This window comes from Novosphingobium aeonii, assembly GCF_052279045.1.
GTDB lineage: Bacteria > Pseudomonadota > Alphaproteobacteria > Sphingomonadales > Sphingomonadaceae > Novosphingobium.
Map to the genome: position 1 here is coordinate 610,679 of NZ_CP176832.1, position 53,845 is coordinate 664,523.

59 protein-coding genes (1 of these 59 only partly in view) are annotated in these 53,845 nt (G+C 64.7%); 29 read left to right on the plus strand and 30 right to left on the minus strand.

The genetic code is table 11. From position 1 onward, the window contains the following. The 3 genes from ACLIMP_RS03080 to xth all read left to right on the plus strand — a co-directional run. Nucleotides 1-407, plus strand: partial view of a CBS domain-containing protein gene (locus tag ACLIMP_RS03080; protein ID WP_185998347.1) — the 3' portion only. It extends 19 nt beyond the left edge of the window; the window shows 407 of its 426 coding nt (coding positions 20-426); the start codon falls outside the window, past its left edge; the stop codon is at nucleotides 405-407. 82 nt (nucleotides 408-489) lie between these two features. Continuing rightward, nucleotides 490-822 (plus strand): iron-sulfur cluster insertion protein ErpA, encoded by a 333-nt coding sequence (erpA, locus tag ACLIMP_RS03085; RefSeq protein WP_185998346.1) that lies wholly within the window; start codon nucleotides 490-492, stop codon nucleotides 820-822. Continuing rightward, nucleotides 819-1,595, plus strand: coding sequence for an exodeoxyribonuclease III (gene xth, locus ACLIMP_RS03090; RefSeq protein ID WP_443478032.1), 777 nt, complete (start codon nucleotides 819-821; stop codon nucleotides 1,593-1,595). Before erpA ends, xth begins: the two co-directional genes overlap by 4 nt. A gap of 122 nt (nucleotides 1,596-1,717) precedes the next feature. On the opposite strand, the gene ACLIMP_RS03095 is transcribed toward xth, so the two are convergent. From ACLIMP_RS03095 to ACLIMP_RS03140, 10 genes are all read right to left on the minus strand, one after another. Then, nucleotides 1,718-2,323 (minus strand): cell wall hydrolase, encoded by a 606-nt coding sequence (locus tag ACLIMP_RS03095; protein ID WP_420719856.1) that lies wholly within the window; start codon nucleotides 2,321-2,323, stop codon nucleotides 1,718-1,720. 243 nt (nucleotides 2,324-2,566) lie between these two features. Then, nucleotides 2,567-2,899, minus strand: coding sequence for a DUF1491 family protein (locus tag ACLIMP_RS03100; RefSeq protein WP_324697462.1), 333 nt, complete (start codon nucleotides 2,897-2,899; stop codon nucleotides 2,567-2,569). 3 nt (nucleotides 2,900-2,902) lie between these two features. After that, nucleotides 2,903-3,388, minus strand: coding sequence for a PaaI family thioesterase (locus tag ACLIMP_RS03105; RefSeq protein ID WP_054442067.1), 486 nt, complete (start codon nucleotides 3,386-3,388; stop codon nucleotides 2,903-2,905). Then, the gene (locus ACLIMP_RS03110) at nucleotides 3,378-3,839 is read right to left on the minus strand and encodes a PTS sugar transporter subunit IIA (RefSeq protein ID WP_185998343.1); all 462 of its coding nucleotides are present in this window, start codon (nucleotides 3,837-3,839) and stop codon (nucleotides 3,378-3,380) included. Before ACLIMP_RS03110 ends, ACLIMP_RS03105 begins: the two co-directional genes overlap by 11 nt. A gap of 128 nt (nucleotides 3,840-3,967) precedes the next feature. After that, entirely contained in the window at nucleotides 3,968-4,537 is a 570-nt protein-coding gene (hpf, locus tag ACLIMP_RS03115) for a ribosome hibernation-promoting factor, HPF/YfiA family (protein ID WP_054442065.1), read from the minus strand. A gap of 25 nt (nucleotides 4,538-4,562) precedes the next feature. Then, the gene (dnaQ, locus tag ACLIMP_RS03120) at nucleotides 4,563-5,246 is read right to left on the minus strand and encodes a DNA polymerase III subunit epsilon (protein ID WP_054442064.1); all 684 of its coding nucleotides are present in this window, start codon (nucleotides 5,244-5,246) and stop codon (nucleotides 4,563-4,565) included. Between the two features lie 50 nt (nucleotides 5,247-5,296). Continuing rightward, on the minus strand, nucleotides 5,297-5,890 hold the full coding sequence (coaE, locus tag ACLIMP_RS03125; RefSeq protein WP_324697468.1) for a dephospho-CoA kinase: 594 nt from the start codon (nucleotides 5,888-5,890) through the stop codon (nucleotides 5,297-5,299). Beyond that, complete coding sequence (locus ACLIMP_RS03130) at nucleotides 5,887-6,744, minus strand: shikimate dehydrogenase family protein (RefSeq protein WP_324697470.1); 858 nt, start codon at nucleotides 6,742-6,744, stop codon at nucleotides 5,887-5,889. The genes coaE and ACLIMP_RS03130 overlap by 4 nt, the downstream gene beginning before the upstream one ends. Next, entirely contained in the window at nucleotides 6,741-7,325 is a 585-nt protein-coding gene (locus ACLIMP_RS03135) for a Maf family protein (RefSeq protein WP_324697473.1), read from the minus strand. Before ACLIMP_RS03135 ends, ACLIMP_RS03130 begins: the two co-directional genes overlap by 4 nt. Before the next feature lie 32 nt (nucleotides 7,326-7,357). After that, the gene (locus ACLIMP_RS03140; RefSeq protein ID WP_054442061.1) at nucleotides 7,358-8,203 is read right to left on the minus strand and encodes a pyruvate, water dikinase regulatory protein; all 846 of its coding nucleotides are present in this window, start codon (nucleotides 8,201-8,203) and stop codon (nucleotides 7,358-7,360) included. A 357-nt stretch (nucleotides 8,204-8,560) separates the two neighbouring features. Here ACLIMP_RS03140 and hemE point away from each other — a divergent pair, with 357 nt between their 5' ends. The 4 genes from hemE (at nucleotide 8,561) to ACLIMP_RS03160 (ending at nucleotide 12,363) form a co-directional block, all read left to right on the plus strand. Next, nucleotides 8,561-9,586 (plus strand): uroporphyrinogen decarboxylase, encoded by a 1,026-nt coding sequence (gene hemE / locus ACLIMP_RS03145; RefSeq protein ID WP_324697477.1) that lies wholly within the window; start codon nucleotides 8,561-8,563, stop codon nucleotides 9,584-9,586. Nucleotides 9,587-9,696: 110 nt separating this feature from the next. Beyond that, nucleotides 9,697-10,140 carry a CopD family protein gene (locus ACLIMP_RS03150; protein ID WP_324697479.1) on the plus strand — a complete coding sequence of 148 codons (444 nt, stop codon included), beginning with the start codon at nucleotides 9,697-9,699 and terminating at the stop codon, nucleotides 10,138-10,140. Nucleotides 10,141-10,377: 237 nt separating this feature from the next. Continuing rightward, nucleotides 10,378-11,634 carry a transcription termination factor Rho gene (rho, locus tag ACLIMP_RS03155; protein WP_054442058.1) on the plus strand — a complete coding sequence of 419 codons (1,257 nt, stop codon included), beginning with the start codon at nucleotides 10,378-10,380 and terminating at the stop codon, nucleotides 11,632-11,634. Nucleotides 11,635-11,685: 51 nt separating this feature from the next. Then, a complete protein-coding gene (locus tag ACLIMP_RS03160) occupies nucleotides 11,686-12,363 on the plus strand; it encodes a TerC family protein (RefSeq protein WP_132468695.1) in 678 nt (225 codons plus the stop codon). 87 nt (nucleotides 12,364-12,450) lie between these two features. Here ACLIMP_RS03160 and ACLIMP_RS03165 read toward each other — a convergent pair whose 3' ends face one another. Genes ACLIMP_RS03165 through ACLIMP_RS03175 form a run of 3 tightly spaced genes read right to left on the minus strand, consistent with a single transcriptional unit; the run spans nucleotide 12,451 to nucleotide 15,731 of the window. After that, a complete protein-coding gene (locus tag ACLIMP_RS03165; protein ID WP_443478033.1) occupies nucleotides 12,451-13,419 on the minus strand; it encodes a quinone oxidoreductase family protein in 969 nt (322 codons plus the stop codon). 25 nt (nucleotides 13,420-13,444) lie between these two features. Then, a complete protein-coding gene (locus tag ACLIMP_RS03170) occupies nucleotides 13,445-15,031 on the minus strand; it encodes an FMN-binding glutamate synthase family protein (RefSeq protein WP_443478034.1) in 1,587 nt (528 codons plus the stop codon). Between the two features lie 4 nt (nucleotides 15,032-15,035). After that, nucleotides 15,036-15,731 carry a dienelactone hydrolase family protein gene (locus ACLIMP_RS03175; RefSeq protein WP_324697485.1) on the minus strand — a complete coding sequence of 232 codons (696 nt, stop codon included), beginning with the start codon at nucleotides 15,729-15,731 and terminating at the stop codon, nucleotides 15,036-15,038. A gap of 137 nt (nucleotides 15,732-15,868) precedes the next feature. Between ACLIMP_RS03175 and ACLIMP_RS03180 the strand changes: the two genes are divergently transcribed. The 6 genes from ACLIMP_RS03180 (at nucleotide 15,869) to ACLIMP_RS03205 (ending at nucleotide 21,765) form a co-directional block, all read left to right on the plus strand. After that, complete coding sequence (locus ACLIMP_RS03180) at nucleotides 15,869-16,129, plus strand: DUF6489 family protein (protein ID WP_054442054.1); 261 nt, start codon at nucleotides 15,869-15,871, stop codon at nucleotides 16,127-16,129. A gap of 55 nt (nucleotides 16,130-16,184) precedes the next feature. Next, nucleotides 16,185-17,462, plus strand: a complete 1,278-nt coding sequence (mnmE, locus tag ACLIMP_RS03185; protein WP_324697488.1) for a tRNA uridine-5-carboxymethylaminomethyl(34) synthesis GTPase MnmE — start codon at nucleotides 16,185-16,187, stop codon at nucleotides 17,460-17,462. A gap of 67 nt (nucleotides 17,463-17,529) precedes the next feature. Beyond that, nucleotides 17,530-19,377 carry a tRNA uridine-5-carboxymethylaminomethyl(34) synthesis enzyme MnmG gene (gene mnmG / locus ACLIMP_RS03190; protein ID WP_324697490.1) on the plus strand — a complete coding sequence of 616 codons (1,848 nt, stop codon included), beginning with the start codon at nucleotides 17,530-17,532 and terminating at the stop codon, nucleotides 19,375-19,377. Beyond that, nucleotides 19,374-20,012, plus strand: coding sequence for a 16S rRNA (guanine(527)-N(7))-methyltransferase RsmG (gene rsmG / locus ACLIMP_RS03195; RefSeq protein WP_324697492.1), 639 nt, complete (start codon nucleotides 19,374-19,376; stop codon nucleotides 20,010-20,012). The genes mnmG and rsmG overlap by 4 nt, the downstream gene beginning before the upstream one ends. Next, complete coding sequence (locus tag ACLIMP_RS03200; protein ID WP_054442050.1) at nucleotides 20,009-20,785, plus strand: ParA family protein; 777 nt, start codon at nucleotides 20,009-20,011, stop codon at nucleotides 20,783-20,785. Before rsmG ends, ACLIMP_RS03200 begins: the two co-directional genes overlap by 4 nt. Beyond that, nucleotides 20,782-21,765 carry a ParB/RepB/Spo0J family partition protein gene (locus tag ACLIMP_RS03205; RefSeq protein WP_324697494.1) on the plus strand — a complete coding sequence of 328 codons (984 nt, stop codon included), beginning with the start codon at nucleotides 20,782-20,784 and terminating at the stop codon, nucleotides 21,763-21,765. Before ACLIMP_RS03200 ends, ACLIMP_RS03205 begins: the two co-directional genes overlap by 4 nt. 70 nt (nucleotides 21,766-21,835) lie before the next feature. Here ACLIMP_RS03205 and ACLIMP_RS03210 read toward each other — a convergent pair whose 3' ends face one another. Next, nucleotides 21,836-22,498, minus strand: coding sequence for a glycine zipper 2TM domain-containing protein (locus ACLIMP_RS03210; RefSeq protein ID WP_324697496.1), 663 nt, complete (start codon nucleotides 22,496-22,498; stop codon nucleotides 21,836-21,838). Between the two features lie 123 nt (nucleotides 22,499-22,621). Then, nucleotides 22,622-23,104, minus strand: coding sequence for a GAF domain-containing protein (locus ACLIMP_RS03215; RefSeq protein WP_054442047.1), 483 nt, complete (start codon nucleotides 23,102-23,104; stop codon nucleotides 22,622-22,624). Nucleotides 23,105-23,165: 61 nt separating this feature from the next. On the opposite strand from ACLIMP_RS03215, the gene ACLIMP_RS03220 reads away from it, so the two are divergent. Then, nucleotides 23,166-24,653 carry a PQQ-dependent sugar dehydrogenase gene (locus ACLIMP_RS03220; protein ID WP_132468623.1) on the plus strand — a complete coding sequence of 496 codons (1,488 nt, stop codon included), beginning with the start codon at nucleotides 23,166-23,168 and terminating at the stop codon, nucleotides 24,651-24,653. A gap of 100 nt (nucleotides 24,654-24,753) precedes the next feature. On the opposite strand, the gene ACLIMP_RS03225 is transcribed toward ACLIMP_RS03220, so the two are convergent. Then, entirely contained in the window at nucleotides 24,754-25,581 is an 828-nt protein-coding gene (locus ACLIMP_RS03225; RefSeq protein WP_054442046.1) for a DUF815 domain-containing protein, read from the minus strand. Continuing rightward, nucleotides 25,578-27,326 (minus strand): acyl-CoA dehydrogenase family protein, encoded by a 1,749-nt coding sequence (locus ACLIMP_RS03230; protein WP_324697500.1) that lies wholly within the window; start codon nucleotides 27,324-27,326, stop codon nucleotides 25,578-25,580. Before ACLIMP_RS03230 ends, ACLIMP_RS03225 begins: the two co-directional genes overlap by 4 nt. A 64-nt stretch (nucleotides 27,327-27,390) precedes the next feature. Here ACLIMP_RS03230 and ACLIMP_RS03235 point away from each other — a divergent pair, with 64 nt between their 5' ends. Then, the gene (locus tag ACLIMP_RS03235; protein ID WP_443478035.1) at nucleotides 27,391-28,338 is read left to right on the plus strand and encodes an L-threonylcarbamoyladenylate synthase; all 948 of its coding nucleotides are present in this window, start codon (nucleotides 27,391-27,393) and stop codon (nucleotides 28,336-28,338) included. Nucleotides 28,339-28,344: 6 nt separating this feature from the next. On the opposite strand, the gene ACLIMP_RS03240 is transcribed toward ACLIMP_RS03235, so the two are convergent. From ACLIMP_RS03240 to ACLIMP_RS03260, 5 genes are all read right to left on the minus strand, one after another. Beyond that, nucleotides 28,345-28,671: a DUF6726 family protein gene (locus ACLIMP_RS03240; RefSeq protein WP_054442044.1), complete on the minus strand. Its 327-nt coding sequence runs from the start codon at nucleotides 28,669-28,671 to the stop codon at nucleotides 28,345-28,347. A 152-nt stretch (nucleotides 28,672-28,823) separates the two neighbouring features. Beyond that, entirely contained in the window at nucleotides 28,824-29,357 is a 534-nt protein-coding gene (locus ACLIMP_RS03245) for a CarD family transcriptional regulator (RefSeq protein WP_054442043.1), read from the minus strand. A gap of 343 nt (nucleotides 29,358-29,700) precedes the next feature. Then, a complete protein-coding gene (gene fdxA, locus ACLIMP_RS03250) occupies nucleotides 29,701-30,039 on the minus strand; it encodes a ferredoxin FdxA (protein WP_054442042.1) in 339 nt (112 codons plus the stop codon). A 15-nt stretch (nucleotides 30,040-30,054) separates the two neighbouring features. Further along, nucleotides 30,055-30,351, minus strand: coding sequence for an RNA-binding S4 domain-containing protein (locus tag ACLIMP_RS03255; RefSeq protein ID WP_054442041.1), 297 nt, complete (start codon nucleotides 30,349-30,351; stop codon nucleotides 30,055-30,057). A gap of 21 nt (nucleotides 30,352-30,372) precedes the next feature. Continuing rightward, nucleotides 30,373-32,982 carry a helicase-related protein gene (locus ACLIMP_RS03260; RefSeq protein WP_443478156.1) on the minus strand — a complete coding sequence of 870 codons (2,610 nt, stop codon included), beginning with the start codon at nucleotides 32,980-32,982 and terminating at the stop codon, nucleotides 30,373-30,375. Nucleotides 32,983-33,191: 209 nt separating this feature from the next. On the opposite strand from ACLIMP_RS03260, the gene ACLIMP_RS03265 reads away from it, so the two are divergent. The 5 genes from ACLIMP_RS03265 to ACLIMP_RS03285 all read left to right on the plus strand — a co-directional run bounded on the left by ACLIMP_RS03265 (nucleotide 33,192) and on the right by ACLIMP_RS03285 (nucleotide 37,324). Next, a complete protein-coding gene (locus tag ACLIMP_RS03265; RefSeq protein ID WP_443478036.1) occupies nucleotides 33,192-34,790 on the plus strand; it encodes a M23 family metallopeptidase in 1,599 nt (532 codons plus the stop codon). Between the two features lie 88 nt (nucleotides 34,791-34,878). After that, complete coding sequence (gene hemB, locus ACLIMP_RS03270; RefSeq protein WP_324697511.1) at nucleotides 34,879-35,874, plus strand: porphobilinogen synthase; 996 nt, start codon at nucleotides 34,879-34,881, stop codon at nucleotides 35,872-35,874. 4 nt (nucleotides 35,875-35,878) lie between these two features. Then, nucleotides 35,879-36,454, plus strand: coding sequence for a GNAT family N-acetyltransferase (locus tag ACLIMP_RS03275; protein WP_054442037.1), 576 nt, complete (start codon nucleotides 35,879-35,881; stop codon nucleotides 36,452-36,454). Nucleotides 36,455-36,479: 25 nt separating this feature from the next. Beyond that, nucleotides 36,480-37,043 (plus strand): gamma carbonic anhydrase family protein, encoded by a 564-nt coding sequence (locus ACLIMP_RS03280; protein WP_324697513.1) that lies wholly within the window; start codon nucleotides 36,480-36,482, stop codon nucleotides 37,041-37,043. After that, on the plus strand, nucleotides 37,043-37,324 hold the full coding sequence (locus ACLIMP_RS03285) for a DUF167 domain-containing protein (RefSeq protein ID WP_324697515.1): 282 nt from the start codon (nucleotides 37,043-37,045) through the stop codon (nucleotides 37,322-37,324). Before ACLIMP_RS03280 ends, ACLIMP_RS03285 begins: the two co-directional genes overlap by 1 nt. A gap of 56 nt (nucleotides 37,325-37,380) precedes the next feature. On the opposite strand, the gene ACLIMP_RS03290 is transcribed toward ACLIMP_RS03285, so the two are convergent. The 5 genes from ACLIMP_RS03290 to ACLIMP_RS03310 all read right to left on the minus strand — a co-directional run bounded on the left by ACLIMP_RS03290 (nucleotide 37,381) and on the right by ACLIMP_RS03310 (nucleotide 43,388). Beyond that, nucleotides 37,381-37,737: a group II truncated hemoglobin gene (locus tag ACLIMP_RS03290; protein ID WP_324699098.1), complete on the minus strand. Its 357-nt coding sequence runs from the start codon at nucleotides 37,735-37,737 to the stop codon at nucleotides 37,381-37,383. A gap of 113 nt (nucleotides 37,738-37,850) precedes the next feature. Beyond that, the gene (locus ACLIMP_RS03295) at nucleotides 37,851-39,455 is read right to left on the minus strand and encodes a cisplatin damage response ATP-dependent DNA ligase (protein ID WP_324697517.1); all 1,605 of its coding nucleotides are present in this window, start codon (nucleotides 39,453-39,455) and stop codon (nucleotides 37,851-37,853) included. A 96-nt stretch (nucleotides 39,456-39,551) separates the two neighbouring features. Continuing rightward, entirely contained in the window at nucleotides 39,552-40,556 is a 1,005-nt protein-coding gene (locus ACLIMP_RS03300; protein ID WP_324697519.1) for a ligase-associated DNA damage response exonuclease, read from the minus strand. A gap of 82 nt (nucleotides 40,557-40,638) precedes the next feature. Further along, nucleotides 40,639-43,008: an ATP-dependent Clp protease ATP-binding subunit ClpA gene (gene clpA, locus ACLIMP_RS03305; protein ID WP_132468621.1), complete on the minus strand. Its 2,370-nt coding sequence runs from the start codon at nucleotides 43,006-43,008 to the stop codon at nucleotides 40,639-40,641. 146 nt (nucleotides 43,009-43,154) lie between these two features. Beyond that, complete coding sequence (locus ACLIMP_RS03310) at nucleotides 43,155-43,388, minus strand: DUF1192 domain-containing protein (protein WP_054442032.1); 234 nt, start codon at nucleotides 43,386-43,388, stop codon at nucleotides 43,155-43,157. An 89-nt stretch (nucleotides 43,389-43,477) separates the two neighbouring features. Between ACLIMP_RS03310 and ACLIMP_RS03315 the strand changes: the two genes are divergently transcribed. Together ACLIMP_RS03315 and ACLIMP_RS03320 are read left to right on the plus strand one after the other, a co-directional pair. Then, on the plus strand, nucleotides 43,478-44,479 hold the full coding sequence (locus tag ACLIMP_RS03315; RefSeq protein WP_324697522.1) for an NAD(P)H-quinone oxidoreductase: 1,002 nt from the start codon (nucleotides 43,478-43,480) through the stop codon (nucleotides 44,477-44,479). 153 nt (nucleotides 44,480-44,632) lie between these two features. Beyond that, complete coding sequence (locus ACLIMP_RS03320; RefSeq protein ID WP_054442031.1) at nucleotides 44,633-45,340, plus strand: DUF1013 domain-containing protein; 708 nt, start codon at nucleotides 44,633-44,635, stop codon at nucleotides 45,338-45,340. 156 nt (nucleotides 45,341-45,496) lie between these two features. Here the strand turns inward: ACLIMP_RS03320 and ACLIMP_RS03325 are convergent, their stop codons facing one another. Further along, the gene (locus ACLIMP_RS03325; protein WP_324697525.1) at nucleotides 45,497-45,916 is read right to left on the minus strand and encodes a hypothetical protein; all 420 of its coding nucleotides are present in this window, start codon (nucleotides 45,914-45,916) and stop codon (nucleotides 45,497-45,499) included. 233 nt (nucleotides 45,917-46,149) lie between these two features. Here ACLIMP_RS03325 and ACLIMP_RS03330 point away from each other — a divergent pair, with 233 nt between their 5' ends. The 3 genes from ACLIMP_RS03330 (at nucleotide 46,150) to ACLIMP_RS03340 (ending at nucleotide 48,237) form a co-directional block, all read left to right on the plus strand. Then, nucleotides 46,150-47,157: an adenosine kinase gene (locus ACLIMP_RS03330; RefSeq protein WP_185998319.1), complete on the plus strand. Its 1,008-nt coding sequence runs from the start codon at nucleotides 46,150-46,152 to the stop codon at nucleotides 47,155-47,157. A gap of 130 nt (nucleotides 47,158-47,287) precedes the next feature. Beyond that, nucleotides 47,288-47,824, plus strand: coding sequence for a 3'-5' exonuclease (locus ACLIMP_RS03335; RefSeq protein ID WP_054442030.1), 537 nt, complete (start codon nucleotides 47,288-47,290; stop codon nucleotides 47,822-47,824). Beyond that, nucleotides 47,821-48,237 (plus strand): hypothetical protein, encoded by a 417-nt coding sequence (locus ACLIMP_RS03340; RefSeq protein WP_243692582.1) that lies wholly within the window; start codon nucleotides 47,821-47,823, stop codon nucleotides 48,235-48,237. The genes ACLIMP_RS03335 and ACLIMP_RS03340 overlap by 4 nt, the downstream gene beginning before the upstream one ends. Here the strand turns inward: ACLIMP_RS03340 and ACLIMP_RS03345 are convergent. Further along, complete coding sequence (locus ACLIMP_RS03345; protein ID WP_324697528.1) at nucleotides 48,227-48,805, minus strand: hypothetical protein; 579 nt, start codon at nucleotides 48,803-48,805, stop codon at nucleotides 48,227-48,229. The genes ACLIMP_RS03340 and ACLIMP_RS03345 overlap by 11 nt on opposite strands. Continuing rightward, nucleotides 48,795-50,081, minus strand: a complete 1,287-nt coding sequence (gene purD, locus ACLIMP_RS03350) for a phosphoribosylamine--glycine ligase (RefSeq protein ID WP_324697529.1) — start codon at nucleotides 50,079-50,081, stop codon at nucleotides 48,795-48,797. The genes ACLIMP_RS03345 and purD overlap by 11 nt, the downstream gene beginning before the upstream one ends. A gap of 5 nt (nucleotides 50,082-50,086) precedes the next feature. On the opposite strand from purD, the gene xseA reads away from it, so the two are divergent. The 4 genes from xseA (at nucleotide 50,087) to ACLIMP_RS03370 (ending at nucleotide 53,787) form a co-directional block, all read left to right on the plus strand. After that, nucleotides 50,087-51,604, plus strand: coding sequence for an exodeoxyribonuclease VII large subunit (gene xseA, locus ACLIMP_RS03355; protein ID WP_324697531.1), 1,518 nt, complete (start codon nucleotides 50,087-50,089; stop codon nucleotides 51,602-51,604). 27 nt (nucleotides 51,605-51,631) lie between these two features. After that, a complete protein-coding gene (locus ACLIMP_RS03360; RefSeq protein WP_185998315.1) occupies nucleotides 51,632-51,835 on the plus strand; it encodes a DUF2093 domain-containing protein in 204 nt (67 codons plus the stop codon). Then, on the plus strand, nucleotides 51,832-52,707 hold the full coding sequence (locus ACLIMP_RS03365; RefSeq protein ID WP_443478037.1) for a M23 family metallopeptidase: 876 nt from the start codon (nucleotides 51,832-51,834) through the stop codon (nucleotides 52,705-52,707). Before ACLIMP_RS03360 ends, ACLIMP_RS03365 begins: the two co-directional genes overlap by 4 nt. Before the next feature lie 78 nt (nucleotides 52,708-52,785). Further along, entirely contained in the window at nucleotides 52,786-53,787 is a 1,002-nt protein-coding gene (locus ACLIMP_RS03370; protein ID WP_324697536.1) for an esterase-like activity of phytase family protein, read from the plus strand. Nucleotides 53,788-53,845: the final 58 nt, after the last annotated feature.

Consider the following 53,845-nt stretch of genomic DNA (forward strand, 5'->3'; position numbering starts at 1 on the left):
TCGAAGGCCGTGAAACCGTTCTAACCTGCCAAGTGACATGCACCGTCAGTGAGGCGGCGGGAATACTCGCCGATCGCCGGATAGGTGCGCTACCGATTCTCGACGGCGAGAAGCTCGTCGGCATCTTTTCCGAACGCGACGTGATCTACCGCCTGCGGGAATTCGGACCGCGCATGCTGGAAATGACGGTCGGCGATGTCATGACCACGCCGCCCTTGACCGTGGAACCTTCCGGCTCGGCTCTCGCCGCTCTCGCCCTCATGACCCGGCGCCGCATCCGCCATCTGCCGGTGATGGAAGGCGATCGCATGGTCGGCTTCGTTTCGATCGGCGACATCGTGAAGTACAGGATAGACAAGGTGGAATCCGAAGCCGCGGCCATGCGCGACTATATCCAGATGGCATAGCCCCTGACGGGCCAGGCCGGATTCCTTCACGCGGCGTACCGCGAACCTTGCCGGGCAGGGCGGGGAGGCCTACATCCGGGCCATGGATCAGCAAACCGTCACACTCAGCCCTTCGGCGGCCTCGCGCGTCGCCACGATTGCCGAAAAGCAAGGCAAGCCGGCGATTCTTCGCCTCTCGGTAGAAGGCGGCGGCTGCTCGGGGTTCCAATACAAGTTCGGCCTCGCCGAAGCCCCCGAAGCCGACGACACCGTGGCCGAGACCGATGGCGTGCGCCTGCTGGTGGATTCGGTTAGTCTGGATCTCGTCAGCGGCTGCGTGGTGGACTACGTCGAATCGCTTGGCGGCGCGGCATTCCGGGTCGAAAACCCCAATGCCGCCGCAGGCTGCGGATGCGGATCAAGCTTCTCCGTATGAAGAAGATCGCCACGTTCAACATCAACGGCGTCAAGGCGCGCCTGCCCCGTCTGCTCGAATGGCTGGAGGAAACCCGGCCCGCGGTCGCCTGCCTTCAGGAGATCAAGAGCCAGGACGAAGGCTTCCCGATCGCCGAGTTCGAGAAGATCGGCTACAAGGGCATCTGGCACGGCCAGAAGGGTTTCAACGGCGTCGCCATTCTTGCCGATGGCGAAATGCCGGTCGAAGTGCAGCGCGGCCTGGCGGGAGAGCCCGAGGACGAGCATTCGCGCTACCTGGAAGCGGACGTGTTCGGCCTCAGGGTGGTGTGCATCTACCTTCCCAACGGCAATCCGGTGCCCGGTCCCAAGTTCGACTACAAGCTGCGCTGGATGGAGCGCCTGCGCCGCCGCATGGACGCGATCCGGGCCGAGGAAGTCCCGGCAATCGTAACCGGCGACTTTAACGTAATTCCCACGGACCAGGATGTCTGGTCTCCGCCGGCCATGGCAGCCGATGCCCTGATGCAGCCGGAATCGCGCGATGCCTATTTCCGCCTGCTCGGCGATGGCTGGACCGATGCCATTGCCACCCATTACCCGCGCGGCGGGGTCTGGACCTTCTGGGACTATCAGGCCGGGGCCTGGCAGCGCGACCATGGCTTCCGCATCGACCATGCGCTGCTTTCGCCCGAACTGGCGGACCGCCTCGTCTCCTGCGGTGTCGACAAGGCCTATCGCGGCCGGGAGAAGGCCAGCGACCACACGCCGGTATGGGTACAGCTCAGGGACTGAGCTTCCCGCCAGCCCGCCAGATACGACGAGGGGAGCGAAAGCGGTGCCTGTTGCACCGGTTTCGCTCCCCTCGTCATTTCAGCGATAGGGCCTGCGGGGCCCTGGAGCCTCGTGCCGGACGATCAACGATAGAAGATGTGATTGTCCACGCGCGCCAGCTTGGTGAGGCGCCAGTTCGGCTCGACACGGGCCGCGTGGAAGAACAGCGCGCCGCTGACCGGGCTCTTCCAGCTCTTCTCGACAGCGATCTTGGCCACTGCCACCGCTTCACGCCAGCCCGAGGACTTCTCGCGAACCTTGGGCATCTTCTTGCCCTGCACGAAGGAGAACTGCGAAGGCTGATAGACCACGCCGCAGTAGCTGGCGGGAAAACGGCCGGACTCAGAGCGATCGATGATCACGCGGCCAACTGCAAGCTGGCCTTCGAGCGTTTCACCGCGCGCTTCGAAATAGATCGCGCTTGCAAGGCAGCGCATCTCGCGGCTCAGCGTACCGGGCACCGACTGCTGCGCAACGAGCTGCGCAAGCGTTTCGGCGTCGACGGGCGAATCCTGGGTGTCGTCTTCGTCGGCAACGCTTGCCGTTTCGGCATCGGCGCCTTCCGCGGAGGGGAGGGGCTGGACGACCGGCTGCGATACGAAGATCGGGTCGAGGTTCGATTGAGCCTGGACCAGAACCGGTGCCAAAGCCGCGGCGCCCGAACCCTGCGCGCCGAATAGGGTTGTCAAAACCGTAGCGGCCAGCGCAACCGCGCTAGCCCACTGAACTTTGCTTCGCATCAAATCTAGTCAAAGGCGGTGAACCAGTCCGACGCAGGCGGGAACCGAATGCCTCAAGAGGCGTTCACTTCCAGACGAACCTGCCGACGATTCCCCGTCTGCGTGCTAGCCGGGCTGGCCGAAATGCTGCCCGAGCCGCTTCCGCGTGTGCGAAAGGGCAATTAGCTTGCATGGCCTGCAAGTCAACACAGTTTATTCACCATGCCCGATGAAGCGTTCGGGCTTCGCGACGTCCAGTTCAACGACCCAAAGATCGGGGTCCTGTTCTCCGCGGTGTGCGACATACTCCGAAAATGCGAGTCTTTCGGCGGGATCCTCCCGGCGCGTGCAGTGCCAGGCGCGGGTTCCGTCCAGTTGCGGCATGCGTTCATAAGCCCGCGCGTCCCGTCCATTCTCGAGCAGGACGAGCATGATCGTCCCGGCGTCGCGCTCACCCTTGCTCAGGACCATGCCAAAGCCGCCCGCAGCCTCCACGCTGCGAATGAGGCCCGATACTTCGAGATGGGCGGGAAGGCGGGCGTCCATCGCTCAGGCCGTTCCCGAATAGCCGGGCAACCCCGAAAGCGCGATCCGCGAGCGCATGAAGGTACCGGTTCCCCGGCCAACCTCGTCGCCTTCTTCATCGATCAATCGCGATTCCGCCACCAGTACCCGGCGACGGCCGCTGACCCAGCGTCCCTCCGCCACGATGGTACCGCCCTTGATGGGCTTGCTGAGCAGCAGGTTGAAGGACGTTGTCAGCAGGAAGCGATCCGTGACCAGGGTGTTGGCGGCGTAGAAGGCCGCATCGTCCAGCATCTTGAAGTAGATCGTTCCATGCGCGGCCCCGGCTGCATGGAAGCAGTCCGGTTCCACGTGAAACGTGATGCGGGCAAGGCCCTCTCCGGGAACGTCCAGACGTGACCGGAACATGCTGTTGATCGGCGCCGAGGCGTAGAGACCTTCCAGCGCCCGCCAGTGAAGACCGGCGCCGGACACGTCCGAGGCGCCGGCATCCAATTCCTCAGGCGGCATCGCGGTCGATGACGTTGCTGAGCAGGCTGTAGAGCGCTTCCGGTCCCGGTGCGTCGATAAGCGCCTCGTGCATGCGTTCGTCACGCATCATGCGCGAGATCGCGGCGAGGGCATGAAGGTGCGTGGCACCGGCATTCTCGGGCGAGAGCAGGCCGAAGACGAGATCGACCGGCACACCATCGGCGGAATCGAATTCCACCGGCGCGCCGAGCCGCATCACCACGGCAACGGGACGGCCGAGGCCCGAAATACGGGCATGGGGAATGGCGACACGACGACCGAAGCCGGTGCTGCCCAGTTCCTCACGCTCGATGATTCGCGCAAGAACGGTTTCGCGATCGAGGTGATAGACCTCGGCGAAAAGATCGGCGAGCGCGCCGAGAATGACTTGCTTGCTGTCTGCGCTGGAAGTGACGACTGCGTCAGGCAACAGGGTAAAAAGACTGCTCATCTGCGTTTCTGATTCTGGCCCAAAATCGGTTGCCAATACTTAAACGTCCATAACCCCCGGAAAACCGGGGGTTACTTCCTTCTTCTTCAATAAGAAGTATAGACGCCGGATCGGTGTGGCGGTCGGCGTCAGTGCGGTTCGACCCAGCCAATCGAACCGTCGCCGCGGCGGTAAACCATATTATGGCGTCCGGTGCCAGCGTTTTTGAACAGAAGCGCGGTCGTATTGCGCAAGTCCAGCATCATCACCGCATCCGAAACGGTAGCTTCGGGAACGTCCACGCGGGTTTCGGCGATCACCACGGGTGCGTCCGCGTCGAAATCATCTTCGACTTCAACGGTAGGCTCTTCGAAGATGGTGTAGGCCGCTTCCTCGATCGCCACGGCGTGCGCGATCTGCTCGTGCCGATCCTTGAGACGACGCTTGTAGCGACGAAGCTGCTTGTCGATCTTCTCCGCCGCCTGATCGAAGGAGAGGTGGGCATCCTGCGCAAGGCCGGTGCCCTTGAGTACGAGATTCTGCATCACATGCATGATGATATCGCAGCGGAACGATCCGGCAGGTGCTCGACCGAAAGTGACCTGCGACGACAAGGCGCGATTGAAATACTTGTCGATGATGGCGGTCAATCGCTCCTCGGTGTGGATCTGCAGGGCTTCACCGGTGTCGACCTGATGGCCGGAAACGCGGATGTCCATGGGCGATTACTCCTCTGCTGTGAATTCAGGCGCCCCAGAGCGGGGCATCGACCGACTTCAGGAATTCGGCGTGGATGCTGAGTTCCTCCTCGGTCGCCGCGTGGGGCCGCGGTTGACGGAAGGGTCGGTCCTTGCGAACAAGAATCCTTGCTTCCGACACGATATCGGCGGTTTCCGCGACGAGTTCGAGACCGATCTGGCGACCGCCGCGAAGCTCGACATAGACCTGCGCGAGCAGCTCGGCGTCTAGCAAGGCGCCGTGCTTGGTACGATGACTTCGATCAATTCCGTAGCGCGTGCAAAGCGCATCGAGCGACAGCTTGGCGCCCGGATGGCGGACTTTGGCCAGGGCCACGGTATCCACCATGCGCGCGCGGCTCACCTCGGGATGCCCGCAGAGCGCCAGTTCGGCGTTGATGAAGTTGAAGTCGAACGCGGCATTGTGCGCGATCATCGGGCTGTCCTCGATGAAAGCGAGGAATTCCTCTGCGCACTGGGCGAAAAGCGGCTTGTCGGACAGGAAAGCGTCCGACAGGCCATGAACGGCTTCCGCCTCTGCAGGCATGCCGCGTTCTGGATTGAAATAGGCGTGATAGCTTTGACCGGTAGGCACCCGGTTGACCATCTCGATGCAGCCGATCTCCACCATCCGGTCCCCGCTCTTGGGGTCGAAACCTGTGGTTTCGGTATCGAAGATGATCTCTCTCATCCCTCTCCATATCTGCCTGCCGGACCCACTTCGCAAGGCCCTGAAGGCGATTATTCTGACTCGGTCAACGCATGTACGATGCGCTCCACCTGATCGCGGGTTTCCGCCAGCGACGTGCCGGTATCGATGATAAAGTCGGCGCGCGCCCGCTTCTCGGCATCGGGAACCTGAAGGCCGAGAATCTGCTCGAACCTGTCTTCCGTCATGCCCGGCCGTGCCAGCACGCGCTCGCGTTGAGTCTCCGCCGGGGCCGACACGACCGCCACCGCGCCAAGGCCTCGATGGCCGCCTTTTTCGTAGAGCAGCGGAATGTCGAAGACGATCAGCGGACTCGCGCCGTGATCGCTCATGAACTGCTCGCGCATCGCCGCAACGGCAGGGTGGACGACGCCTTCCAGCCGGGAAAGAGCATCCTTGTTTCCGAAAACGGCAGCGCCCAGCTTCTGCCGCTCCACCCCGCCGGGGCCGGTCGTTCCGGGAAACGCCGCCTCGATCGCGGGCAGGAGCGCGCCGTCCGGTCCCTGAAGCTCATGAACGGCGGCATCGGCATCGAAGACCGGCACTCCCAGTTCACGAAACATCGCTGCCACGGTCGACTTTCCCATGCCGATCGACCCGGTGAGCCCAAGGACCATCCGAGTCATGTCAGCAGGCGCCCGCGCAATTCGGAATCATGCTCGCGCGGCGGTGTCTCACCGAAGAAATGGGTGAAGGCGATATCGGCCTGGCCGATCAACATCGCCAGACCGTCCACGGTATCGAAGCCCGCTTCGCGCGCGGCTTTCAGGAACGGCGTATCGAGGGGGCTGGTGACGATATCGTAGGCAACGCTGCGCGGCGGAGCATGCGACAGGTCGAAGGCGAGCGGCGGCTGTCCGGTCATGCCCAGCGGGCTGGCGTTGACGATCACGTCGAAACACCGTTCGCGATCATCGAAGGCAAAATCGGTGGGTTCGGCGAAGTGGGAGAGATCGATGGCGTGATGATCGCTCTGCGTGGTGAGTTCGTCGAGCATCGTCTGCGCCTTGGCCGGATCGCGGCCGGCGAGCACGATGACGAATCCCTTTTCCGCCAGCGCCGCAACGATCGCGCGCGAGGCACCGCCCGTGCCGAGAATCCGCGCCATGCGGAACAGGTGCGTTTCTTCGAGACGCTCCCGCAGGGGCTCGAGGAAGCCCGGAGCATCGGTGTTATAGCCGGTCAGAGTCCCGTCCTGCTCCCGCACGACGGTGTTCACCGCGCCGATCTTCGCGGCGAGGGGATCGAGCCGGTCCAGCAGCGGCAGAATCGCCAGCTTGTGCGGCATGGTGACATTGCAGCCGCGCCAGTCGGTATCGAGACGACGCTCGGCCAGATAGGCGGCAAGCCCGTCGGCGGGCACGCGATGACGATCGTAGCGTCCTTCGATTCCCAGCTTTTCGAGCCAGAATCCGTGAATCATCGGCGACTTCGACTGGACAATGGGGTCGCCGATCACTTCGGCATAAGGCAGGCTCATTTCGCGATTTCTCCCAGGCGGCGCAGCGCCGCCTGCACCTTGAGCAGCGGCATGCCGAGAATGGTGAAATAGTCCCCCTCAACCGCTTCGAAAAGCTGCACGCCGCGCGCCTCGATGCGGAATACGCCGACACAGCCGGCAACTTCGGGCCATTCGGCATCGAGATATTCGGCGATGAAGGGCTCCGACATCTCGACCACATGCAGCGAAGCAACCGCATCCTCCGCCCAGATCACTTCGCCGTCACGCGCGAGTGCGGCCGCACTGTGGAGATTCATGATCTTGCCCGAAAAGTAGCGCAGGTGCTCCGCCGCAGATTCGCGGCTTTCCGGCTTGTCGAACCGGCGGCCGCCACATTCGACGAGGGAATCACTGCCGAGCACAAGCTGGCCGGGCGCGCCCGCCGAAACCGCGAGCGCCTTGGCCTTGGCAAGGGCGAGGGCGATCTCGGCCGGCGCCGCGCCGGACAGCTCCGCTTCGAGCGCCCGCTCATCGACGTGAGCGGGTTGCGCGCGGAAAGGAATGGCGGCGGCTTCAAGCATGGCGCGCCGCGAGGCGCTCTGGGACGCGAGGACGATCATCGACAATTTCCTGAGATTCGGATTCGGCGGATTCAGATGGGCTTGGGGCCAAGCGGGCCTTGCAGGCCCGAAGCCCTGCGCTCGTTATAGAGATTGATGATCGCCGCCGCCGTTTCCTCGATGGAACGGCGGGTCACGTCGATCACCGGCCAGGAATTGTCGGCGAACATGCGCCGCGCATATTTCAGCTCATCCTCGACCCTATCGGTCTTCACGTAGTCGGTATCGGGAGACTGGCTGAGCGAGAGCAGGCGGTTGCGACGGATTTGAATCAGCCGATCAGGCGCGGTGGTAAGCCCGACCACCATGGGCCGCTTGAGCCCGAACAGGGCCGCAGGCGGCGGACTTTCGACCACGATCGGGATATTGGCGACCTTGTATCCGCGATTGGCAAGATAGATCGAAGTGGGCGTCTTGCTGGTGCGCGATACGCCCGCCAGCAGGATATCCGCTTCTTCCCATTCCTCCCAGGCGATCCCGTCGTCATGGGCGATGGTGAACTGAATCGCATCGACACGCGCGAAATAGGCATCGTCCAGCCGATGCTGGCGGCCGGGCCGCCCCTTGGCTTCCTGGCCGAGCAGGGCTTCCAGCGCATCCGTCACGCCATCCAGCACGGCAATCGCCGGCAGGCCGAGAATCTGACAGCGTTCTTCCAGCCTTCCCCGCGTTTCCTCGTTCACCAGGGTGAAGAAGACGAGTCCGGGATTGGCGGCGATCTCGCCCATGATCCTGTCTAGGTGCTGCTGTGAACGGACCATCGGCCAGAAATGTCGCAGGACGTCTGAATCGTCGAACTGGGCGAGGGCCGCCTTCGCGATCATCTCGAGCGTTTCGCCGGTGGAATCCGAGAGCAAATGAAGGTGAAATCGCGCCATGCGAGGCTTTTCCAGGGTCTTTCACGGAAGGCGGCCGGCAGGGCGCCGGGGCCTGTGGATACGTCCGGGCATAAACCACGGGACTGGTCTGGTGACAACTCGGATCCCGGGTTTCCTCCCCATTGAACCGATTCAACGGGCAGACTTGCGAACATGATTCAAATCCAAATCACACCCTGTGGGTAACAGGGATAAAGAGTCTTTGACTCAGACTCCATCGAGAGTCGCTTCGCAGATTTGAACCTGTTCACCGTGGAATAATTCGGGCAAGATTCAATCGTCCCCGATATCCACAGGACCAACAGACTCCATCATCCTTCTAAGAATCTTTATTTTTTTGATCGGACCTGAATCTCGATGCCTGGCCTCCTTCTCGAAAACCTGCGCGGAACGAACACGAGCAAGCGCCCGATCTGGCTGATGCGCCAGGCCGGAAGATACCTTCCCGAATACCGCGCCCTTCGCGCCGAAAAGGGCGGATTCCTCGCGCTCGTCTATGATACCGACGCTGCGGCCGAAATTACGCTCCAGCCCATCCGCCGCTTCGGATTCGACGGCGCGATCCTCTTCTCGGACATCCTCATCGTCCCTTACGCGATGGGACAGGATCTGCAGTTCCTTGCCGGTGAAGGCCCAAAGCTGACTCCACGCCTGGTCGATCACGCGCTGGTGAATCTCACCGCCGTTCCCGAGCGCCTGACTCCCATCTACGAAACCGTCCGCAAAGTCCGCGCCGGACTCGAATCCGACAAGACCATGCTCGGCTTCGCCGGAAGTCCGTGGACTGTCGCAACCTACATGTGCGCAGGCGAAGGCAGCCGGGATCAGCATGAGACGCGGGCAATGGCCTATCGCGACCCTGCGGCGTTCGAGGCGATCATCCAGGCTATCGTGGGGGTGACTGTCGAATATCTCAGTGGCCAGATCGAAGCCGGAGCGGAAGCCGTCCAGCTCTTCGATTCATGGGCCGGATCACTCTCTCCCGCCCAATTCGAACGTTGGGTCATTGCCCCCAATGCGAAGATCGTATCCGAGATGAAAGCACGCCATCCCGAGACTCCGGTCATCGGATTCCCAAAGGGGGCCGGCGAAAAATTACCGGCATACGCCCGTGAAACCGGAGTCGACGCGGTTGGAATCGATGAAACGATAGACCCGGTCTGGGCGGCGAGAGAGCTTCCCGCCGGGCTTCCGGTGCAAGGGAATCTCGATCCGCTTCTCCTGCTTTCGGGTGGGAACGATCTCGAGATTCAGACTCACCGCGTGCTCGATGCTTTCGCCGACCGGCCGCATGTCTTCAATCTCGGACACGGCATCGGCCAGTTCACGCCGATCGAAAATGTCGAGCGACTGCTAGGCATCGTGCGCGCCTGGTCGCGGTAGAATCCGCGCCAAAACGACCAACCGCCTGACTCGCCCCGGAATCGGCTTGCCCGAATCCGGGCGAGCGTGCAGGAGGTCGCCTTCCGGATTCATCGAGACTCGTGCTGCCCATGCAGGAAGTGCTTTCCATGCTTTATCTCTGGCTCAAGGCCGGACACGTCATTTTCGTGATCTTCTGGATGGCCGGCCTGTTCATGCTGCCGCGCTATTTCGTCTACCATCAGGAATCAGAGCCCGGCTCGGCCGAAGAAGCGCGCTGGATCGATCGCGAATCCAAGCTTCGCAAGATCATCCTCACCCCGTCGCTGGTCCTGGTATGGGTGCTCGGCATCGCTACCGCCTCTGCGATGGGGGCATGGAGCGAAGGCTGGCTTCATACCAAGCTGCTCTTCGTACTGGGCCTGTCGGGCTACCATGGGTGGTTGGTCGGTTACGGCAAGAAGCTGGCAAAGGGCGAACGGCCGCTAACGGGCCGGAAACTGCGCCTGCTCAATGAAATTCCCGGACTTGCAGCAGTAGTGATCGTTATTCTGGTGGTCGTGAAGCCGTTCTGACGATCGGGCGATTCATCGTCCAAAAGCATCACTTGCCGCTCGGGCACTGCGGGAATCTCGATTCAGCCCGGCCACACGCCGTCCCGCAGATGACTCGTTGACCCAAAGCTGCCCAGAGCTTATCTGAGCCTTGTTCCGGCACAGGGCGGCGAGCCCTTTCGCTTGCCCGGATCCGCTTTCCCCAAGCCCAACGATCCCGCCGGCCGACACCCATTTTCCATCCGGAATCCAGACAAGATGCACCTTAAAGAACTCAAGAAGAAAACGTCGGCCGATCTGGTCGAAATGGCCGAGGAACTCGGCGTGGAAGGCGCGTCGACGCTGCGCCGCCAGGACCTCATGTTCGCCATCCTCAAGGAAGTGGCTGAAGACGGTGAGGAAATCATCGGGCAGGGCACCATAGAGGTTCTCACCGATGGCTTCGGCTTCCTGCGCAGCCCCGAGGCGAATTATCTTGCCGGTCCTGACGATATCTACGTCTCGCCCAACCAGGTCCGTAAATGGGGCCTGCGCACCGGCGATACCGTCGAAGGCGAGATCCGTGCTCCCCGCGACGGCGAGCGTTACTTCGCCATCACCAAGCTCATCAGCGTCAACTTCGACGATCCCGACGTGGTGCGCCACCGCGTCAACTTCGACAACCTGACACCGCTCTACCCCGATCAGCGCCTGAAGCTCGACAGCCTCGACCCCACGGTCAAGGACAAGTCGGCCCGCGTGATCGATCTCATTTCGCCGCAGGGCAAGGGCCAGCGCGCCCTGATCGTGGCCCCGCCGCGCACCGGCAAAACCGTGCTGTTGCAGAACATGGCCAAGGCCATCACTGACAACCATCCGGAAGTCTTCCTTCTCGTGCTGCTCGTCGACGAGCGCCCGGAAGAAGTCACCGACATGCAGCGCTCGGTGAAGGGCGAGGTCATCTCCTCCACCTTCGACGAACCCGCCCAGCGCCACGTCCAGGTCGCCGAAATGGTGATCGAGAAGGCCAAGCGCCTCGTCGAGCACAAGCGCGACGTCGTGATCCTGCTGGACTCGATCACCCGTCTCGGCCGCGCCTACAACACCGTGGTGCCCAGCTCGGGCAAGGTGCTGACCGGTGGTGTCGACGCCAACGCCCTGCAGCGCCCCAAGCGCTTCTTCGGCGCCGCGCGCAACATCGAGGAGGGCGGTTCGCTCTCGATCATCGCTACGGCCCTGATCGACACCGGCAGCCGCATGGACGAAGTCATCTTCGAAGAGTTCAAGGGCACCGGTAACTCGGAAATCGTCCTTGATCGCAAGGTGGCGGACAAGCGCATCTTCCCGGCGCTCGATGTCGGCAAGTCGGGCACCCGCAAGGAAGAGCTGCTGGTTCCCAAGGACCAGCTCACCAAGATGTGGGTCCTTCGCCGTATTCTCATGCAGATGGGCACCGTCGATGCGATGGAGTTCCTGCTCGACAAGATGAAGGACTCGAAGACCAACGAGGACTTCTTCTCGACGATGAACCAGTAAGCGGGGAGTCCCGGCTTGAGCATCCTGCAGACACTTGTCGCTACCTCCTCGATGGGAGGTCCGGCGGAGATCTGGCAGCATATCGTCAACGATTTCTCGAACCTTGGGACGCCGGCAGCCATGTCGGCGTTCCTTCAGGTGCTGATGATCGACGTGGTATTGGCGGGCGACAATGCCATCGTCGTCGGCGCCCTGGCAGCGGGGCTTCCTGCCGACCAGCGCAAGAAGGTCATCGCCATCGGCGTGATCGCAGCGTTGGTGCTGCGCATCGGTTTCGCGCTTGTCGTGACCTGGCTGCTCGGCCTTGTCGGGCTGATCTTCGCTGGCGGATTGCTGCTGCTCTGGGTCGCGTGGAAGATGTACCGCGAGCTTCACGGCGGTGAACATTCCCCCGGCTCACCGGAAATCGAGGGTGACGAGAGTTCCGGCCTCAAGCCTGCCAAGAGCTTTGCCGGAGCGGCAATTTCGGTTGCGGTGGCGGACATCTCGATGTCGATCGACAACGTGCTCGGCGTAGCCGGCGCGGCGCGCGATCATCCCGGCATCCTGATCGTGGGCCTGGTCTTCGCAGTGGCCCTCATGGGCGTCGCCGCGAACTTCATTGCGCGCTACATCGAACGCTATCGCTGGATAGCCTGGATCGGCCTTGCGGTGATCCTCTATGTGGCGGCAAAGATGATCTATGAGGGGTGGGTAGACCCGCAGCTCGGGATCATCACGCTGATCTGACGAATGAAAAGGGCCCGGATTTCCGGGCCCTTTTCTTTTTGATCGATGTTCCGGAGACGATTGCCCCTCACAGGCTCTCCAATTCGTTCAAGGCACCAGCACCGTGGACCCTGTGGTAGCCCGGCTCTCCAGCGCGCGGTGGGCCTCGGCGGCATCCTCCAACCGGTAGGTCTGGCCGATATGGGGCCTGAGAATCCCGGCGGCGATCCGGTCGAACAGCTTCCCTGCGCTGACGGCGAGCTGCTCCGGCGTGGCGATGTAGTCGGCAAGGGTCGGGCGGGTGAGGTAGATCGATCCCGCTTTCATCAGGTCCAGCGGCGTAATCGCGGGAACCGGTCCCGAGGCATTTCCGTAAGTCACCATGAATCCGCGCTTGCGGAGCGAAGCGAGCGATGCGGACCAGGATGCCGCGCCGACGCCGTCATAGACCACATGGCACATCTCGCCCCTGGTGATCTCGCGGATGGCTTCGGGCAATTCGCTGAAATCGCAATGGAGGGAGTGCTCGCCTGGAACCTGCGCCGCCTTTTCGGCGCTGCCCGAGTGGGCGATCACGGTTGCGCCTTTATCCAGCAGCCATGGCACCAGTAGCGAACCGACTCCCCCGGCCGCCGAATGCACCAGTGCGACATCGCCCTTTCCGGCGGCATATGTCTCTTCCGCGAGATAGCAGGCGGTGAGTCCCTTGAGCATGACGGCTGCCGCAATCTCCGGAGCGATCGTGTCGGGGATGGGCATGGCCTGCGCCGCCTTCACAATGCGGTGCGTGGCATAGGCCCCGCCGGCATAAGTCGTGCCGACACGCTCACCCGGCGAAAAGCCGGCCACGTCGGTGCCAAGCGCGATGATCCTTCCGACGCTTTCCGATCCGAGCTTGATCGGCAACGGGTCGGCATAGAGTCCCTTGCGGTAGTAAGTGTCGATGAAGTTGAGTCCGACCGCTTCGGTCTCGATCAGCAATTCGCCGGGACCGGGGCAGGGGACTTCGAAATCCTCCCGCTCGATCACTTCGGGGCCGCCATGGCTTCGGGCGATCATCCTGTATCCGGTGGTCATGTTGGCAAGTCCTTGGAATTTGCGTTCAGAACACGCGTCTGAACGTGTCCGCCCGGGCGACGTTCCAGGCGCGGGCGTAGGGGGTGAATTCGGGGTCGGCGAGCAGTTCGCCGGGTTTCAGGAAACGGTACACTTCGTCCAGTGGTCCGGCCTTGGCGCTGTCTATCCGCTGGTACATGTCGTGCTGGTTGAGGCCCCAGGGACTGTCATAGCCCATGGCGACGACAATCTCGCGGAGGGATTTCAATGTTTCCTTCTGGAACCGGGCAACGCGTTCCGCCTTATCCTCGACCACGAGTCCGCGCTGGCGCCAGGCGACCTGGGTGGCAACGCCGGTTGGACATTCGCCGGTGTGGCATTTCATCGATTGCACGCAGCCGAGCGAGAACATGAAGGCGCGGGCGGCATTGCACCAGTCCGCCCCAAGCGCGAAGGCACGGGCCATGCCGGCACCGGAATGGACCTTGCCCGAAGCACCGAGGCGGATCCTGTCCTTCAGGTTGGCACCCACAAGGGCATTGCGCATCAGCGTCAGCCCTTCCCGCAGCGGCATGCCGACATTGTCGGTAAGTTCCTGCGGCGCGGCGCCGGTCCCGCCCTCGGCACCGTCCACGACGATGAAGTCCGGTGTGATTCCGGTTTCCAGCATGGCCTTGACCAGCGCCATGACTTCATGCGGCTGGCCGACACAGAGCTTCATGCCTGCAGGTTTGCCACCCGAAAGTTTGCGCAGCTGTTCGAGCCACTGGAGCAGTTCGATGGGCGTTGAAAATGCGGAATGGGCCGCGGGCGACAGGCAGTCCTCGCCGACTTCGACCTTGCGGGCCTCGGCAATCTCGGGCGTGACCTTGGGGCCGGGCAGTACGCCGCCGTGGCCGGGCTTGGCGCCCTGGCTCAGCTTGATCTCGACCATCTTGACCTGATCGCTCTGCGCCTGCTCTGCGAAGAGATCCGGATCGAAGCTGCCATCCTTGTGACGGCATCCGAAGTAGCCGCTGCCCAGTTCCCAGATCAGATCGCCGCCATAAGTGCGGTGGTAGCGGCTGATCGATCCTTCGCCGGTGTCATGCGCGAAGCCGCCCAGCGCGGCACCCTTGTTGAGCGCTTCGATGGCATTGGCCGAAAGCGAGCCGAAGCTCATGGCCGAAATATTGAGCAGCGCGCTCTCGTAAGGCTTCGCGCACTGGTCGCCCCCGATCTTCACGCGCCATGATTCAGGCGCTTTTTCGTTCGGTGCGATCGAATGGCCGAGCCATTCGTATTCGTCGGAATAGACATCGAGCTCAGTGCCCATCGGGTGCGAGGATATGTCACCCTTGGCACGCGCATAGACAAGGCTGCGCTCCTCGATGGTGAAGGGGCGGCCTTCGCGGTCTCCCTCGACGACATAGGCGCGCAGATAGGGCCGTAAGTCCTCGAACAGCCAGCGCACGCGCGCAATCAGCGGATAGTTTCGCCGGAGTGCGTGGCGGTCCTGCAGGAAGTCCCAGAGAGTCAGCAGCAGGACCGGCACCATCAGCACCAGCGCCCAGCGCCATGACGGAACGAGCCAGCTCAGGGCCGTGAGAGTCACGACTGCAAGCGGCACGGCATAGCGCGGGGCCACCGTCATCGGCTTAACCGATATGCTCCGCGAAGAAGGCCTCGGTTCGTCCATCGGCGAGCGCTGCGCCGGCTTCGTCGCGGCGGGCGCCGATTTCGGCGGCGAAGCCGTGGTCCAGGCCTTCGTAGTCCCATAGGGTGACGCGCGGATGATCGTCCAGCCCTTCGTGGATGGTCTTCTGCGCGGCGGCGTCCACGAAGTGATCAGCGGTGGGGATGTGCAGCATGAGCGGACGGGCGATCGCGTGCTTCTCGTTCAGCATCTGGTCGATCATCACGCCATAGTAGCCGACCGAGGCATCGATGTCGGTACGGGCGGCGACCATGTAGGCAATGCGGCCACCCATGCAGAAACCGACAAGCCCGATCTTCGGCACGCCTTCCTCGCGGCGGATCCAGTGGATCACCGCCTCAAGGTCGCGGATTCCGAGATCGAAGTCATGGGCCATCATGTGGCCGATGGCCTGGTTGAATTCCTCCTCGACATAGGGGCTCAGTTCGATGCCGGGCTTCTGGCGCCAGAAGGTGTCCGGCGCGACGGCGAGGTAGCCCTTGGCGGCCCAGCTATCCGCCTTCTGGCGGATGCCGGCATCGACGCCGAAGATTTCCTGCTGGACGATGACCGCACCGCGCGGCGTGCCTTCGGGGCGAGCGATATAGGCGGGGATCATGCCGTCGCCGTCGAGCGTCGGGATGTCTGTATTGGTCATGGGAGACTCTCCTGGGAAATGCACTCTCGAAGCCTTTTGGCCCCGATATGCGTTTAGGTCGAGGGTAGGCACGAGCGATGGACTTTGCCATCGCCATGTGTCACGCAAGGTACAGAAATTCCAAAAGGGAGGCCGGGATGAAGGTCAATGTCGAGGTCGAATGCTCGCCTGAAGAGGCCCGGCGGTTCCTCGGTCTACCCGACGTCACCAAGGCCAACGAGGTCTATGTGGACGCGCTGGCCAAGGCCATGCAGGGCGTGGGCAATTTCGACCAGCTCCAGGAACTGACCAAGCAGGTTGCGCCTATGGGACAGTTCGGGCTCAAGCTGTTCCAGCAATTCCTTGAAAGCGGTGCTGCCATGGCGATGAGCGGCAGCAAGCCGAAGAAGGATAGCTAGAGCCTGGGCGTCGTCCGGGGGTTCACCTCGGGGCGGCTCTGCGGTAGCGGGCTTTATGCCCGACACGATTTTCGCGCTTTCCAGCGGTTCTCCTCCTGCCGCCATCGGCGTAGTCCGCATCAGCGGACCTGACGCGGGGGCGGCGCTTGTCGCTTTGGCTGGCTCGCTGCCCGATCCGCGCCGCGCCAGCTATCGGCGGCTGCGCGGTGCCGATGGCACCATACTCGACCAGGCCCTGATACTATGGTTTCCCGGACCGGCCACGGCTACCGGTGAAGACCTTGCCGAACTTCATCTGCATGGCGGCAGGGCCGTGGTGGCAGCGGTCGAAGCCGCGCTATCCGACGTGCCCGGCTTGCGGCGAGCGGTTCTGGGCGAGTTTACGCGCCGTGCCTTTGCCAATGGGCGCATCGATCTGGCCGAGGCGGAGGGCCTTGCAGATCTGCTTTCGGCGGAAACCGAGCTTCAGCGTCGCAGCGCGCTTGCGATGGCGGGAGGGGCATTTTCGCTTCAGGTAGAAGCCTGGCGTGAGCGTGTGCTGCGCGCGTCTGCTTCGGTGGAAGCCGTGCTCGACTTTGGCGACGAAGACGACGTTTCCGATCTTCCGCAGGACTTTCTCGCCGGTCTCGCCATGCTGCGCGGCGAACTGGCGGGCTGGCTTTCGCGGCCGCGTGCAGAAGTGCTGCGGGAAGGTTTTCGGGTCGTTCTTGCCGGGCCGCCGAATGCCGGGAAGAGCACCCTGTTCAATGCGCTGGTCGAGGATGACGCAGCGATCACCTCTCCCCACGCCGGCACGACGCGGGACGTGTTGACCCGTGTTGTGTCGCTCGGCGGCGTTCCTTTCGTCTTCGGCGATACGGCGGGCCTTCGCGATGAGACCGGAGACGAGATCGAAGCGATCGGTATTTCGCGGGCGCGGGCCGAACTGGACCGGGCGGACCTCGTGCTCTGGCTCGGGCCGGAACAGGAAGGTCCGGAAGGATGCTGGGAGATTGCCGCCCGTGCTGACGTGTTTCACGTGGAACAGAAGCGGGCGCCCCGTCACCGCGTTTCGGCGGTCACGGGGGAGGGGGTCGACGACCTCCGCCGCGATCTCATCGAAACGGCCTCGAAGGCGATGCCGCGTCCCGGTGAAGCCGCACTCAACCGGCGGCAGTATGCGCTTGTGGCTGAAGCCGAACGGGCAATCGGAGCGGCCGCGCAGGAGAGCGATCCACTGCTGGTGGCCGAGGCACTGCGGCTGGCCCGATTGAGCTTTGACGCATTGATCGGCCGGGCGACGACGGAGGACATGCTGGACGCCTTGTTCGGACGTTTCTGTATCGGCAAATGAGCATGTTCCACGTGAAACATTCGAGGCGCTTTGACGGGAGTCATCGCTTCGGGTAAGCGCGTGGGCCATGCATTCTTTCGACGTAATCGTGATCGGCGGCGGTCATGCCGGCTGCGAGGCGGCTGCTGTCGCCGCGCGCATGGGTGCGCGTGTCGCACTGGTGAGCTTCGATCTCGACGCGGTTGGGGCCATGAGCTGCAACCCGGCCATTGGCGGACTGGGCAAGGGCCATCTCGTGCGGGAGGTCGATGCCTTCGATGGATTGATTGCGCGCGCTGCCGATGCCGCCGCGATCCATTACCGGATGCTCAATCGCTCGAAGGGGAGCGCGGTTCAAGGGCCGCGCGTCCAGGCCGACCGCAAACTGTTCCGGGCGGCGATTCACCGGCTTCTGAAGGAGCAGGGTGACCTGACTCTTGTTGCCGGCGAAGCGTCCGCGCTGGTCCTTGAGCAGGGCAGGGCAGTCGGCATCGATCTTGCCGACGGCACCCGGCTTGACGCGCGGGCCGTGGTTCTTTGCACCGGCACGTTCCTCGGCGGAACCCTTTTCCGGGGAGAGGAACGGCTTACGGGCGGGCGTATCGGAGAGGCCTCCGCGCAGAGGCTGGCGGCGCAGCTCAGGGATGCGGCGCTGCCGATGGCGCGTCTGAAGACGGGTACCCCGCCGCGTCTTGACGGGCGAACCATCGACTGGGCTCGTCTCGATGAGCAGCCGTCCGATGGCGAAGACTGGACCATGTCGGCGATGGGGCGGGGGCGCACCGTCCCGCAGGTATTCTGCGCGATCACCCGGACCAACCCGCGCACGCATGACGTCATCCGCGAAAACCTGCATCGCTCGCCGCTCTTCACCGGTGCCATCGGCGCGCAGGGGCCGCGGTATTGTCCATCGATCGAGGACAAGATTCACCGGTTCGCCGATCGGGATGGCCATCAGATCTTTCTTGAGCCGGAAGGGCTTGATAACCCGCTCGTCTATCCCAATGGCGTAAGCACCTCGCTGCCTGCCGATGTGCAGCTTCAGATGCTGCGCACGATGGAAGGACTGGAACGGGTCGAGATGGTCGTGCCGGGGTATGCGGTGGAGTATGACCATATCGATCCGCGCGCCTTGCGGACGAGCCTGGAAATTCGCGACATCCCCGGAGTCTATTGTGCCGGGCAGATCAATGGCACCACCGGTTACGAAGAGGCGGCGGCGCAGGGGCTGGTTGCAGGCATGCACGCCGCTTCGGTCGTCCTCGGCCGCGATGGTCCCGCGCTGGACCGTGCGAACAGCTACATGGCGGTGATGATCGACGACCTCACCCTGCAAGGCGTGAGCGAACCCTATCGTATGCTGACAGCGCGCGCCGAGTATCGGCTTCGTCTGCGCGCCAATAATGCCACGACGCGTCTTACTCCGCTCGCGATTGAGATTGGAGCTGCCGGGGCCGAGCGTCAGGCGTGGTTCGATGCAAGGCTCGAAGCGAGAGCGCGCATCGACGAAGCTTTTGATGCGACGGTTTCCGCCAACGATCTCGCCAACGCGGGATTGCCGGTCCGCGTCGATATCGGCCGCTTGCCGATCCGTGAATGGTTGCGCTTCGGCGGTGTGGACCTTGACGGCCTGTCTTCCTGGATCGACGAGGGCTTGCTGGGTGATGAGACTCTCGTCGAAGAGATGGTCGAGGATGCGGCTTACGCGCCCTATCTCGAGCGGCAGGAGCGTGAGTTGCGCGAACTTCGCGCCAGCGAATCTCTGCCCTTGCCCGAGAATTTCCCTTACGCCGAGATCGCCGGACTTTCGCGCGAGATGGTCGAACGGCTGACCAAGGCGCGTCCCGCAACTCTGGCAGCGGCCGGACGGATACCCGGAATCACTCCGGCAGCGCTGGCAGCGTTGCTGGTCCATGCCCGCAGGGAGGCGGCGTGATAATTACCGAAGACGAAGCAAGGGACTGGCTCCGCGCCCTTCCAGAATGTGATGACGATGCTTGGGTGCGTCTGGAAACGCTGGTCGCAATGCTGGTGGAGGAGAACCGTCAGCAGAACCTCGTATCGGCTGCCAGCCTCGATCAGGTCTGGCTGCGCCATATCGTGGACAGTGCCCAGTTGCTACCACATGTTCCACGTGGAACATCGCCTTGGCTGGATCTTGGCACCGGTGCAGGGTTCCCCGGACTGGTAATCGCGGCACTTCGGCCCGAATGCGAAGTGGTCATGGTTGAATCGCGCAATCGGCGAATCGAATGGCTCGACCGGGCTCGAATCGCGATGGGGCTGGAAAAGGCACGTGTGGTCGGCCAGCGACTCGAACTTGTCGAATCCGTTCCCGTGGGCGTCATTTCCGCACGCGCATTTGCGCCATTGGAAAAGCTTCTGACATTATCCGCTCGTTTTTCCACAAGCGACACGGTTTGGCTGTTGCCGAAGGGGCGGTCGGCAAAGCAAGAATTGGACGACCTTCGCAAGTGGCGGCACATGTTCCACGTGGAACAGTCCCTGACGGACCCGCAGGCAGGCATCATTGTCGGCACCCTGGCTGACAGGAAGGGTATGACCAAGTGATCCGTATCGCCATCGCCAACCAGAAGGGCGGAGTCGGGAAGACCACTACCGCGATCAACGTCGCGACCGCGCTGGCTGCAACCGGTTGGAATACCCTGCTGATCGACCTCGATCCGCAGGGCAATGCCTCTACCGGGATTGGCGTATCGGCTTCCGAGCGCGACCGAACTTCCTATGACGTTCTGGTCGACCGGGTGCGGGTGGCGGATTGCGTGATGCCGACCAAGATACCGGGCCTCGATCTCCTGGCAGCCACGGTCGATCTCTCTGGCGCCGAAGTTGAACTGGTGAACGCGGACGATCGTGCCAATCGCCTGCGGAACGCCTTGCGAGGCGACCTTGGCTACGATGTCTGCCTGATCGATTGCCCGCCGTCGCTCGGCCTGCTCACTCTCAACGCGCTTACCGCAGCCGATACCCTGCTGGTGCCGCTCCAGTGCGAGTTTTTTGCCCTTGAAGGGCTCAGTCAGCTTCTTCAGACGGTGGAGCGGGTTCAGCAGCGTTTCAACCCGGATCTGGGTATTATCGGCATTGCGCTGACCATGTTCGATCGCCGTAACCGCCTGACAGATCAGGTTTCGGAGGATGTGCGCTCGTGCCTTGGGCAGCTTGTCTTCGAAACCACCATCCCGCGTAACGTGCGCCTTTCCGAAGCGCCCAGCCACGGTGTTCCGGCATTGATCTACGATCATGCCTGTGCCGGTAGCCGAGCCTACATGGCCCTGGCGCGCGAACTTATCACCCGACTGCCCGAAAAGAGGAAAGCGGCATGAACGACGATTCCATCGTGCGCATCAGCGTACCCCCCGCCCACAATCCGGTGGCTGCCGCAGCCGCGCCAAAGCAGAAGCCCAAGGGGTTGGGACGCGGTCTCGGTGCGCTCCTGGGTGAAACGCGCCGTGAAGAGCCGCTTGGCTCTCCGAGCGCGGATGGCCGGCCGCCGTTGCCACGGGCAGGGGGCCTTGCCGTGCTGGCCATTGCCGACATCACGCCGCACCCCGATCAGCCGCGCCGCATCTTCGACGAAGAGGCGCTGGAAGAACTGGCCGCATCGATCGCGCATCGCGGGGTTATCCAGCCCATCATCGTGCGTCCGATGGACAACGGCCGGTACCAGCTCGTCGCAGGCGAACGCCGCTGGCGTGCCGCCCAGAAGGCGCAGCTTCACGAGATTCCGGCGCTCGTCCGCGAACTGACCGAGCGCGAGGTCATGGCCCTGGCCCTGATCGAGAACCTTCAGCGAGAGGATCTCAATCCCATCGAAGAAGCGCGGGCGTACAATCGCCTTGCCGAATTCGAGGGTATGACTCAGGCCGAGATCGCCCGCATGGTCGACAAGAGCCGCAGTCACGTTGCGAACTTCCAGCGCCTGCTTGCGTTGCCGGACGGTGTCATCTCGATGGTCGAGAAAGGCAATCTGTCGATGGGCCATGCCCGCGCGCTGATCGGCTGCGACGATGCTGAAGAGATCGCCGAATCGGCCATCGCCAAGCAGATGTCCGTGCGCGAGATCGAGAAGCTGGTGCGGAAGAAGGCACGCGGAGATGTTGCGCCGCGTCGTGCACGCGCCGCGCGCAGCTCACATGACGACGCGGATATCGCGGCCGTTCAGGGGCATCTTGAGGAGTTCCTGGGGCTGCCGGTGAAGATCAATGCCGATGCCGATCCGAAGTCCGGTACGGTGACGATTCGCTACGCCACGCTGGATCAGCTCGATCTCATCTGCCAGCGCCTCACCGGCGGCGCTATCTGAGCGACGCGGTCGCTTCAGGCATGAACGTATCAAGGCGCTGTGCGGGGTAGGCCCGCACAGCGCTTTTCTCTTAACTCGTCGGCGTGATCTTCACCCGCTTGTCAGGCACTGCTTTGGCGCGGCGGGGGATCGTGCGACGAGCAGGACGCACGGGGACGTCCTCGTAGACGTATTCGACGGTTTCGGTGCATTGCGGATGCGCGACGGGAACCATCGCGACCGGTTGGCTCATGCAGCATCCCTGCGCGGCGTAGCCATAGGTGGGTGCATTCGCGGGATAGGCATAGCCGGCACCGTAGCCGGCATAGGTGCCCGCGCTCTGTGTATAGCGCGCGTAGTAATCGTCGAGATAGGCTTCGCATTCGTCGCGGGCACGGGCGCGATCTTCCGACTTGTCGATCGCGGCACCGGCCACGGCCCCCATTGCGGCTCCGGCGATCGTTCCCACAGTGCGATTGCCCCGCCCGGCGATGCGATTACCGGCCAATCCGCCGATGGCGCCGCCAATAAGTGCGCCGCCAACACCCGAATCGCGCGATCCCACGCGCTGGCGGCAATCCGCGAGCCAGGCGTCCCGTGCCGCCGGGTCGAAGCCCGGCTGCGCTTGCGCGCTGCCATAAGGTGCGGGCACCGGGACATAGCGGGGAAGATCCTGGGATGCATCGCGCGCGGAGACGGGCGAGGCAAGCAGGCTGAGCGCCGCGATGGTGGCGGCGCAGAAAGTGTTACGCATCGGATGCACCCTTTCGCGAACGACGGAGGATCAAAGTCCATTCGTTAACGCAAAATTTAGCATCGCGATGCGTGAAAAACCAAGTATCGGTCTTCCCTGTCCCGTTTCGGGGCAGGGCGATGTTCAGATGGCGTTGGCGACGATCCCGGCGAGTGTCTGCATCCCCGCCGCATCGGCTTCATCGAAGCGGCCGGCGGTCGGGCTGTCCAGATCGATAACCGCGATCACGCGTCCTTCGCGGATCACCGGCACCACGAGTTCGGAGCGGCTGTCGGCGTCGCAGGCGATGTGGCCGGGGAAGGCGTGGACGTCCGGCACGACCTGAGTCTCGCCGCTTGCGGCAGCTGCGCCGCAGACGCCTTGGCCAAACGGAATGCGAATGCAGGCGGGCTTGCCCACGAAAGGCCCAAGAACCAGTTCGTCCTGCAGGTTGCGATAGAATCCGGCCCAATTGAGATCGGGCACAAACTGCCAGATCAGCGCGGCGAGGTTCGCCATGTTGGCGATGCCGTCAGGCTCGCCTTCGACAAGCGCGCGGGCGGCGGCGGCGAGATCGGCGTAGAGTTCGGGCTTGGGCTGGTCGCCCCGGGGAGCAAAGTCGTACATGACGCATCCGTTACTCCAAGTCCTTGTTGCCGCCTAGGCGCCACCGGCTTATTTCAGCTTCATGCGCTCGATCCTCACGAAAGTCGCCCTAGCCCTCGTTGTCGTCATCCTCGCCATTGTCGGGGTGATCGCCTGGGCCCAGTACTCCAACACGTCCGACCTGCCGTTCAGTGACACGGTGGGTAAGGACCCCAAGCTGGTAGAGCCTGACCCGCAATGGATTCCCAGCGTCAAGCTGGTCGAAACCGTGGGCTGGGCTGCCAATGAGGCACCCAAGGCAGGGCAGGGCCTGGCCGTGGCACGCTTCGCCGAAGGGCTCGATCACCCCCGCACCATGCTGACTCTGCCCAATGGCGACGTGCTGGTCACGGAAACCAATGCGCCTGCCGGCAACAAGCCCAAGGGGCTGACCGGCATGGTGATGGGCTGGATGTTCAACAAGGTCGGCGCCGGTGAGGCTTCGCCCGACAAGATCGTCCTGCTGCGCGATGCCGATGGCGACGGGAAGGCGGAGCAGCGCTTCGACTTCCGCAGCCAGGACATGCATTCGCCTTCCGGGATGGCCTATCAGAACGGCCGGCTCTACATCGCCAATCACGACCAGGTTCTTGAATTCGCCTTCCAGCCCGGCGCCACCAGGCTCGACGGAAAGCCCCTTCGCAAGCTGATGGACCTGCCTGCGGGCGGCAACCACTGGATGCGCAACCTGCTTCTGAGCCAGGACGGCAAGCAGCTCTATGTCACCGTCGGTTCTGCAACCAATATCGCCGATGACGGCATGGAAGCCGAAACCGGGCGCGCCGCAATCTGGGAGATCGATATCGATACCGGCCGTCGGCGCCAGTTCGCGGCCGGGATGCGCAATCCCAATGGACTGGGCTGGAACCCTTCGACGGGAGAGATGTGGGCCACGGTGCAGGAGCGCGACATGCTCGGCCCGGATCTCGTGCCTGACTATTTCACCAATGTCCCGGTGGGCGCGCAGTATGGTTGGCCTTGGGTCTACTGGAAGACGACGTTCGATGAGCGTGTCCAGTGGCCGATGCAGACCTACATGCTCGAATATACCCGCAAGCCCGAATATGCGATGGGCGCTCATGCCAGCGTGCTCGGCATGGTCTTTGCCAATGGCGGCAACCTCATGGGCACCAGGTTCGCGAACGGGGCCTTCATCGCTCGCCACGGTTCCTGGAATCGCCGCCCTGCCGTGGGCTACGACGTGGTCTTCGTGCCGTTCGACGCCAACGGCAACCCGCAGGACGTGAAGCCGGTTCCGGTGCTTACCGGCTTCCTCAAGGACGATTCGCATACGCATGGTCGCCCGACCTGGCTGGCATGGGACAAGACCGGCAGCCTGCTCGTGAGCGACGATACGGCAGGCACGATCTGGCGCGTGCAGTCGCCCGGTGCAAAGCCCTCCGAAGCGATCAAGCTTGTGGAGACCGAGCACCTCAAGCCGCTGGAGGAAATCAAGGACCCCACGGTTCCGGGCGCCGTCGGCGGGCTGGAAGCGGGGTTCAAGAAGGAGCCCGACAAGCTGCTGCCCTGACCGGGCCTCGAGATCGCGAACAAGAAAAGGGGGCCGAAAGGCCCCCTTTTTGCAAGAATGAATAGAGGAGAGAAAGCGGGCGCTTCGGCGAAGCGCTCCGTCAGATCACCTTTCCGGCACGGCCGGCCACTTCCGTAACATACTGCCAGGCCACGCGGCCCGAACGAGCGCCCCGGCGGCGCGACCATTCCAGCGCGTCATGCTCGTCGAAAGCCAGGCCGAACTGGCGGGTATAGCCTTCGATGATCGCGAGGTAGGAAGGCTGGTCGCAATTGTGGAAGCCGATGGAGAGTCCGAACCGATCGGCAAGGGCAAGCCGGTCGTCCACCACATCGCGGGTGTTGATCGGATCGTCCTGCTCGGACATCGAGCGGGAGACGATGGCCCGGCGGTTGGCCGTAACGGCAAGGCGCACGTTGTTCGGCCGAGCCTCGACGCCACCCTCCAGCCACGAACGCAGCAGGCGCGGTCCAGCGCCGTCGTTCTCCTCGAATCCGAGATCGTCGATGAAGACGAGGAACTGGCGATCCACCTTGCCAAGCAGGGCGAAGAGGGTGGTCACGCCGTGAAGGGCCTCCTGCGCCACTTGCACCAGCGCGATGCGGCCCGGATGGGCGGCCTGGGCCGCCCGGATCGACGCGCGCATCACAGCGGACTTGCCCATCCCGCGCGAGCCCCAGAGCAACATGTCGTGAGCGGCATAGCCGGCGGCCAGACGCTCGACATTGCCGACCACGCGTTCTTTCTGGGAATCGATGCCGCGCAGCAGGTCCAGCGGCGGCGCGAGAAGTTCGGCCACGCCGCGGGCTTCGGCCCCGGTCCAGACGTAGGCGGGATGGGCGAGCCAATCCACTGGCGCGGCAGGGGGCGGCGCCAGACGTTCGAGGGCCTGGGCGATGCGGCTGAGAACTTCGATCTGGTCGGTCATGCTGTCAATTCTTCGCTCGTCAGTTCGTAGAGAAGGCTCGCACCCTTCTGGGCCTGGGCGAGGTCACCCATGGCTTCGGGCACCAGATGCTCGATAAAGTACCGGGCGACCACCTTTTTCCGCTTTGCGAAAGCAAGGGGTACGTCTGCGGAGGGGAGGGCATCGGCCTGTCGGCGAAGCTGCCATCCTGCAACGGCAATGGCGCAGGCGTTGAGGAAAGGGACGCTGGCGGCCAGTCGATCGTCCAGGCTACCGGGATCGATCAGGTGTTCGGCAGTCTGGCGGCAAGACTCGGCGAGTTCCTGCAGTGCCAGCACGCCGTGATCGGTGGCATAGGCGTGGATGTCGTCCATCAGCGCGAAGAACACGCCGCCGCGCTCCATGCCGAGCTTGCGGGTAACCAGATCGGCGGCCTGAATGCCGTTGGTACCTTCATAGATCGGGGCGATGCGGGCATCGCGGTAATGCTGGGCGGCGCCGGTCTCCTCGATGAAGCCCATGCCGCCATGGACCTGTATGCCGATCCCGGCCACTTCGACCCCCATATCGGTGCACCACGCCTTCACCAGCGGCACCAGCAATTCGGCACGCAGGCGCGCTTGATCACTGCCGAGGCTTGCCTTGTCGAGCTGGCCGGTTGCGTAATAGAGCAGGGCGCGGCCGCCTTCGGTGAGCGCGCGCATGCGCAGGAGCATCCGGCGCACGTCGGGGTGCTCGGCAATGGGAACCGGGGTCTTGTCTGCCGAACCGGCGCGGGCTGACTGCACCCGTTCACCGGCATAGGCCATGGCCTGCTGCATGGCGCGTTCGGCGATCTCGACGCCTTGCGCGCCGACATTGATGCGGGCGTTGTTCATCATCGTGAACATGCAGCGCAGGCCTTCGTTCTCCGCACCGATGAGTTCGCCGATGCATTCGCCATTGTCGCCATAGCTCATGACGCAAGTGGGCGATGCATGGATGCCCAGCTTGTGTTCGAGACTCACGACCTTGAGATCGTTGCGGGCGCCAAGAGCGCCGTCATGTTCCACGTGGAACTTCGGGACGATGAAGAGCGATATTCCGCGCGAGCCGGCCGGGGCGCCGGGGGTGCGGGCAAGAACGAGATGGACGATGTTTTCGGCCAGTTCGTGTTCGCCCCAGGTGATGAAGATCTTCTGGCCGACGATGCGGTACTTCCCGGCGTGGGGGCCATCGTCGATCGGCGTGGCGGTGGTGCGCAGTGCGCCGACATCGGAACCCGCCTGCGGTTCCGTGAGATTCATCGTGCCCGACCACTCGCCGCTGACGACGCGCGGCAGATAGAGCCGCTGCTGCTCTTCGCTGCCATGGTGAATCAGCGCTTCGATCGCGCCTACCGTGAGCATCGGCAGCAGCGAGAAGCCCATGTTGGCGCTGCCGAGGCATTCCAGCGCTGCAACCGCAAGCGAGAGGGGGAGGCCCTGTCCGCCGAACTCTTCGGGCGCCGAAACCGCATTCCAGCCAGCATCCACGAAATCGCGATAGGCCTGCATGAAGCCTTCAGGCAGCACGACCTTGCCTTCGACGATCCGAGCGCCCTCCGTATCGCCCTTGCGGTTGAGCGGAGCCCATTCGCCTGCCGCGAAGGCGCCGGCGCCTTCCACCACGGCCTGCACGACGTCGGGGCTGGCATCGGCGAAGCGTTCGGCGGCGGCAAGCTCCTCCATTCCGGCATTGACGCGCAGCGCCAGGATCTGGTCGGTGCTGGGGGGCGTGTAGGTCATCTGGTCAATCATCCTCTGCGCGGTTTTTCTTGGCTTTCCGGGTCGTGCGCTATAGCGGCGAACTATGGAGCGCAACCTCGGACCCGAACTGCTGGCGGCAGATCAAGCTGGTGTAGAGCGTGCCGCGCATCTGCTGCGCGAAGGCAGGCTGGTGGCAGTGCCGACGGAGACTGTCTACGGGCTCGCCGCGCGCGCGGACCGGGATGAATCGGTGGCAGCGATCTACCGCGCCAAGGGCCGTCCCAGTTTCAATCCCCTGATCGTGCACATCGCCGACCTTGCATCGGCGCAGGCGCTTGCGGATTTCGACGAGCGGGCGCTGCGCCTGGCGCGGGCGTTCTGGCCGGGTGCGCTGACCATGGTACTGCCGCTGCGTGAAGGCGCGCCGGTTGCGGCCGCAGTCACCGCGGGCTTGCCGACCGTTGCCTTGCGCTGTCCGGCCCACCCGGTGATGCGGGCGGTGATCGCGGAATCGGGCCTGGCGCTTGCCGGCCCGTCGGCGAACCGGAGCGGCGGGGTGAGTCCGACATGTGCGGAGCATGTGGTGGCCTCGCTTGGCGGAAATGTCGACGCGGTTGTCGATGGCGGTGCCTGCGAAGCGGGCGTGGAATCCACGATCGTGGCGCTGCGCGAAGAGGGGCGTTGGCAAGTGCTTCGGCCGGGACCGATTCCCGAAGCGCATATCCGCGAGATTCTGGGTGTCGATAGCGACGCCGTGACGTCACAGGCCATCGAGGCTCCGGGACAGCTCGCGAGCCACTATGCCCCGGGCAAGCCGGTCAGGCTGAATGCCGATATGGCGGAGCAGGACGAATTCCATATCGGCTTCGGCAAAGTGGCGGGGGATGTAAGCCTGTCGCCTTCGGGAGACCTCATCGAAGCGGCTTCGCGGCTCTATGCGCTCCTGCATGAAGGTGCGGCGGCGGATCAGCCCCGCATCGCGGTGGCGCCGATTCCCGGTGAGGGTGTCGGGGCAGCAATCAATGACAGGTTGAGCCGGGCAGCCGCCTGATCGGGCTCAGCGCCTCTGCTGTACCGCGCCAGGCATGAGGTACTGCATTTCGGCATAGTCATCGCGGGCCTTGTTGCAGGCCTGGCGGTCTCCCCGATCGCACTGGCGCAAGTGCTTCTGGTACTGCCGCTGCATCTTCCCCAGCTTCTCCTCCTGCTCCCGCATCCGGCGGCCGCGTTTCTCATCCGCTTCCGACTGGCTCGTTGTCACGGCGTCGACCGCCGAGCCTGCAACGCGGACGGGGGCGGTCACGATCTTGCCTGCGGTGCTGAGGCAACCGGACAGCAAGAGGGCGGCGGCGGGAGCCAGAAAGGGCAGGGCGCGTGGGTTCATCGCGGACAGGCTCTCATGACAAGACTGTCGCGGCAATGAACATCGATATCTCCATCATTGCGGGCAGGCCGTCATGCCGACAAAGCGCAAACGAAAGGGGCCGCTTCCGGGAAGGAAGCGGCCCCTTTGCGTGCGAGTAGCCCTGCGTCTGTTCAGACTGCTTCAGCGCTCTCGTAGTACTTCGGCGCATACTCGTTGAGGATCGCGAGGATCTTCTTCAGAGCTGCCGGTTCATCGGTCTTTTCCATGGCCGCGAGTTCGCGGGCCAGACGCGACGAAGCCGCTTCGAAGATCTGACGTTCGGAATAGCTCTGTTCCGGCTGATCGTCGGCACGGAACAGGTCGCGGGTCACTTCGGCGATCGAAACGAGATCGCCCGAGTTGATCTTGGCTTCATACTCCTGGGCGCGGCGCGACCACATGGTGCGCTTTACCTTGGGCTTGCCCTTGAGCGTGTCGAGAGCTTCGCGCAGGGTCTTGTCCGACGACAGCTTGCGCATGCCGATCGATTCGACCTTGTTCACAGGAACGCGCAGGGTCATGCGCTCTTTTTCGAAACGCAGCACGTAGAGGTCGAGCTGCATCCCGGCAATTTCCTGCTTCTGCAACTCGATCACACGGCCTACGCCGTGCTTGGGATAAACGACGTAATCTCCAACATCGAAGGCATCGGCCCTGGTTGCCATGTATCGTCCTTTCACCTGCAGAGGTTCGTTGCCATACCTACGGTGAGAGAAACCCGGGTGGATGCGACTGTGAAAACGCAAAAGCGCCTTCGCCGCCCGGTCAGATTACTCTCCCAGCCGTTTGCTTTTCGAACCCTGCCTCGCAATGAAAATGCCTGCCAAACGGGCAGAAGGCCCGGGCAGTTGGGGTATTATATAGCATCGATGTGATAAAATTACCAGAGGCGAGCTAACGGTTAGCCGTTGCCCGCCCCAGGGTGTGCCGATGCGGGTCAGGAGGGCCCGCCAAGTGCCTAATACGCTAGGGAAACCGGTTCCCTGGCGCAAGGTTCCGTGTCGAAGATCAGTCGCCTTCGCCGGGCTCGGGCGAGAAATATTTTTCGAGCTTTCCTTCCTCGCCGCGCATTTCGTCCGCGTCTTCCGGCGCGTCCTTCTTGGTGGTGAGGTTGGGCCATTCCGCCGAATACTTGGCGTTCAGTTCGAGCCACTGCTCAAGCCCGCTCTCGGTATCGGGCAGGATCGCTTCGGCGGGGCACTCAGGCTCGCAGACGCCGCAGTCGATGCATTCGCTGGGATTGATGACCAGCATGTTCTCGCCTTCGTAGAAGCAGTCCACCGGACAGACTTCGACGCAATCCATGTACTTGCACCGGATGCAATTGTCGGTGACGACATAGGTCATGGCTGCGTATTCCTCTTAGAAGGCCTCGTTTCGGTTGGCCGCTGCTATGGGAACATCGGCCCCCGCGTCAAGCACTCTGTAGCAGGCTTGCACCTCGGGGGCAGGGCCGCGGCGCTCCGGAAGGGAAAGGATTTCTATCACCCGGACGCCTCCAGCTGTCGGAACGGTGAGCACATCGCCCGGCCCGACCTTCTGATGGGCCCGTTCGACGCGGCGGCCGTTGAGCCGGATATGGCCATCTTCCGCCATCGCCTGGGCAAGGGGGCGCGTTTTGGTGAGGCGCAGGAACCAGAGAAGCTTGTCGATCCTCATTCTTGCCCTGCCTCCCTCTCGCTATCGGCCCCGGCCCGCACCAAGAAGCTCGCCAAGTGCCGCAAAGGCGCCGTCGCTGCGCTGGGGCGCCGGCCGGATTTCCTCCGCTTCACGCCGCGGCGGACGCCAGCGCCAGCGCACCGGTGCCGGCGGGCCATAAGCGCCCTCCGCCAGCGGACGCGGCACCAGCGCCTGAAATCCGCCGATCCGCAGCAGGCGGGCGTAACTGGCGGTCGTCAGGCCCATCGACACCGCACGTGCCGGATCCAGGGAGAACGAACGGGAAGGGCCCCTGTTGCCGTTGTTGTTGTTGTTGTTGTTGGCGTTGCCGCTCGCGCCGCTCCGTGCCTCGTGTGCCTCGCGCAGCAGTTTCTCGGCCATGTCGAGGCGCACGAGTTGCTTGCCGAGGTCCCGGTATCCCGGAGTGTTGTGACGCTTCGCCGAATCCATGGCAGGCGGCATCGCCGGATCGGGGGGATTCCCGGCACGGCTAATTCCGGCGACCCCTGCGAGCTGGCGCCATAGCGCGATCGGTCCGGGGCGCAGCATGGCGGGAACGAACAGGTCCAGCGCGCCGACGCGCACGCCGAGCCTTGCCAGCATCGTGCGCCGCGCCTTGTCGACCCGGTCTACGCCCGATCCCTCGCGGGGAATCATGCCGCCGCGATCGACCAATGTGATGAGCAGCGCGCGCAGTTCCGGCCCGGCATCCTCGGCCCGGCTTGCCTCATCCAGCTTTCGCAACGGGGCGAGCGGTTCGAGCGCCGCTTCCAGCCAGGCTTCCAGCGCGGCCACCAGTTCCTTGCGGGCGGGGGCGGGGATCGTGTCGAGCACGCGGTCGGGAACCAGCAGGGGGGCTAGCAGCGAACGGCCCGCCGAAAGCGTGGCGATCTTTTCGCCTTCCCAGCTCAGTTTGCCGTTTTCGAGGGTGAGCGGAGCCACGCCCTCGTGAATCGCGGCGGTAAGTGCGGCGGCGCGGGACTGGAGCAGGGCCGGCAGGTGCCGTTCGGCGGCCGCGAGCAGCAGCTTGCGATCGGAAAGGCGGGCGGCGGGATCGACCTGGAAGGCAAAGCCGTGCAGCGAGCCGATGTGCTCGCCTTCGACCAGCACTTCCTCGTCTTCGAGGCGGACTGAAAGCAGTCCGGCATCGGGGCCGAGTTTCTTCATGAGCACAGCGGTCCTGCGGTTGATGAATCGTTCGGTAAGTTTGCCATGGAGGGCATCGGAAAGGCGAGCCTCTACCGCACGGGCGCGGGCGGCCATTTCCTCACGGGCGAGAACCCAGTCCGGGCGCTGGGCGATATAGGCCCAGGAGCGGATCGCGGCGATGCGGCCCTGCAGGGTGTCGATGTCGCCGCCGGTAATGTCGAGCCGGGCGATCTGCTGGGCCATATAGTCAGCCCCGAGTTCGCCGTGGCGCAGGTCCTGCCAGAGCCGCGCAACGAATCGGGAATGGGTCTCCACGCCCTGCTGGCGAAAATCAGGCAGGCGGCAGACTTCCCAGAAGCGGCGCACCATGGCGTGACCGCGCACACTGTCTGCAACCTGATTTTCGTCGGCAAGGCGCTTGAGCACGGCGAGGTCTATCGCCTCGGGCGCGAGGACGAGCCCATCGCGGTGGGGCGGCGTTTCGAGATCGGCGATCAGGGTTGCCACGCTGTCGAACCGGGGGTCCGGCTCGCGCCAGAACAGCTTGGTCAACGGAGGGAAGCGGTGCTCTTCGATCGCGTAGACTTCGTCCGGTTCGAATTCCGAATCATGCCCGCCGGAGCCGGTGAGCGTGCCGAAGGTGCCGTCCTTCTGGTGGCGGCCCGCGCGTCCGGCGATCTGGGCCATTTCCGAAGTGGTGAGCCGCCGGTGGCGCTGGCCGTCGAACTTCGAGAGCCCGGCAAAGGCGACATGTTCGACATCGAGGTTGAGCCCCATGCCGATAGCGTCGGTGGCGACGAGATAATCGACCTCGCCGGACTGGTACAGCTCGACCTGGGCATTGCGCGTCTGGGGGCTCAGAGCGCCCATGACGACCGCGGCGCCGCCACGGAAGCGCCGCAGCATTTCCGCGATCGCGTAGACCTGCTCGGCCGAGAAGGCGACGATGGCGCTGCGCGGCGGGATGCGGGAGAGCTTTCTGGCCCCCGCATGGGAAAGCGTCGAGAAACGCGGCCTGGTTATCACCTCGACACCGGGCACCAGCGCTTTGACCATCGGTTCCAGCGTGGAGGAACCGAGAATCATGGTCTCCTCCCGGCCGCGCGCGTGAAGCAGGCGATCGGTGAAGACATGGCCGCGCTCGCGGTCGGCGCCGAGCTGGGCTTCGTCGATGGCCACGAAGGCGAGGCTGCGCTCCGTCACCGGCATCGCTTCCACCGTGCAGAGCAGGTAGCGCGCATCCTTGGGCTCTATGCGTTCCTCGCCGGTGATGAGGGCGACGTTCCGCTCGCCCTTGATCTTGCAGACGCGGTCGTAGACCTCACGCGCAAGCAATCTGAGCGGGAAGCCGATGGCTCCGCTGGAATGGGCGCAGAGACGCTCTATGGCGAGGTGGGTCTTGCCGGTATTCGTGGGACCGAGCACGGCCTTCACCCCGCTGGGGGCGTCGTTTCGCGACGAGACATGCCGGCCGTGAACCATTGCGAGGCCGAATGTGGCACTGCCTCCAGCCCCCCGCAAGTCTCGGCTCATCGAAAACCGGGGTGGAAATCCACAGTGTTAGCTGGAGATTAACCTTGAGGGGGCAGAAGGTCGCCCCATGAGCCGCCGGTTCGCGGGATCGGGCCGGGGCCGACAGGTCGTTTGCAGCACGCGCCGCAAGTTCGGGCGTGAACGCGGGAAGTGGCAATTTGTTCAGGGCACAGGATCAGGGTGGCGATGGCGCGGCGCATGTCGCGGCGCTCTCGCACGACCAGGTGCTGCACGATCATGCGCCGGAATCCGGCGTTTCGATTCCCGGGAAACCGCCGATCCTGACCCGCTGGAAGCAGGGTATCGAACGCTGGTGCCATGATGCCGAGATCGCGCCGGACCTGGCCTGCGATATCGGCAGTCGCCGCTGGTTCCGGGGGCTTGCCACGCTGCTGGGCCTCAGTGCCGCGGCCATTGCCATGTGGCCCGATTTCGCCGCGGTGGAAGCGGCCACCGCGATGCCGATCGCCGATCGCAGCCGCGACGAGTTTCGCAGCCAGACCATTTCACCGCTGGGGCTGGGTGCCGACAGCGGCCGCCACATGGGTGCGAGCCCGCTGGTGCGTCCGCTGGCCGGGGTGCCGGAGCGTCCCTCGATCCAGATAGTCTCGACGCTGGCGCAGGGGGACAGTTTCGCCCGCATGATGGAGCGGGTTGGCGTGGGGGCGACGGACGTCTCGCAGATTGCGGGGCTCGTGAGTCAGGCGGTGCCGTTGGGCGATCTTTCCTCCGGCACGCGTTTCGACATTACCATGGGCCGCCGCCCGGCACCGAACGCTCCTCGGGCGATGGACTCGATGGATTTCCGCGCCCGCTTCGATCTCGATATTTCGGTGGAGCGTGGTCCCGGCGGCAACCTTGCGCTGGTGCGCCATCCGATCCGCGTGGACGAGACGCCGCTGCGCATTCGCGGCACGGTGGGTTCAAGCCTTTACCGTTCCGCCCGCAATGCAGGCGCGCCGGTGGGGGCGATCCAGTCCTACCTGCGCGCCATCGACAAGTATCTGAGCCTGGAAAGCGACATTGCCGCGCAGGACCAGTTCGACATCGTCGTTGCCTACAAGCGCTCCGCCAAGGGCGAGCGCGAGGTGGGAGAACTGCTCTATGCCGGGCTCGATCACGGCGGGAAACCGCGCGTGCAATTGCTGCGCTGGGGCAAGGACGGCGAAATGTTCGCCGCATCCGCGCTTACCCAGGCACGAGGGGCGCCGGGAGGAATGCCGGTCGCCGGGCACATGACCTCGCCTTACGGCAAGCGCCGTCATCCAATTCTCGGCTACGTTCGCATGCACGCCGGGATCGACTACGGCGCGGCCTATGGCTCGCCGATCTATGCCGTGGCCGACGGCGTGGTGAACTTTGCGGGACGGCATGGCGGGCACGGCAATTATGTGCGCCTGAGCCACGGAGGCGGACTCGATACCGGCTATGGCCACATGAGCCGTATCGCCGTGGCCCGAGGCGCGCGGGTCAAGGCCGGGCAGGTGATCGGCTATGTCGGCTCGACGGGCCTTTCCACCGGGCCGCATCTTCACTTCGAAGCCTATCGCGGGGGGCAGACGATCAATCCGTCGGGTCTGCGTTTCATTTCGCGACCGCAGATCGACGGCAAGGAGAAGGATGCCTTCAAGGCGCGAATGAACGCGCTGCTCGGCGTCCAGCCCGGCGAGGCGCTTGGCGATATCGCCGCCCCCGCCGACGGCCCGACCGAAGCGCAGCGCGAGATCGACCGGCTGGCCCCCAAACCGGCCGAATAAGGGCGCTGCCGTTTCGCACAACCTCGGTTGATGCCTTGGACAGTCCGTCTCATTGAACCGCCTGCGCTTTTCCGGCAATCACCCTGTCATGACCGGAGCATATCCCCACACCCGCCTGCGCCGCGCGCGCGCCACGGCCTGGAGCCGCGCCATGCACCGTGAGACGGTGCTGACCCCTGCCGACCTGATCTGGCCGGTCTTCGTGACCGAGGGAACGGGCGTCGAACAGCCCATCGCCTCGCTGCCGGGCGTGTCGCGCTGGTCGGTGGACCTGATGGTCCAGCGTGCCAAAGAAGCGGCGGATCTCGGCATTCCCTGCCTTGCGCTGTTCCCCGACACCCAGCCCGACCGGCGCAGCGATAACGGCGCCGAAGCGCTCAACCCCGACAACCTCATGTGCCGCGCGCTGCGCGCCATCCGCGATGAACTTGGCGACCGGATCGGCCTGCTGACCGATGTCGCACTCGATCCCTATACCAGCCACGGGCAGGACGGGCTCGTGGACGACGACGGCTACGTGCTCAATGACGAGACGGTGGAAGTGCTGGTCGGCCAGTCGCTGAATCAGGCGCGGGCAGGGGCCGACATCATCGCCCCCTCCGACATGATGGACGGCCGCATCGGCGCCATTCGCGATGCACTGGAGGACGAGGGCTTCGTCAACGTCCAGATCATGAGCTACGCCGCGAAATATGCCTCGGCGTTCTACGGTCCGTTCCGCGACGCGGTGAACACGCGCGGCCTGCTCAAGGGTGACAAGAAGACCTACCAGATGGACCCGGCCAATGCCGAGGAAGCGCTGCGCGAGGTCGAGATGGATCTCGATGAAGGCGCCGACAGCGTCATGGTCAAGCCGGGCCTGCCCTATCTCGATATTCTGCGCCGGGTGAAGGAAACCTTCGAGGTTCCCGTTTTCGCCTATCAGGTTTCGGGCGAGTACGCGATGATCGAGGCGGCGGTAGCGGCCGGCGCGGCGGACCGCGATGCGATGGTGCTGGAAACCCTTCTGGCCTTCAAGCGGGCGGGCGCTTCGGGGGTGCTGACATATCACGCCGTCCACGCCGCACGCCTCCTGCAGAAGTGACGTCATGACGGCGTTCCGACTGGAGACGGACCGTCTGGTGCTGCGAAACTGGCAACCGGGCGACATCGCGCGCTTCGCCGAAGTCACCAATACCCCGCAGGTCATGCGCTGGCTGGGCGGGGTGATGGATGCGGAGCGGCTGGCGGCTTCGGAAGCCCGGATGCTCGGCTTCCATGAAAGCTGGGGGCACACGTTCTGGATCGCCGAGCGGAAGGCCGATGGCGGTGACCTGTCCGGGGAGATGCTCGGCTTTTGCGGTCTCAAGAAGATCGACGCGCCGGGGGCTTCGTTCCTCGGCGCGTTCGAGATCGGCTGGCGGCTGCGCAGTGACTCGCACGGCAAGGGCTATGCGAAGGAAGCCGCCGCCGCCTCGCTCGATGCCGGCTTCGGGCAGTTCGGCGCGGAGGAAATCTTCGCCATCACCGTGATCGAGAACGAGCCGAGCTGGGGGCTCATGCGCCGTCTGGGCATGCGTCGGCGCCAGGAACTCGATTACGACGACTTGCGCTTCGAGCCACCGCTGCGGCACACCATCGTTTATTCGATCACGCGCGAGGAATGGGCCGCGCAGCCGCGCTGAACCGGCGCGGCGGGAAGAGGGCAGGATGATTCAGAACCGAACCGATATCACCGTGGCCGCCATCCACGGCAAGGCGCCCCGGATTCATTCGAGCGCCTTCATCGCCCCCGGCTGCCGTATCATCGGCGATGTCGAGATCGGGCCGGATGTCAGCATCTGGTACAACTGCGTGATCCGCGCCGACGTCAATCGCGTCGTGATCGGCGCGCGGACCAATGTGCAGGACGGCACCGTGATTCATTGCGACAGCCCCAAGCCCAGCCGGCCGGAAGGCTATGCGACGCTCATCGGGGAAGACGTGCTGATCGGGCACATGGCGATGATTCACGGCTCTACGCTGGAAGACCGCGCCTTCGTCGGCCTCGGCGCGATCGTGATGGACGGCAGCCATATCGAATCCGATGGCATGCTGGCGGCGGGTGCGCAGCTTACCGGCAAGCGCATCGGTGCAAGACAGCTCTGGATGGGGCGACCGGCGAAGTACCTGCGCGACCTCGATGACGATGCCATCGCGGCCAATCAAGCCGGTGTGAAAGGCTATGTCGTGAATGGCCGTCTCCATGCCGAGGCGCTGGGTCTGGAAGGCTGATGGCCAAGCCGAAGGCCATGTTGCCGCCGGCAGAGGCCGTGCGCGCCCTGATCGATTCCGAACAAAGGCTGGCAGTGCGCGTCACGCCCGGCGCGAAAGTGGAAACGCTGGAGATCGTCGACGGCCGCGTTCTGGTGAAAGTGCGGGCCAAGCCGGAAGACGGCAAGGCGAACGAGGCGGTGCGCACACTGCTGGCCGCTGCCCTGGATCTCGCGCCGTCACGGCTGGAATTGTTGCGCGGCGCAACTTCGCGCGAGAAGCAGTTCCACGTGGAACGTTGACGGAGGCAGGGCGGCGGCCCTGCCGATCGCCGTGGCGCGCGGCGAAGCCGGGCAGTCTATCGCGCCATTCCCCGGGCCATCCGGGTCAGCACATCGGTCATGGCCTGCGCGATGTTGGCAGGTTCGGGTGCGACCTCGGCAATGGCGCGGGCCATCGCTTCCGCCCATTGTTCGGCCGTCATGCGATCGATGGGAAAGTCCTTGTGCAGGCTCATCATGCATTTGCCGGGATTGGCCTCGAACCAGTCACGCGGGCCGCCCGCCCAACCGGCGAGGAAGCGGGGCAGTGAGCGGCGCATCGGTTCGAGGTCTTCGGCATGCATCGCCCGAAGTTCGGCATAGGCCGGGTTCTGCTCCATCAGGTCGTAGAAACGATTGGCGATTGCCTCGAATACGGGCGCGCCGCCGATCATGTCGTGCGGGGTAGCGGGGGCTTCGGTCTGGGTCGTCACGGGCAAAACTCCGGGCGCGGAAAGGAGAGCATCCCCGCTCTAGCCGATCTGTTCCACGTGGAACTTGATCCCGGTCAATCCCGGATCATGGCCTTCAGGGTCTCAATCCGGTCCGCCTCATGGGCCGGCTTGTCCATGCGGATACGGTGAATGCGGGGGAAGCGCATGGCGAGGCCGGACTTGTGCCGCTTGCTGAGATGAACCGAATCGAAGGCCACTTCCAGCACCAGCGACTTGTCCGTCTCGCGCACCGGGCCGAAGCGATTGACGGTGTGGTTGCGGACGTGGCGGTCCAGCCATTTCAATTCCTCGTCCGTGAAGCCGAAGTAGGCCTTGCCGACCGGGAGCAGTTCCGCGCCGCCATTCGCGATATCGTCCGGGTCGCCGTCCCAGCAGCCGAAGGTGTAGTCGGAATAGAAGGACGAACGCTTTCCGCTGCCGCGCTGGGCGTACATCAGCACGCAGTCGATCAGCAGGGGATCGCGCTTCCACTTGTACCAGAGGCCGGTCTTGCGGCCGGCGACATAGGGACTGTCGCGGCGCTTGAGCATCAGCCCCTCGATCGCGTCGTCCCGTGCACGTTCGCGAATGGCGGCGAGTTCGGCGAAGTCGCTCGCGGGGATCACGGTGCTGAGATCGAAGTGCGCGGGATCGAGCCCGGGAACGAGCGCCTCCAGGCGCTCCCGCCGCACTCGCCAGGGAAGCGCGCGCAGGTCTTCGCCTTCGATGATGAGAGCATCATAGAGCCTCACGAATGCCGGATATTCCGCCAGCATCTTCCTGGACACCAGCTTGCGGCCGAGCCGCTGCTGAAGCGCGTTGAAGCTGGCGGCGCCGCCTTCCTCGCCGCCCTGGTGCATGCCGCGCACCAGCAGTTCGCCATCAAGCGCCGCGTCGATATGGAGTGCTGCGGCAATCTCGGGGAAGGTGCCGGAAATATCGTCGCCCGAGCGGGAGTAGACCCGCGTTTCCCCGGCAACGCGAACGACCTGCACGCGAATGCCATCCCACTTCCACTCGGCCGCATAGTCGGCAAGATCGAGCTCGGTATCCTCCAGCGGATGCGCCAGCATGAAGGGGCGGAACAGGGGCAGGTCTTCGGATGAGGGGGGCTCGGCGCCGTGGGCGGCCCAGTCGAACAGGGCGGCATAAGGAGGCTGCTGGCCGTGCCAGTGCTCCTCCACATCGTCTACGGGAACATCGAAAGCCTGCGCGAACGCGGTCTTGGCCAGTCGGGCCGAGATGCCGATCCGCATCGCGCCCGTGGCGAGCTTGAGCAGTGCATAGCGTCCTTCCGCATCGAGCCGGTCCAGCAGGCGCGGCAGTTCGGCCATGACATTGGCGCGGGTCATGCGGGAGAGGGCGTCCACGGCCTGGGTAACGGTCGGCGGATCGGGCGGGCTCTCGGGCCCGGGCCAGAGCAGGCTGGCAGTCTCGGCGGAATCGCCGACGTAATCCCGGCTCAGCGTCCAGAGGATCGGGTCGATCCGCTCGCCCATGAGGTTGCGGATCGTCGAGCTCTTCACGGCGGGAAAATCGAGCCCGTCCGTCAGCGCGGCCAGCGCCCATCCGCGATCGGGGTCAGGCGTATCATGCAGGTAGTCGGCCAGGAGCTTGAGCTTGGCGTTCCGGCTGCGGGTATAGACCAGAGCGTCCAGAAGGGCGGCGAAGCGTTCCATCAGGGACAGGCAAAGCCGGACCGGCAGGGGCGCGGCTGCACGCTGACGGCGCGCTTTCCGGTTGCCGCGGGTTTGTGCGTCTTTGCGCGAATCCTCTCAATCATCTTCATCCTCGTATCCCACCAGCGCCAGCGCCCGCGCGGTTCGCTGATTCAACTGGCACCAGCGCAGCATCGCTTCCTCGCGCCCATGCGTGATCCAGGTCTCGGCAGGATTCACGTCGATCACGGTTTGAGTCAGTTCGTCCCAATCCGCATGATCGGAAATCACCAGCGGCAGTTCGACCATCCGCTGCCGGGCGCGCTGGCGCACCCGCATCCAGCCCGAGGCCATGGCGGTGATCGGATCGGGGAGGCGGCGGCTCCAGCGGTCGTTGAGGGCGGAAGGCGGCGCGATGACCACACTTCCGGCGAGGTCCGACTTCGTGACGTCACTCACCATCCGCAGTTCGCCGAGATCGACGCCGAGTTCCTCGTAAAGCCGGCACATCCGCTCCATCGCGCCATGCAGGTAGATGGCGTCATGATGTCCTGCGCGGCGCAGTTCGGCGATCAGGCGCTGCGCCTTGCCGAGGGCATAGGCACCGACCAGCACGCAGCGCTGCGGATTGACGGCGAGGGCGGAGAGCAGTCTGGCGATCTCGTGCTCGACGGGGGGGTGGCGGAATACGGGAAGGCCGAAGGTGGCTTCGGTGATGAGGACATCGCAGGGCGTCACTTCGAAGGGCGGGCAGGTGGGATCGGCGCGGCGCTTGAAATCGCCGGTCACGATGATGCGCTCGCCGGCATGTTCGAGGAGAATCTGTGCGGAGCCCAGGACGTGCCCGGCAGGGATGTAAGTGGCGGATACGCCGCCGGCGAGCTTCAGCGTCTCATGATAGGCGACCGGCACGGCGCCCTCGGAAGTTGCGTAGCGCAACTTCATGATGGCGAGCGTTTCCGGCGTGGCGACCGTTTCGCCGTGCCCGCCGCGCGCATGGTCAGAGTGGCCGTGAGTCACCAGTGCCCGCGCCACCGGGCGGGCGGGATCGATCCAGCAATCGGCGGGGACGACGTGGATTCCCCAGGGCTCAGGTCGGATCCAGGAGAAATCGCGAGGCATGTGAGCAAAATGGGGCAGGAACCCTGTGGTTCCCGCCCCATTTCCTGATCGTCGATCCTGCTGGCCCGCGGGGGCCGTGCGATCAGTCGTCCGCGTTGGCTTCCGACTGGGGACCGGGCTTCTTGGCCGACTTCTTTGCGGCCGGGGCCTTCTTGCCCTTGACCACCTTGGGCGCGGCGGGCGTCAGTTCGAAGTTCAGCGCGTCTTCCTTGACGGAGACGTGAACCTCGCCGCCCTGCGCCAGCTTGCCGAACAGCAGTTCTTCCGCCAGCGGCTGCTTGACCTTCTCCTGAATGACGCGCGACATCGGGCGGGCACCGTAGAGCTTGTCATAGCCGCGGTGGCCGAGCCATTCGCGCGCATCGGAGTCGAACTGGATGTGGACGTTCTGGTCGGCCAGCTGGAGTTCGAGCTGGAGAATGAACTTGTCCACGACCCGGCTGATCGTTTCCTTGCCGAGATAGGCGAAGGGCACGATGGCATCGAGACGGTTGCGGAATTCCGGGGTGAAGAGCTGCTTCACCGCTTCCTCGCCGGCATCCGCCTTGGAAACGTCGCCGAAACCGATGCCTGACTTGGCCATGTCCGATGCGCCCGCGTTCGTGGTCATGATGAGCACGATATTGCGGAAGTCCACGGTCTTGCCGTGGTGGTCGGTCAGGCGGCCGTTGTCCATCACCTGCAGCAGGATGTTGAACAGGTCGGGGTGTGCCTTTTCGATTTCGTCGAGAAGCAGGACCGCATGCGGCTGCTGGTCGACGGCATCGGTGAGCAACCCGCCCTGATCGAACCCGACATAGCCCGGAGGCGCGCCGATCAGGCGGCTGACCGAGTGACGCTCCATGTATTCGGACATGTCGAAGCGCTGCATCGGAATGCCCATGACCGCGGCGAGCTGCTTGGCCACTTCAGTCTTGCCGACGCCGGTAGGGCCGGAGAACAGGAACGAGCCGATCGGCTTGTCCGGATCGCGAAGCCCCGCACGGCTCAGCTTCATCGCGGTGGAAAGCACCCCGATCGCCTTGTCCTGGCCGAACACCACGCGCTTCAGGTCGCGTTCGAGATTCTCGAGCGCCTTCTTGTCGTCCGAGCTGACCGACTTGGGCGGGATGCGCGCCATCGTGGCGATCACCTGCTCGATCTCGCGGGCGGTGATCGTCTTCTTGCGGCGGCTGGGGGGCACCAGCATCTGCATCGCGCCCACTTCGTCGATCACGTCGATCGCCTTGTCGGGCAGCTTGCGATCATTGATGTAGCGCGCCGAAAGCTCGACCGCGGTCTTGATCGCGTCCGGCGTGTACTTGACCTTGTGGTGTTCCTCGAACGCGGTACGCAGGCCGCGCAGGATCTTGATCGTGTCTTCCACGGTGGGTTCGTTCACGTCGATCTTCTGGAACCGGCGCAGCAGGGCGCGGTCCTTCTCGAAGTGGTTGCGGAACTCCTTGTAGGTGGTCGAACCGATGCAGCGGATCGTCCCGCCCGACAGCGCGGGCTTGAGCAGGTTCGAGGCATCCATCGCGCCGCCGCTGGTGGCGCCGGCGCCGATCACCGTGTGGATCTCGTCGATGAACAGGATCGCGTGCGGCATCTTCTCCAGTTCGGAGACGACCTGCTTCAGGCGTTCCTCGAAGTCGCCGCGATAGCGGGTGCCGGCCAGCAGGCTGCCCATGTCGAGCGAGTAGATCACCGCTTCGGCCAGGACTTCGGGCACTTCGCCTTCGACGATCTTGCGCGCCAGACCTTCGGCGATGGCGGTCTTGCCGACGCCGGGATCGCCCACATAGAGCGGGTTGTTCTTCGAACGGCGGCAGAGGATCTGGATCGTGCGGTCCACTTCGGGGCCGCGGCCGATCAGCGGGTCGACCTTGCCCAGCAGCGCCTTCTCGTTGAGATTGACGGTGAACTGGTCGAGCGCCGAATCCTTCTTGCTGGCGTTCTTGGCCTCGGCCTTTTCCTCGGGCGTGGGGGCGTGTTCCTCGTTGCCCTTGGAGCTGCGGTCTTCCACGCGCTTGCCGCCCTTGCCGATGCCGTGGCTGATGTAGCTGACGGCGTCGAGGCGGCTCATGTCCTGCTGCTGCAGGAAGTAGACGGCGTAGGAATCGCGTTCGGAGAACAGCGCGACCAGCACGTTGGCGCCGGTGACGGTATCCTTGCCAGAGGACTGGACGTGCAGGATCGCGCGCTGGATCACGCGCTGGAAGCCTGCCGTGGGGGCGGGATCGCCCTTTTCCTCGGTCTTGAGCGACTGGTATTCCTGGTCGAGGTACTGGCGCACCACGTCACCGAGGTCGCCAAGGTCCACGCCACATGCCTGCATGACCTGTGCCGCGTCCGGATCGTCGATCAGGGCGAGCAGCAGGTGCTCTAGCGTGGCGTACTCATGGCTGCGCTCGGAAGCGTGCGACAGGGCCGAGTGCAGTGTCTTTTCCAGGCTTTGCGCGAAACTTGGCATCTAGAAGACTTTCATTTGGGAGGGAGACTCTCCTTGCGGGGGAGTTTTGATAGGGCTTCGTTTCAACTCATATATAGGGTCGCTCAGGAGGGTTGCGAGGTTGACGTGAAAGGTAAGGTCCGGGATCGGGCCCAGTGTGACGACGATCATGATTGCTTCGGCCTGAACAGGGCATCCGCGGCGCGCATGTGCGCGGCCGATTTCTGCCGGTGAGCCTTGATGCGTTCGATTTCTGCTTCGAGAAGCGTGACGCGTGCGTCGAGTTCGTCCAGCGAAAAGCGATCTAGGCTTTCGCTGGCGAGAAGGCTGGCGGCACCAAGTTCAGCCCTTCCGGGGTTGTTCTCGGATGACCACCGCCGCGGTCGATCGTCGTCGTCCATTGCAATGCAGCATCGGACTGTACTTCGGCACTGTCAATGGCCAGAAATTATGTTCCACTTCAAAGTGGGACTGTGGCAACAGGATGATCATGTTAGCCAACCTACCCAGTACGATGACCGCGATCGGCTTCGAAACGCCCGGCGGTCCCGAGGTTCTCCGGCCCGTGACGGTGCCCGTTCCGTCGCCCGGTTCCGGCGAGGTTCTCGTCAGGGTTGCCTTTGCCGGCGTCAATCGTCCGGACGTGGTGCAGCGACAGGGCAAGTATCCGCCGCCGCCCGGCGCATCGCCGCTGCCGGGGCTGGAAATCTCGGGCCGGATCGCCGCGCTGGGCGAAGGCGTGAGCGAATTCGTGCCGGGGCAGGCCGTCTGCGCACTGGTGGCGGGCGGCGGTTATGCCGAATATTGCATCGCCAAGGTGGGCGCCTGCCTCCCGGTGCCCGAATCGCTTTCTCTCGCTGAGGCGGCGGCCTTGCCCGAGACCCTGTTTACCGTGTGGCACAACGTGTTCGAACGCGGCTGGGCGCGGGAAGGGGAGACCATCCTCATCCATGGCGGCACCAGCGGCATCGGCACCATGGCAACCATGCTGTGCCGCCAGTTCGGCCTTACCGTGATCGTGACCTGCGGTTCGCCCGCCAAGTGCGCCCGCGCGCTGGAGATCGGCGCCGACCATGCGATCGACTACAGGAGCGTCGATTTCGTCGAGGAAGTCGCCCGGATCACCGGGGGCAGGGGTGTGGACCTCGTGCTGGACATGATCGCGGGAGATTACGTCTCGCGCAATCTGAAGTGCCTTGCGCCCGATGGCCGGCATGTCACCATTGCCGTGCAGGGCGGCGCGAAGGCGGAAATCAACATGGCCGTCGTCATGAGCCGCCGGTACACGCTGACCGGATCGACGCTGCGTCCGCGCACGGATTCGTTCAAGGCGCTGCTCGCCCAGGAGATTCGCGCCAATGCCTGGCCGCTGGTCGAGGATGGGGTGCTGCGCCCGGTCATGGACACCCGATTCCCGCTCGCCGAGGCCGCTGCGGCCCATGCGCGGATGGAGGCGGGCGACCACGTTGGAAAGATCGTGCTCGAAGTCTGATCGGGTCCGGGACGAATCGCAGCAGCGGCAAGCAGAACAGAGTTGCCGAAAGCTAGGCTTTTGCTTGCCGAATGGACAAAGTTTCCCTAAATCGGCTCTGTACGGCCGCTCCGCGAAGGGGCGGCCCTTATTGTTTCCGCCGGAGATAGAGACATGAGCCAGCCCACTCCGCTGATGCCGCACGCGACCGCCTCGTGGCTGGTCGATACCACTGCGTTGACCTTCGAGCAGATCGCAGAGTTCTGCGGCCTGCACATGCTCGAAGTTCAGGCGATGGCCGATGACCTGGCATCCAGCAAGTATACCGGACGCGATCCCGTGCGTTCGGGCGAACTGACCATGGAAGAGATCGAGAAGGGCCAGGCAAACCCGGAGTACAAGCTCCGTATGCACAAGGTTCCGGTCACCTCCAGCCGTACCAAGGGCCCGCGCTACACGCCGGTGTCCAAGCGTCAGGACAAGCCCGACGGCATCGCATGGATCCTGCGCAACCACCCCGAGGTTTCGGACGCGCAGATCGGCAAGCTGATCGGCACCACCCGCAACACGATCGCCGCGATCCGCGACCGTTCGCACTGGAACATCGCCAACATCACGCCGAAGGACCCGGTCACGCTGGGCCTCTGTTCGCAGCGTGAACTCGACTTCATCGTCTTCAAGGCCGCCAAGAAGGCCGGCATCCAGGACGATGGCCAGAGCGACGAACGTCTGACCGACGATCGCGACGCCCTGATCGAGGAACTGCGCGCCGAACGCGAAGCCGCCTCGCGCGCGGCCAGCGAAGCCGCGCAGGAAGCCGAAGTCGCCGCCTGGCTCGAAGCCAAGCGCGCTGCCGAGGCTGCCGGAGAAACCGGCGAGTAACCCGGCACCCGGATCAGGGAATAGCGGATCGCCCCGATCCGCCGTTCCCTTCCGCTGGAACACGAAAACGCCCGCGAGCAGGCTTGCTGCTCGCGGGCGTTTTCGCATGTGCGCGGTGCGCTTTCGCGTATCCCGGATTCCCCGACAACCTGCCGGTCAGGGCTTGCGCAGCGCGGCGATGCAGGCGGCGCGGTCAACGTCCTGCCCGTCGGAAGAACGGCGGGCATCGATATAAGTGGCGACCGGCTCCTTCGAACTGGTCGAGGGGTAAAGGAAGATGTCCAGCAGGCAGGCATTCCCGGTGAACTGCAGTTTGCGGGCATCGCCTTCCCATACATTGAGACGGGGCTGGCCGAACATGTGCACGAGCTGGCCCTCGTTCGATCCGATCACGCCTTCGACGCCGGGGATGGTCTGGATGCTGGGATTGCGCGCGGTATGCGAGGGCTGGCGAACCGCGGGGATCCGGCTGCCGCGCTGGGGCGGGGCGGTCGGCGTGCTGGAAACTCCGCCCGAAGTGCTCGAACAGGCGGCCAGCAATGCGGCCATCGCAGCGGCGGCAAGAGGGCCGCGCATTGCCGGCCACCGGGGCGCGGGCCTCTGAAGCGCGAACCACCTAAGCGCGGCGGGGCGAGAAACGGAACGGCGAAAAGCGGGAAGGGAGGCCCGGGCCTGGCTCTGGTCGATCATGGTCACGCCCGGCATCGCGCGGCGTTCCGAAGCTGTCAACTGCCGCCACGCTTGCGAAGCGGCGGGCTGCACGCTACTCGCGACCTGACTTCCAGACAATTCCAAGGACTCTTTTCCGCATGGCCCAATCCCCCGTGCCGCCCAGCCTCGACGTGATTGCCATCGGCAACGCCATCATCGACGTCATCGCCAACTGCGAGGACTCGCTGATCGAGGAACTCGGCCTGTCGCGCGGCGGCATGATGCTGATCGACGCCGACCAGGCGAAGAGCCTCTACGACGCCATGGGCCCCGCCCGCGAGATTTCGGGCGGTTCCGCCGCCAACACGCTGGCCGGTCTTGCCGCGCTCGGCGCGCGCTGCGCTTTCATCGGCCAGGTCGCCGAAGACCAGCTCGGCGAAGTGTTCACGCATGACATCCGCGCCGGCGGCATCGCCTTCGACGTTCCGGCCCGCCCCGGCAACCCGCCGACGGCGCGCTGCCTGATCTTCGTCACGCCCGACGGCCAGCGCACGATGAACACCTTCCTCGGCGCATCCCACTACCTTCCCGCAGAAGCGCTGGACGAAAGCGCCATCGCCAGCGCGGCCGTGCTGTACCTCGAAGGCTACCTCTGGGACCCGGAAGAACCGCGCGCGGCCATGCGCAAGGCGATCGAGGCTGCCCGTTCGGCAGGCCGGAAGATCGCCTTCACCCCTTCGGAATGCTTCGTGATCGACCGTCACCGCGCCGATTTCCTCGACCTGATCGAGACCGGCAAGATCGACGTGCTGTTCTGCAACGAACACGAGATGGCGGCGCTCGTCGGCCATGACGATTTCGAGAAGGCCGTTGCCGAACTGGCGCCGAAGATTCCGGTGCTGGTCGTCACGCGCGGTGCGGACGGCGCCGAGGCGTTCTCGGACGGCCAGCGCGCCAGGGTCGGCGCCGAGCCGATCGGGCGCGTGGTGGACACCACCGGCGCGGGCGATCTCTTCGCCGCCGGCTTCCTGTTCGGCCATGTGCGCGGAAAGAGCCTTGAGGAATGCCTCAAGTATGGCGCGATCTGCGCCTGCGAGATCATCTCGCACTACGGTGCCCGCCCTGAGGCGGACCTCCAGGCGCTGATCGCCGAACGCGTCGGCTGATCCGGCCGGGCCGGCAGCGGCAGGAAAAGAGGGCTCCGTTCGCAAGAACGGAGCCCTCTTTGCGTCCGGCACGGCGTTGACGCGGCGCCTTTTGCGCGCGAGGCTGGCCTTTTCCCGATCAGGAGCACTCATGGCCCAGCACATACCGGCTCACGATCCACAGGGCGAACCGGCCCTCATCGACTTCGAGGCAAGCTGCCTGCCGGAATACGGCCCGTCCTATCCCATCGAGGTGGCGGTGGCGCGGGTCGACGGGCAAAGCCGTGCTTGGCTGATAAGACCCCTTCCGGTGTGGCGGACGTGGGACTGGTCGGAAGAGGCCGAGGCGCTGCACGGCATCAGCTTTGCCACTCTCGAATCGGAGGGGCTTCCGCCGGAGCAGGTGCTGTCCGAACTCATCGCCTTCGTGGGGGACCGGCAGGTCTATTCCGATGCCGATCTCGACCAGTACTGGCTGGAAATCCTGTGCCAGGGAATCGGAGAAAGCCTGCCGTTCCCGATCCGCTTCCTGGGGGAATGGATGGTCGGGCAGGGCGTTTCGCGCGAACAGGTCGATGCGGCGCTGGAAGAGGCCCGGATTCGCCTGCCGGCGGAACACCTTGCCCGCGAGGATGCCAAGCGCCTCGCGATGGTCGTCAAACTGCTGATGGAGAATGAACCGGCATGATCACCCGTGAAGCGACGATGCTGCGCGTCCATGTTCCCGTTACGCAGGAGACTCTTGCCGCCATGCTGGCGGGAGACGGCGAGGCGGCGGAGCGCGACCCGGTTCTCGCATCGATCCTGGCGACGATTCGCGAGGACAACCAGCTCGGCAATTTCGGCTTCTACAAGGGCGTGGTCGAGATGGGCCTGGGCTGGGAGAGCTTCGTGCCCGGGCAGGATGCGACGCCCACGGTCGGAGAATCCGGCAAGATCAGCCTTTCACCGACCGTGGTGGTCAAGGTCCACGCGCCCTGCCGCGCCGACGACCCGACGTTTCGCCAGGCGGTGGACCGCATCATGGCGATTCACCCGTGGGAAACGCCGGTAATCGAGATCGCCCCGCTGCGGCTCGTCTGCCGGGAGATCAGAAGGTAGTCGGCTGACCGGCCGGCGGGCCGTAGCCGGTCGCCCCGGCCGGCGGGATCGACTGGGCAGGCGACTGGGCAGGCGGCTGGTTGGACTGGAAGCGGGCAAGGCATTCGGCCTTGCGCTGTTCGCGCGCATCCGAATAACTCTGCGCGGTCTGCCCGGGCAGGGCGCAATCGCGTTCCGGCCGGACGGGGACCTTGGCGCGGCAGCCGTCCTCGGTGGCGAAGAGATTGTCGGCACAGTCCGCCAGCGCGGCCACGTCGGCGTCGTGCTGTGCGCGGCAGCTCGCGGTCCAGCGCTGCTTGTAGGACAGTTCCGCGAAGTTCAGGCAGTCCTGATATTCCTGCTGCGCGGCTTCCTGCCGGCGCGACTGTTCGGCCTGTTCGCGTTCCTGCGCCTTGGTCTGCGCGTCCTGCTGCTTCTGCCGGGCTTCCTGCTCGGCCAGCACACGGGCTTCCTGCCGGGCGGCCTGTCCGGGCAGGAACACGCCGTAGTAATAGCCGACGCCGGCACCGGCGAGCAGCGCCGCTGCCGCCAGTGAGCTCTTCAGAAACGTATCGACCTTACTTGCCATGAGCCTTCTCGCGCGCCACTTCGCGCCAGCCGATGTCGCGGCGGCAGAAGCCGGTGGGGAAATCGAGCGCATCCACGGCGGCATAGGCCTTGGCCTGCGCCTCGGAGACCGAAGCGGCCCGCGCCGTCACGTTGAGCACGCGGCCGCCGCTGGCGACGAGTGCGCCGTCCTTCAATTCGGTACCGGCGTGGAACACCTTGGCGCCGTTTGCCTCCGCCGCGGCGATACCGGCAATCGCGCCGCCCTTTTCAGGGGTGCCCGGATAGCCGTTCGCGGCCATCACCACGGTGAGCGCGGTATCGCGGCTGAAGCGCGGGGGCTCGATCGCGGCGAGGCGGTTGTCGGCGCAGGCGTGGAGCAGTTCCACCAGATCGGATTCGAGGCGCAGCATCATCACCTGGCACTCGGGATCGCCGAAGCGGCAATTGTACTCGATCAGCTTGGGGCCTTCGCGCGTCAGCATCACGCCCAGGAACAGCACGCCGGAATAGGGCGTGCCTTCGTTCTGCAGCGTGCGCACGGTCGGCGCGATGATGCGTTCGAGCACTTCGGCCTCGAGCTTGGGCGTCAGCACCGGGGCAGGGCTATAGGCGCCCATGCCGCCGGTATTGGGGCCGGTGTCGCCGTCGCCCACGCGCTTGTGGTCCTGCGCCGAGGCGAAGGGGACGATGGTGGAACCGTCGGTAAGCGCGAAGAAGCTGGCTTCCTCGCCTTCCATGAACTCCTCGATCACGGCCTCGGCGCCGGCTTCGCCGAAGCGGCCCGAGAAGATCTCGCGCACGGCGTCCTCGGCCTCGGCCATGGTCATGGCAACGGTCACGCCCTTGCCGGCGGCAAGACCGTCCGCCTTGATGACGACCGGGGCGCCGAACTTCGCCAGCGCGGCCATGGCGTCCGCCTCGTTGGAGACGCGGTCGTAACCGGCGGTGGGAATGCCCGCGCGTTCGCACAGGTCCTTGGTGAAGCCCTTCGAACCTTCGAGCTGGGCCGCCGCCTGGCTCGGACCGAACACCGAAAAGCCCTCGGCGCGCAGGGAATCTGCCAGACCGTCGACCAGCGGCGCTTCGGGGCCGATGACGACGAGGCCGACCACGTTCGTCTCGCAAAAGGCGATGACCGCCGCGTGATCGGTGACATCCAGCGAAATGCAGCTTGCGACTTCGGCGACGCCCGGGTTACCCGGCGCAGCCCATAGGGTCTCGCAAAGCGGGGATTGCGCCAGCTTCCAGGCCAGCGCATGTTCGCGGCCGCCAGAGCCCAGAAGAAGGATGTTCATTAGCCGTGCCTTTCGATGACGACGAATTCGATGATGGTCGTTCCGGGGGGCTGGTAGCGAAGCAAGCGGCCGGGGACAACGCTGCGCCGCTCTCGATCAGCGAGATTTCGAATCTGCTGAAGCGCACGGTGGAGGATCGTTTCGGTTTCGTGCGCCTGCGCGGAGAGCTTTCGGGCGTCAAGCGCGCGGCTTCGGGCCACCTCTATTGCGCTCTCAAGGACGACAAGGCGGTGATCGACGGCGTCATGTGGCGCGGCGGTGCGCAGCGGCTGGCGTTCCGGCCCGAAGACGGCATCGAGGTGATCGCCACCGGCAAGCTCACGACTTATCCCGGGCGTTCGAAATACCAGGTCGTCATCGAATCGATGGAGATCGCGGGCGAGGGCGCCTTGCTGGCGCTGCTCGAAAAGCTGCGCGCGCGGCTTGCCGCGGAAGGCCTCTTCGCGCCAGAGCGCAAGCGGGAACTGCCTTTCCTGCCCCGCGTGATCGGCGTCGTGACGTCACCCACCGGCGCGGTGATTCGCGATATCCTTCACCGCCTTGCCGATCGCTTCCCCAGCCACGTCCTCGTCTGGCCGGTACTGGTGCAGGGCGAAGGCTCGGCACAGCAGGTTGCCAATGCCGTGCGCGGTTTTTCGGCGATCCGTCCCGGCGGCCCGGTTCCGCGCCCCGATCTGGTGATCGTGGCGCGCGGCGGCGGTTCGATTGAGGACTTGTGGTCGTTCAACGAGGAAATCGTGGTTCGTGCCGTGGCCGAGTCGTCGATTCCCGTGATTTCGGCGGTCGGGCACGAAACCGACACCACGCTGTGCGACTATGCCGCCGATCGCCGCGCGCCCACGCCTACCGCTGCCGCCGAAATGGCGGTTCCGGTGCGCATGGAACTGGCCGCGACACTCGACGAACTGGCCTATCGCAAGCGCCGCTGCGCGCTGCGCCCGGTCACCTTGGGCCGCGAACGGCTGGAAGCCCGCGTCCAGCGCCTGCCCAGGCCCGAGGCGATCCTGGCCGCCAAGGCGCAGAAGCTTGACGAACTGTCCGAACGCCTGCGACGCGGGCTGCGTGACGAAGCGGGCCGCAAACGTGAACAGCTTGGCCGTACCGCCTCGCGCCTTTCGCTGCCCCTGCTGCGCCACCGGATGGAACGCAGCGAGGAGCGGCTGCTGCGCGTCGGCCTCACCCCGCGCCTGCTCACGCGCCGCTGGACCATGGCGCGCGACGGTCTGGCGCCGGTTTCCCGCGTGCTGCCGCAGCTCGATCCGAAGCGGCCGCTGGAGCGGGGCTACGTCCTTGCCAAGGGCCCGGACGGCCGCGCGCTGACCAGTCGGGAAGCGGCGTCGCGCGAATCGCTGCTGACGCTGGAATTCCGGGATGGCGAGCTTGTGGTCGCGGTGGGGGCCGAGGCGCCGCCCGCACCCCGCGCCGCAGCGGCACAACCTGCGGAACCTGCTGCCGAGGCGGCGGCGCCAAAGCGCCCGGTGCGACCGAAGGCGGACACTTCGAGGCAGGGCGATTTGTTTTGAACGGCGCGCTCTGCTAGGATTTCGCCCATGCTTATGTCTTCTGCCGACCGCCCCGCCAAGCTCGCCTACGGACCCAATGGATTCCGGGTGCTGAGCGGCGGACACTTCGTGCTCTGCGCCGTCACCGGCGAGAAGATCCCGCTTGAGGAACTGCGCTACTGGAGCGCTGAGTTCCAGGAGCCTTACGCCTCGGCGGAAATCGCGACCAAGCGCCTCACCGGAAAGGCATGACGGCGCGCAAGGCCCTCGGGGCATCGCTGATTCTCGCCGGCGTGGTGGCCGGGGGGGCTTTGCTCGCGTGGAATGGGCTGGCGGCGCAGCCGATTGCTCCCGTTGCCCCTGCTGCCGCGCTGACCTACGGCGGCGAATTGACCCAGGGCGGCTGGATGCGCGGCAAGGCGCCTGCGGGCACCACGGCCCTCGCGCTCAATGGACAGCCGGTGCAGGTGGCGCCGGACGGCGCATGGTTCGCCGCTTTTGACCGTGATGCCGGCACGATCGCCACGCTTACGGCCACGCTGGCCAATGGCCGCAGGATAACGCAGCCGGTCTCTGTCTCGCCCCGGGCCTGGCAGATCGAGAACATCAACATTCCCCGCAAGCCCGGCGGTGCGACCGAGGCCTTCATGGCGATCCGCCAGCCCGAGCTTGATCGCATCAATGCCGCCCGCGCGCTGCATACCGATGCGCAGGGGTGGCGCCAGCAATTCGTCTGGCCGGCGAAGGGGCGCATTTCCGGCCGGTTCGGTTCGCAGCGGGTCTATCGGGGTGAACCGGGGGCCTATCACTCCGGCCTCGACATCGCCACCGGCACCAGCGGAACGCCGTTCGTCGCCCCCGCCGACGGGGTGGTGATCCTTGCCGCCGAAAAGCCGTTCACGCTGGAAGGCAACCTGCTGATGCTGGACCACGGCATGGGGCTGAACAGCGCTTTCCTGCATTGCTCCGAGATTCTCGTGAAGCAGGGCGATCATGTCCGGCAAGGGCAGGTGATCGGCAGGATCGGCATGTCGGGCCGCGCCACGGGGCCGCACCTGCACTGGTCGATCAAGTGGAACGATGCCCGCCTTGATCCGATCCTGTTCACCGGCGCCATGAATTGACGCCTGCGTGACGGCGATTCCGAGGGAGGCGGCGCGAAAGCGGCTTGCGGCCTTCGCCGGAATGCTTATCCCGCCCTTGTGCGCCGCACCATTGCTCTCCTCGCCCTGCTGTCCTTGCTGCCCCTGACCTGGGGCCGTTCGCCGCATCATCCCAAATTCAAGACGTTCGAGCTGGCCTTCGTCCCGCTGGACCTGCCGCCCCCCGAACGGACCGGCCCCCGGCTGGGGCCGTTCGCGCTGGAGCAGGTGTGGCTGGCTCGCAGCCGCACGCATTCCTTCGGGAGCTACTCCTCGCTGCTGCTGCGGCCCGGGGGCATGATGTTGGCGCTCAGCGATTCGGGCGATTACCTCGAATTCCGGGCGCCCGGCGAATCGCAGGCGGACAGCCGGATCGGCGAGCTTGCCCTCTCCGCCCAGCCCGAGAAGGCCGATCGCGATGTCGAATCGGCCACCCAGGATGACAAGGGCACGATCTGGCTGGGGCTGGAGGGCCGAAACGCGATCTACCGCATGGGCGCGGACTACGGGATAGAGGCGAGGGTGCGTCCGCCGGTCATGGCCGATTGGGGCGTGAATTCAGGCCCCGAAGCGATGACGCGCCTGCAGGACGGGCGCTTCGTCCTGCTGCGCGAAGGTTATGTCGACTGGAGCGACCACCTGCACGAGGCGGCCCTGTTCGCCGGCGATCCCACGGCGAAGGGACCAAGGGGAGAATCGGCTGGCGAGGGGCAGGCATTCACGCTCGACGCGCCGACCGGATTCAGCCCTACCGACATGGTGCAGATGCCTGACGGCCGCCTGCTGATACTGATGCGCCGGTTGATCTGGCCGATGCCGCAGCGTTTTGCCGGGCGGATCGCGATCGGCGATCCCCGGACGATTCGCCCCGGCGGTGTCTGGAAGGTCCGCGAAGTGGCGCGGCTTTCGTCCGACCTGCCTATCGACAACTTCGAAGGAATCGCGATCGCCCCGCGGAAGGACGGCAGGCTGACCGTCTGGCTGATCTCGGACGACAATTTCTCGCCGCTACAGCGTACCTTGCTCTGGAAGCTGAGCGTCGATCCGGCCGATCTGCCCTGATCGCCGGCGGCCCGCTAAGGGCCTTTTCAGGGGTGGCCCGCTACGGGCCTTTTCAGGA

Coding starts and splice junctions, on each gene's coding strand:
- erpA (WP_185998346.1), top strand. CDS start 490: ATGGATCAGCAAACCGTCACACTCAGCCCTTCGGCGGCCTCGCGCGTC.
- xth (WP_443478032.1), top strand. CDS start 819: ATGAAGAAGATCGCCACGTTCAACATCAACGGCGTCAAGGCGCGCCTG.
- ACLIMP_RS03100 (WP_324697462.1), bottom strand. CDS start 2,899: ATGGACGCCCGCCTTCCCGCCCATCTCGAAGTATCGGGCCTCATTCGC.
- ACLIMP_RS03105 (WP_054442067.1), bottom strand. CDS start 3,388: ATGCCGCCTGAGGAATTGGATGCCGGCGCCTCGGACGTGTCCGGCGCC.
- ACLIMP_RS03110 (WP_185998343.1), bottom strand. CDS start 3,839: ATGAGCAGTCTTTTTACCCTGTTGCCTGACGCAGTCGTCACTTCCAGC.
- hpf (WP_054442065.1), bottom strand. CDS start 4,537: ATGGACATCCGCGTTTCCGGCCATCAGGTCGACACCGGTGAAGCCCTG.
- dnaQ (WP_054442064.1), bottom strand. CDS start 5,246: ATGAGAGAGATCATCTTCGATACCGAAACCACAGGTTTCGACCCCAAG.
- coaE (WP_324697468.1), bottom strand. CDS start 5,890: ATGACTCGGATGGTCCTTGGGCTCACCGGGTCGATCGGCATGGGAAAG.
- ACLIMP_RS03130 (WP_324697470.1), bottom strand. CDS start 6,744: ATGAGCCTGCCTTATGCCGAAGTGATCGGCGACCCCATTGTCCAGTCG.
- ACLIMP_RS03135 (WP_324697473.1), bottom strand. CDS start 7,325: ATGATCGTCCTCGCGTCCCAGAGCGCCTCGCGGCGCGCCATGCTTGAA.
- ACLIMP_RS03140 (WP_054442061.1), bottom strand. CDS start 8,203: ATGGCGCGATTTCACCTTCATTTGCTCTCGGATTCCACCGGCGAAACG.
- hemE (WP_324697477.1), top strand. CDS start 8,561: ATGCCTGGCCTCCTTCTCGAAAACCTGCGCGGAACGAACACGAGCAAG.
- ACLIMP_RS03150 (WP_324697479.1), top strand. CDS start 9,697: ATGCAGGAAGTGCTTTCCATGCTTTATCTCTGGCTCAAGGCCGGACAC.
- rho (WP_054442058.1), top strand. CDS start 10,378: ATGCACCTTAAAGAACTCAAGAAGAAAACGTCGGCCGATCTGGTCGAA.
- ACLIMP_RS03160 (WP_132468695.1), top strand. CDS start 11,686: ATGGGAGGTCCGGCGGAGATCTGGCAGCATATCGTCAACGATTTCTCG.
- ACLIMP_RS03165 (WP_443478033.1), bottom strand. CDS start 13,419: ATGACCACCGGATACAGGATGATCGCCCGAAGCCATGGCGGCCCCGAA.
- ACLIMP_RS03170 (WP_443478034.1), bottom strand. CDS start 15,031: ATGACGGTGGCCCCGCGCTATGCCGTGCCGCTTGCAGTCGTGACTCTC.
- ACLIMP_RS03175 (WP_324697485.1), bottom strand. CDS start 15,731: ATGACCAATACAGACATCCCGACGCTCGACGGCGACGGCATGATCCCC.
- ACLIMP_RS03180 (WP_054442054.1), top strand. CDS start 15,869: ATGAAGGTCAATGTCGAGGTCGAATGCTCGCCTGAAGAGGCCCGGCGG.
- mnmE (WP_324697488.1), top strand. CDS start 16,185: ATGCCCGACACGATTTTCGCGCTTTCCAGCGGTTCTCCTCCTGCCGCC.
- mnmG (WP_324697490.1), top strand. CDS start 17,530: ATGCATTCTTTCGACGTAATCGTGATCGGCGGCGGTCATGCCGGCTGC.
- ACLIMP_RS03205 (WP_324697494.1), top strand. CDS start 20,782: ATGAACGACGATTCCATCGTGCGCATCAGCGTACCCCCCGCCCACAAT.
- ACLIMP_RS03210 (WP_324697496.1), bottom strand. CDS start 22,498: ATGCGTAACACTTTCTGCGCCGCCACCATCGCGGCGCTCAGCCTGCTT.
- ACLIMP_RS03215 (WP_054442047.1), bottom strand. CDS start 23,104: ATGTACGACTTTGCTCCCCGGGGCGACCAGCCCAAGCCCGAACTCTAC.
- ACLIMP_RS03220 (WP_132468623.1), top strand. CDS start 23,166: ATGCGCTCGATCCTCACGAAAGTCGCCCTAGCCCTCGTTGTCGTCATC.
- ACLIMP_RS03225 (WP_054442046.1), bottom strand. CDS start 25,581: ATGACCGACCAGATCGAAGTTCTCAGCCGCATCGCCCAGGCCCTCGAA.
- ACLIMP_RS03230 (WP_324697500.1), bottom strand. CDS start 27,326: ATGACCTACACGCCCCCCAGCACCGACCAGATCCTGGCGCTGCGCGTC.
- ACLIMP_RS03235 (WP_443478035.1), top strand. CDS start 27,391: ATGGAGCGCAACCTCGGACCCGAACTGCTGGCGGCAGATCAAGCTGGT.
- ACLIMP_RS03240 (WP_054442044.1), bottom strand. CDS start 28,671: ATGAACCCACGCGCCCTGCCCTTTCTGGCTCCCGCCGCCGCCCTCTTG.
- ACLIMP_RS03245 (WP_054442043.1), bottom strand. CDS start 29,357: ATGGCAACCAGGGCCGATGCCTTCGATGTTGGAGATTACGTCGTTTAT.
- fdxA (WP_054442042.1), bottom strand. CDS start 30,039: ATGACCTATGTCGTCACCGACAATTGCATCCGGTGCAAGTACATGGAT.
- ACLIMP_RS03255 (WP_054442041.1), bottom strand. CDS start 30,351: ATGAGGATCGACAAGCTTCTCTGGTTCCTGCGCCTCACCAAAACGCGC.
- ACLIMP_RS03260 (WP_443478156.1), bottom strand. CDS start 32,982: ATGGTTCACGGCCGGCATGTCTCGTCGCGAAACGACGCCCCCAGCGGG.
- hemB (WP_324697511.1), top strand. CDS start 34,879: ATGACCGGAGCATATCCCCACACCCGCCTGCGCCGCGCGCGCGCCACG.
- ACLIMP_RS03275 (WP_054442037.1), top strand. CDS start 35,879: ATGACGGCGTTCCGACTGGAGACGGACCGTCTGGTGCTGCGAAACTGG.
- ACLIMP_RS03280 (WP_324697513.1), top strand. CDS start 36,480: ATGATTCAGAACCGAACCGATATCACCGTGGCCGCCATCCACGGCAAG.
- ACLIMP_RS03285 (WP_324697515.1), top strand. CDS start 37,043: ATGGCCAAGCCGAAGGCCATGTTGCCGCCGGCAGAGGCCGTGCGCGCC.
- ACLIMP_RS03290 (WP_324699098.1), bottom strand. CDS start 37,737: ATGATCGGCGGCGCGCCCGTATTCGAGGCAATCGCCAATCGTTTCTAC.
- ACLIMP_RS03295 (WP_324697517.1), bottom strand. CDS start 39,455: ATGGAACGCTTCGCCGCCCTTCTGGACGCTCTGGTCTATACCCGCAGC.
- ACLIMP_RS03300 (WP_324697519.1), bottom strand. CDS start 40,556: ATGCCTCGCGATTTCTCCTGGATCCGACCTGAGCCCTGGGGAATCCAC.
- clpA (WP_132468621.1), bottom strand. CDS start 43,008: ATGCCAAGTTTCGCGCAAAGCCTGGAAAAGACACTGCACTCGGCCCTG.
- ACLIMP_RS03310 (WP_054442032.1), bottom strand. CDS start 43,388: ATGGACGACGACGATCGACCGCGGCGGTGGTCATCCGAGAACAACCCC.
- ACLIMP_RS03315 (WP_324697522.1), top strand. CDS start 43,478: ATGTTAGCCAACCTACCCAGTACGATGACCGCGATCGGCTTCGAAACG.
- ACLIMP_RS03320 (WP_054442031.1), top strand. CDS start 44,633: ATGAGCCAGCCCACTCCGCTGATGCCGCACGCGACCGCCTCGTGGCTG.
- ACLIMP_RS03325 (WP_324697525.1), bottom strand. CDS start 45,916: ATGCGCGGCCCTCTTGCCGCCGCTGCGATGGCCGCATTGCTGGCCGCC.
- ACLIMP_RS03330 (WP_185998319.1), top strand. CDS start 46,150: ATGGCCCAATCCCCCGTGCCGCCCAGCCTCGACGTGATTGCCATCGGC.
- ACLIMP_RS03335 (WP_054442030.1), top strand. CDS start 47,288: ATGGCCCAGCACATACCGGCTCACGATCCACAGGGCGAACCGGCCCTC.
- ACLIMP_RS03340 (WP_243692582.1), top strand. CDS start 47,821: ATGATCACCCGTGAAGCGACGATGCTGCGCGTCCATGTTCCCGTTACG.
- ACLIMP_RS03345 (WP_324697528.1), bottom strand. CDS start 48,805: ATGGCAAGTAAGGTCGATACGTTTCTGAAGAGCTCACTGGCGGCAGCG.
- purD (WP_324697529.1), bottom strand. CDS start 50,081: ATGAACATCCTTCTTCTGGGCTCTGGCGGCCGCGAACATGCGCTGGCC.
- ACLIMP_RS03360 (WP_185998315.1), top strand. CDS start 51,632: ATGCTTATGTCTTCTGCCGACCGCCCCGCCAAGCTCGCCTACGGACCC.
- ACLIMP_RS03365 (WP_443478037.1), top strand. CDS start 51,832: ATGACGGCGCGCAAGGCCCTCGGGGCATCGCTGATTCTCGCCGGCGTG.